Below are 57,671 nucleotides of genomic sequence, written 5' to 3'. Positions count from 1 at the left end.
GACGACCGCGCCCTCCTCGTCGCCCAACTCGTAACCGCCGCGGGCGCACCGTTCCGTGCGGCATCGGCTCAGTGTCGTACGGCAGCCGTCCATCACATGGAAGCCGTAGCCGCCGCTGCCCGTGACCCGGCAGCCGCGGAAGGTGCCCCGGCCCTCGGCCGACACATAGAAACCGGCCTCGGCGGGCGAGGTGACCGTACAGCGCTCGATCAGCGGGTCGGCGCCCTTGGTGACGATCACACCGGTCTGCGCGGCGTCGACGGTGCAGCCGTTCAGTGTGCCGCCGCTGCCGTGGTCACGGAACCAGGCACCGGTGGAGACCTCGCGGATACGGCAGTCGTCGAGCTGCGCCGTGGCTCCGTCGCTCACCGAGACCGCGGTGTTGCGGACCTGGGAGAGGTCACTGTCGACGACATCGACGCGCGATCCCCGGTCGAGGACGAAGAGGGCGTCGGGTACGTCGTGGACCCGGCACGAGTCGAGCACGGCCGTCGCGCCGTCACTGACCCAGACCGCCGGGTAGTCGCCCGTACTGTCGTGGATCTCGCACTGGTTGGCGTCCACCCGGGTCCCCGGGTCCCACACCGACAGGCCGTTGCGCCCGAAGCGGCGCACCGTGGACCGGGTGAGTGTCAGGACGGAACGGGAGCGCAGGTCGATCGCGTTCTCCGGGATGTCGTGGATGTCGCAGTCGGAGAGCGTGAGGATCGCGTCGGTGTCGAGGGTGACGCCGTCGGCCGACGTGCGGTGCACCGAGGAGTCGGTCAGATGTGCGGCGCCGCGGGACGCGATCTGGACGCCAGTGCCCTTGATCTCGTACACCTCGCAGCCGATGGCCTCGAGGCCGCTGCCCTCGCCGGTGACGCTCAGGCCCGCGCCGGAGGCGTGATGCACCCGGCAGCGCTCGAGCCGCGGATGCGCCCCTGCGTGCACCGACACGCCGGACTGGCCGGCGGAGACCACCTCGCACTCCTCGAACACGCCGCCCGCGCCGTCCAGTACGCCGATCCCGACGCCCGCCGGATTGTCGACCGTGCAACGGCGAACCGTGGGCCGGGCGGCACCGCGCACCTCGAGACCCACCGCGGACCGGGTGACGATCCGCAGGTCCGTCAGCTCCGGGGTGCCGTCCTCGACGAGCAGTGCGGGGGCGGACGAGTCCTGGCCCTCCACATGGAGGTCCCGCACGGTGGCCGATGCGCGCACGGTCAGGGGCACGCCGTCGGCGGGCGCGATGCGCACCGACCCGACCGCGCCCTCGGGACCCCGCAGGGTGACTGCGCGCCGGACGACCAGATTCTCGCGGTAGGTGCCGGGGGCCACGGTGAGGACGTCACCGTCGCCGGCGGCCTCCAGGGCAGCGGCGAGAGAGGGGTACTCGCCTGTGCGGCGCCGCCACCGCGAGGTGCCGGTGTGCGTCACCTGGACCGTGCCCTGTGCCATCGTGCTGCTCTGCCCCCACCTCGTGGTCCGTTCACTGCCGCGCCACTGAGGGGGACGCTTCCCGAACCCCTGGGACCTGCCCGAAGGGGTCGCACCACCGTAGCGCGCGAGGCGGGCGGGAGTTGACGGGATGTGGCAGCTCAGCTTCCCGCACCGGCCCGACCCCAGTCCGGCCCCACCGCGGCCCAGGCCCGGTCCAGGTCCGCGTGTCTGCGGCGCACGAGCCGCCACAGGACCAGCCTTCTCGCGCATTCGACGAGCAGGCCCCAGGCCAGTGCGGCGCCCACCCCGGCCAGTGCGGCATGCACCTCTGTGGTGGCGGGGTCCATCGGGCGGGGCACGATACGGCCGGACCTGTCCGTCCATACGCGGAACGTGTCGCCGGGGCGTGCCGCGGACAGCGTCGTCGGGAGGGTGCCGGTGTGCCGACTGCCGTCAGGTGCGGTCCACTTCGCCCTGACCGCCCATCGCCGCTCGCTCGCCGTGGCGGTCTCTGGATCGAAGGCGGCGGAACGCGGTGGCGTGACCGGGGCGAGCACCGTGGCCGTCGTGGCATGGCGCTGCAGCCGCTGGACCCGGACCGACTGGCGCAGCGACTCCTCGGCCAGCGCGCCGGTGATCCAGCCCGCGGCAGGGGCGGTCACGACGATGAGCAGGGCGGCGACGAGAGCGAGCCACGCCTCGACCAGATCGGTGGCACGCCGCAGGGGATTGCGGCGCCAGCGCCAGATGCCGACGGCTGCCCGCACGTGTCCCCACCCCTTCCCGTGTCCGTGCATGCCCGGTACGGGACGGCACAAGCACGAATGGTGCGAAGGGATGAGGAACGTCACCCCCCGCGAGCCGTCTCCGCGAACTCTCCAACGAGCTTGCCACCACGATGGGTTCCCGGGCGCCGGGAACTTCGTGACGGGGGCACATGTCGGTGGGTCGCACGCGGGGACCGGGGGGTGGTTGCCGTAAGAGGTCGGGCGGCGGCCCGTCCCTACCTCCGCGCCGGAGCACTCTCCGGGCGGGCCGCCGTATGCCGGTCGTCGCTGCGGCTCAGTACCCCCGGCTCTGGTACTGGCGGTAGTACGGATCCTCGTAGGGCGTGGGCGCCGGAGCGGGGCGGGCCGCCGCAGGCCGCATGGCCTCGTACCCGGTGGGTGCCGGACGCTGCGGCTGGGGCTGGTACTGCGCACCCGGGTAGCCGCGGGGTGCGGCCACCTGCTGCGGGATGTACGGCGCGGGCGCATGCTGCAGCGGCACGGGCTGCTGCATCGGCTGCGGGTAGCCGTAGGAGGGGGCGGACGGGGAAGGAGCCGCCGGGAGGGCGGGCAGGGCCGCGGGGAGCGCCGGCAGGTAGCTGTTGCCGGTGTCGTATGCGGCAGGCACTCGGATCGGGGCGATCTGAGGGGTGCCCCGCTCCGCGACCAGGGAGTCGTAGATCGGGGTGTCGGGAAACGCCGGCGCGGAGTAGTAACCGCCGCCGTAGGTGGCGCGGGGGGAGGTCATGGCACATAAGTTAAGCCCACGATGTGCTGGTTGGGGAGCCCGATAAGAGGGTTGTTTCGGCAGCTACGAGTGACCGGGGTTCACTAATGGGAGCGAACTTGGGAAAATCGGGCCTCCTTGAGTCTCGTGATCGTGTAAAGGGCAAGCTGAGAGAGGGTTACCGACGGGTCGGCCCCTCGGCGGGGGACGTATGCGGAATAGGTTGACGATGAATGAACTTCCGGGCGCACAGAATCGCGATGGGGGCGAGCATGTCCATGCTTAAGGGAGCGAACACCGCGGTGCAGGCGCGGAGCGTGCGCGTGGAGCTCGGCTGGCACGCCGGTCCGGGGGTGCCCGACGTCGACGCGTCGGCCCTTCTGCTGTCGTCCGGGAAAGTCCGCTCCGACAGCGACTTCGTCTTCTACAACCAGCCGTCGCACGCCTCCGGAGCGGTGCGCCACGAAGGCAGGCGGACGGCCGGCGGTGCCGTGACCGACGTCGTCGCCGTCGATCTCGAGCGGGTCGAGAGCGCTGTCGAACGGGTCGTGCTGGCCGCCTCCGCCGACGGAGGCAGCTTCGGGCAGGTGCCCGGCCTGCACATCAGGGTGCTCGACGCCACTTCCGGCGACGAGCTCGCCCGGTACGACAGCCAGGACGCCACGGTCGAGACGGCCTTCGTGCTCGGCGAGCTCTACCGGCGGCAGGGTACCTGGAAGTTCCGCGCCGTCGGACAGGGCTACCGGACCGGACTCGAGGGCCTCGCCACGGACTTCGGCATCACGGTCGACGAACCCCAGCACGCGCCCGCCGCGCCCGCCGCGCCGACGCCAGTGGCACCGGCTGCGGTGCCGCCTCCGCCGGCAGCGCCGCCCGTCGCGCCGCCCGCGCCCGTACGCCTCACCAAGGTGACGCTGACCAAGGAGGCGCCCACCGTCTCCCTCACCAAGCAGGGCGGCACGTCCGGCACGATGCGGGTCAACCTCAACTGGCAGGTGCGCAAGCAGTTCAAGGGCTGGGGCGCCAAGCTCGGCCGCGCGGTCGCCATGCACGGCGACCTCGACCTCGACCTGTGCGCGCTGTACGAACTCTCCGACGGACGCAAAGGCGTGGTGCAGGCCCTCGGCAACGCCTTCGGGGCGCTGGACCGGCCGCCGTTCGTACACCTCGACGGGGACGACCGCACGGGAGGCACACCGGGCGAGAACCTCACCGTCAACCTCGACCACCGGCGCCACATCCGCCGCATCGTCATCTTCGTGACGGTTTACGAAGGCGCCCGCAGCTTCGCCGATCTCGAGGCGACCGTGACCCTGCAGCCGCAGCACGGCGCGGCGATCGAGTTCTCCCTCGGCGAGTGCACCGTCCCCTCCACGGTCTGCGCCCTCGCGCTGATCACCAACACCGGCTCCGATCTCGTCGTCCAGCGCGAGGCCCGCTTCCTGGTCCCGCAGCGCGGCGTGAGCCCGCAGCGCACCGTCGACCACGCCTACGGCTGGGGCATGAACTGGACCCCCGGCCGCAAGTGACCTCCTGCGCCCCGCCGTGCGCACCCGGCGGGCGCGGCCCCCACCGCCGTCCTCAGGCGCCGCCCGCGACCTCCCGCCGTGCATACGTCCGGCCCTTCCACGCAGCGCCGCGCCCCCGTAGGTGCTGCACCGCGGAGTCGACCGTCATCAGCAGATACAGCGCCGCCGTGAACGGCAGCGTGAGCGCCAGCAGCGGCGGCTGCCGGTAGTAGCGCAGCATCGGCAGATACGTGCCGGTCATCACGGCCCACGCCGCCGCCCCGGCCGAGGCGGCCACCGCGTCGCGGGTGAACAGTCCCGCCGCGAGGGCCGCCGGCGGAACGAGATACACCAGTGCCAGCCCCGCGACGGTTGCCACGAGCACCGGCGGGCTGTGGCGCAACTGCGCGTAGGCACTGCGCGACACCATCCGCCACAGGTCGGCCAGTCGCGGATACGGGCGCACGCTGTCGACCCGCTCGGCGAGCCCGAGCCAGATCCTGCCTCCCGCGTCGCGCACGGCACGCGCCAGCGAGACGTCGTCGATCAACGCCTGCCGGATCGAGTCCGGCACCCCGGCCCTGACCGCGGCCTGCGCACGCAGCAGCACACAGCCGCCTGCCGCCGCCGCGGTCCTCGACCCGTCCCTGTTGATACGGCGGAACGGGTAGAGCTGCGAGAAGAAGTAGACGAAGGCCGGTACGACCAACCGCTCCCAGCCGCTCGCCACTCGAAGCCGCGCCATCTGGGACACGAGATCAAGGCCTCCGGTACGCGCAGCCGCGACCAACTCCCGCAGGCTGTCCGGCGCATGCGCGATGTCCGCGTCGGTCAGCAGCAGGAACTCGGGGGCACGCTCCCGCGCCGCGGCGATCCCGTGCCGCAGGGCCCACAGCTTCCCGGTCCAGCCGGGCTCCGGCTCGCCGGGTGTCACCAGCCGCAGCGGCAGACCCCCGTGGCGTGCGGCGAGTGACCGGGCGAGCTCCCCGGTCCCGTCACTGCTGTTGTCGTCGACGAGGACGACCTCGGCCCGCCCCGGGTACTCCTGGGCGAGCAGCGTCGGCAGACTCAGCGGCAGCACCTCGGCCTCGTCCCGCGCCGGTACGACGACGGCCACATCCGGCCAGTCGGCCGGGCTCTCGCGGTGTGGCAGCCGCTGGTCGGTCCGCCAGAAGAAGCCCTGGCCGAGCAGCAGCCACCCCCAGGCGGTCAGCGATCCCACGGCGATCCAGGCAAGGGCGCTCATTCGCCGCAGTCTGCCCCACGAAAGCCTGGGCGTGGCGGCGGTCGACTATGGTGACCGGGTGAAGATCGCGCTCATGGACTCCGGTATCGGCCTGCTCCCGGCAGCGGCCGCTGTGCGCACACTGCGCCCCGACGCGGATCTGGTGCTGTCCTGCGACCCCGACGGCATGCCCTGGGGACCGCGCACACCGGACGACCTCGCGGAGCGCGCGCTGACCGTGGCACGGGCCGCAGCGGCCCACCGTCCCGACGCGCTGATCGTCGCCTGCAACACCGCCTCCGTGCACGCCCTGCCCGCGATCAGGGCGGCGCTGGAGCCGGCACTTCCCGTCATCGGTACGGTTCCGGCGATCAAGCCCGCCGCGGCGGGCGGCGGCCGGGTCGCGATCTGGGCCACCCCGGCAACCACCGGCAGTCCGTACCAGCGAGGTCTCATCGAGGAGTTCGGCGGGTCGGCCGACGTGACCGAGGTCCCCTGCCCCGGTCTCGCCGACGCGGTGGAGCAGGCGGACGATGACGCCATCGACCGGGCCGTGGCCGCCGCGGCCGCGCTCACGCCCCACGACGTAAGGGCCGTCGTCTTGGGTTGCACCCATTACGAACTGGTCTCCGAGCGCATCCGGGCCGCCGTCCAGCAGCCGGACCTGCCGCCCCTCGTGCTGCACGGCTCGGCGGGCGCAGTTGCGGCACAGGCCCTGCGCCGGATGGGAGTGCGGCCCGTGCCCGACGCGGCGCCGAGCAGCCGGCTCACGGTCCTGCTGAGTGGGACGGAATCCACCCTTCCGGCCGAGGCGCTGAACTACGCGGAAGGCCGGCTGCTGCCCGCGGTCACCCCTGCGCACTGACGGCGGACACCATCGGTCCGACCTTTTCGACCGCTTTGTCGCAGCAGTGCTTGTTGTCCTGTTGCTGGGTACTGTCCTAGTCATGAGGCACCACTTCCGCCACGAGGGGCGCGGCTCCGAGCCCCTTCCAGAGGTCTGGATCGGCCGGGCGACCAACCGTATGCAGTGGCTGCTCGCGGTGGCTGGGGTGGGCTGCCTGGCCCTCGGTGTCAAACTGGCCGTCGGAGCCACCTGGACCACGGGCGTCGCCGCGTTGGCGATGGCGGTCGTCGGCTGCCTCGCGGCCGGCATCATGATCCTTTACGGCACGCTGGCCTTCGTGCACGTGGCGGTCAAGATCGACAAGTACGCGGTGGACGTGCGCTGCGGCCACATCGGTGTGCCGCGTCGGCACATCCCTCTCTCCCATGTGGTGAGCGCCGAGTTCGTTCCCAAGGTGACACCCCGGCAGTGGGGCGGCTGGGGCTGCCGCTGGCGGCCGGAGCAGGGCACCGCGGTGGTCGTACGGCGCGGAGAGGGGCTGGTGGTCACCCTGGGCGACGGCGGCATGTTCACGGTGACCGTCGACGACGCGGGGACCGCCGTGCGGGTGATCCGTGCCAGGCTCGGTCAGAGGGATCGGGACGCCTCCCAGGCGGGCGGGGCCACGCAGGCCTGACGGATGGCTCACGCACCGTGCCGGCCGCCCACGTGCCCCGGTCGTTCCGGCGCGCGCCCCGGTGGCTCCCGGTAAGCCGTCCCGGGACGCGACCGCAACCGTGAGAGCGCCCAGGGCGGCGAGCGTGAACGTGCCGCCGGGAGCAGCGACCGGGAGATCCACCCGCACGCATAGCCCGCGGTGACGGCGAACCCGGCGAGCAGCACGCCTTCCGGTCTGCCGTCCCGGCCTGCCGCGCCGACCAGAGACCACACGGCGCAGCCGGTCAGGACGACGGTGCCCATGACGTCGGTCCGCCTCCCGCGTTCCCGGCCCATGGCGCGCACGCCCGCTGGATCCATCCCGTCGTGCCCGACTGTGACGGGCCCCGCGCACGGACGGAACGGGCCGGACCGAACCGGCGGCCGCGACGCCGCGGCTCGGGGCCGAGCTGAAACGGCTTCGGGCGCGCAGAACTGGCACACACGTCTACGGGCGAGCCCGGAAGGGCGGCGGAATCGAGAAGAAACGTTGCTGCTCGACGGGCCGACGCGACTGCGCCGTTCACAGCCCTCCGCCGTAGACTCCGCCAGGTGAGCGCCACCATGACCTCCGTCGACACCCCCGGACCCGCGGCCACCGCAGGCAGCCCGCTCCTGCGCCTGCTCGTACGTCCCGCCGCCGCCGCGCTCAGTGGCGTGCTGCTCTTCGCGAGCTTTCCGCCGCGCCCGCTGTGGTGGCTGGCCTTCCCGGCGTTCGCCCTGCTCGGCTGGACCCTGCGGGGCCGCCGCCTGCGCACCGCCTTCGGGCTGGGCTACCTCGCAGGGCTCGGGTTCCTTCTCCCGTTGCTGGTTTGGACGGGCGAGGAGGTCGGCCCCGTGCCGTGGCTGGCCCTGGTGGCGGCGGAGGCCCTGTTCGTGGCGCTCGCCTGCACAGGGATCGCTGCCGTATCGCGCCTGCCCGCCTGGCCGCTGTGGGGTGCCGCCGTCTGGATCGCCGGAGAGGCGGCCCGCGCCCGCGTGCCGTTCGGCGGCTTCCCCTGGGGCAAGATCGCGTTCGGGCAGGCGGACGGGTTCTTCCTGCCGCTCGCTGCCCTCGGCGGCACGCCGGTCCTCAGCTTCGCGGTCGTTCTCTGCGGCTTCGGCCTCTACGAGACCGCACGTCTGTCGCCGGCCCTCCGCCGTGGCGCGGTCGCACCGCGCACGGCCGCTGCCGCCGCGCTGCTCTCCCTGCTCGTGCCCGTCGCCGCCGCCCTCGCCTCCCGGCCACTCGTCGACGCCTCCGCCGAGGACGGCACCGCGACGGTCGCCGCGATCCAGGGCAACGTTCCCCGCCTCGGTCTCGACTTCAACGCCCAGCGCCGGGCCGTCCTCGACAACCACGCCCGGCGGACCGAGCAGCTCGCCTCGGACGTGAAGGCGGGCAAGGAGCCCCGGCCCGACTTCGTGCTGTGGCCGGAGAACTCCTCCGACCTCGACCCGTACCGCAACACGGATGCCCGGCAGGTCATCGACGATGCGGTCGAGGCCATCGGCGTGCCGACCGTCGTGGGCGCCGTGGTCACCCCGGAGACCGGCAAGCTCCGCAACACCCTCATCGAGTGGGACCCGCAGCGCGGGCCGGTCGACACCTACGACAAGCGCCATGTCCAGCCGTTCGGCGAGTACATCCCGATGCGGTCCGTCGTACGGATCTTCAACGACGACGTCGACCGCGTCCGCCGCGACTTCGGGCCGGGTCACGAGGTCGGCGTCTTCGACCTGGCCGGTACCCGGGTCGGGCTCGTCACCTGCTTCGAGGCCGCCTTCGACGACGCGGCCCGCGACACCGTCACCCACGGTGCCCAGCTCATCTCGGTGCCGAGCAACAACGCCACCTTCGGCCGTAGCGAGATGACCTACCAGCAGCTGGCGATGTCCCGGGTGCGGGCCGTGGAGCACAGCCGCTCGGTCGTCGTCCCCGTCACCAGCGGCGTCAGCGCCGTCATCATGCCCGACGGGGAGATCGTCGAGCGGACGGCGATGTTCACGCCGGACGCCCTGGTCGCCGAGGTTCCACTGCGCTCGTCGCTCACGCCCGCGACCCGGCTCGGTGCCGTACCCGAGTCGGCGCTGCTGCTGCTCGCGGCCGGCGGCCTGGCCGCGGTCGCCGTCGGCGCCGTACGGGAGCGGCGGCGCCGGGCGGACGACGCGGTCGGCGACCCCGCGTAAGGCCGCGTCGGGCAGGTCGGCCGGGCTCGGTGCGCCTCGTGTGCGCTCACGGGAGGGAATCGCTGCCGGGCGGTTCGGCCGGCCCGGCCGGCGCCGGTTAAGGTCCGGAGCATGGCAACTCCCGAGTTCATCCGCGCCATCCGGGCCACCGCCGGCCACCAACTGCTGTTCCTGCCCGGCGTCAGCGCCGTCGTCTTCGACGACCTGGGGCGGGTGCTGCTGGGCATGCGTGCCGACACCGGCGGCTGGTCGATCATCGGCGGCATTCCGGAGCCGGGAGAGGAGCCGGCGTCGACCGCGGAGCGGGAGGTGTACGAGGAGACCGCCGTACGCTGCGTCGCCGAGCGGGTCGTCCTGGTGCAGGCGCTGCCGAGGCCCGTGACCTACCCCAACGGCGACGTGTGCCAGTACATGGACATCACCATGCGCTGCCGGGCCGTGCCCGGTGCCACCGAGGCGCGGGTCAACGACGACGAGTCCCTCGAGGTGGGCTGGTTCCCCGTCGACGCGCTGCCGGAACTCAAGGACTTCGCGATCTTCCGGATCAAGCATGCGCTCGCCGAGGGACCAGCATGGTTCCAACCCACCATGAGGCCCTGAAGTATGGGCCCGGACCATATCGGTCGCCGGATGATCGCTGCCTAGGGTGCCGAACATGACCGCGCCCACCACACCTCCCGGCACGCCAGGTCCCGCAGCCGCGGCCTCTTCCGTCACCGTCGATCTCGGCGGCCGAACCGCCCTCGTCACCGGGGCCGCGGGCGGCATCGGCCGCGCCTGCGCGCTGCGTCTCGCAGCCGCCGGGGCAAAGGTCAGAGCCGTCGACCGGGACGCAGAAGGGCTGGCGTCGCTCGCCGATCACAGCGACGGCCTCGCAGGGGCCGTGGAGCCGCTGCTGCTCGACCTGACCGACCTGGACGCCGCGGAGGCGGCGGCCGCCGGGACGGACATCCTCGTCAACAACGCCGGCCTGCAACTCGTGCGTCCCATCGAGGACTTCCCGCCGGACGTCTTCCACACGGTCCTCACTGTGATGCTGGAGGCGCCGTTCCGGCTGATCAGGGGCGCGCTGCCACACATGTACGCCCAGGGATGGGGCCGTATCGTCAACATCTCTTCGGTGCACGGGCTGCGAGCCTCCCCCTACAAGTCCGCCTATGTGGCCGCCAAACACGGTCTCGAGGGTCTCTCGAAGACGGCCGCGCTCGAGGGCGCGCCGCACGGGGTGACATCCGTCTGCGTCAACCCCGGCTATGTCCGCACGCCGCTCGTCGAGAAGCAGATCGCCGACCAGGCCGCCGCGCACTCCCTTCCAGCGGGCCGCGTCCTCGCCGAGATCCTCCTCAAGGACTGTGCGATCAAGCGGCTCGTCGAGCCGGAGGAGGTGGCGGACGCCGCCCTGTACCTGTGCTCGCCCCAGGCATCGTTCATCACCGGCACCTCGCTGACCCTCGACGGCGGATGGACCGCTCACTGACGCCGCCGGGCCGCTTCGTTGTCCACAGGGCTGGTGCGACCACCCGTACGACAGGTAATCCTGTGTCCATGTCCCACGATCAAGCCCTCTACCTGGAGCTCCTCGCCCGAGGCGCCGCCGCGGAGGCCTACGACAGGCCGTTGCTCCTCGCCCGCGCGGACGGCGCCGGGCCCCAGGAGCTGGCCTCGCTCGAGCACGCGAAGCAGCTGGCTCTGCGGGTGCGCGCAGAGCTGGAGGGGCGGCGGCGCAGGGAGGCTGAGCTGTCCGCGCTCTTCGAGACCGCGCACGACCTTGCCGGTCTGCGCGACCTCGACGCGGTGCTCCGGGCGATCGTGCAGCGCGCCCGCTCACTGCTGGGCACCGAGGTCGCCTACCTCAGCCTGAACGACCCGGCAGCCGGCGACACTTACATGCGGGTCACCGAAGGATCCGTGTCGGCACGCTTCCAGCAGCTCAGGCTCGGCATGGGGGAAGGGCTCGGCGGACTCGTCGCCCAGACCGCACGGCCGTACGTCACCGACAGCTACTTCGACGACGCCCGCTTCGAGCACACCGGCACCATCGACGCCGCCGTCAGGGACGAAGGACTCGTCGCCATCCTCGGTGTGCCGCTCATGCTCGGCAGCCAGGTCATCGGCGTACTGTTCGCCGCCGATCGGCGCGCCAGAGTCTTCGAACGGGAGCAGGTCGCGCTGCTCGCCTCCTTCGCCGCCCACGCCGCGGTGGCCATCGACACCGCGAACCTGCTCGCAGAGACCCGCTCCGCGCTGGCCGACCTCGAGCGGGCCAACGCGATCATCCAGGACCACAGCGGCGTCCTCGAGCGCGCCTCCGACGTCCACGACCGCCTGACCGAACTGGTCCTGCGCGGCGGGGGAGTCCACGACGTGGCCGATGCGCTCTCCGAAGTCCTCGACAGGACGGTCGAGTTCACCGAGAGCGGCCCGGAAACCACCGGTGCGGGCGGCCACGCGACACGGCACGGCGACGACTGGGTCGCCGCGGTCGCCGCCGGCGGCGAGGTCTTCGGCTCCCTCGTACTGCACGGGCACCCCGACCTCGACCCCGTCGACCGCCGCACCCTCGAGCGCGCCGCGATGGTCACCTCCCTGCTGCTGCTCGCCAGGCGCTCCGCCCACGACGCGGAACAACGGGTGCGGGGCGAGCTGCTCGACGATCTGCTCGACGCTCCGGACCGCGACCCGAGCATGCTGCGGGAGCGGGCCGCACGGCTGCGGGCGGACCTCGACGCGCCCCATGTGGTGCTCGCTGCCCGTACCGACGGCCCGGGCGACACCGTCGCCCGCTCGGAGGTGTTCGGCGGCCTTGACCCTGCCGCCCGTCGCAGGCCGTCCGGCCGCGACACCCCCGCCTCCCGCGACACCCCCGCGCGCCGTGACGCGTCCGCGCGTGAGACCGCGGACCGCCGGCGTCTCTGGTCCGCCGCCTCGCACCTGGCCGCCACGCGGTCCGGCCTCGCCGCCGCCCGCGACGGCGGCACGGTCCTGCTGCTGCCCCTCGGCCCCGGCGACACCGCTGCTGACCTGGCGCGCCAGACGGCCCGTCAACTGGGCGGTACGCTGCGCGAACCGGTGACCGTCGGCGCCTCCTCTCCGGTCGCCTCCCCGGCCGGGGACCCCGCACCGGTGGCCGAGGCGTACGCCCAGGCACGCCGCTGCCTCGACGCCCTGCGGCTCCTCGGACGTTCCGGGGAGGGCGCGGCGGCGCAGGACCTCGGCTTCCTCGGGCTGCTGCTCGCCGATCCAGGCGACATCGACGGCTTCGTGCACCGCACCATCGGGGAGATCGTCGACTACGACCGGCGGCGCGGCACCGACCTCGTCGGCACCCTGGACGCCTACTTCGCGAGCGGTATGAGCCCGGCCCGTACCAAGGACGACCTGCACGTCCATGTGAACACGGTGGCCCAACGGCTCGAGCGGATCGGGCGGTTGCTCGGCCCCGACTGGCAGTCGCCGGACAGGTCGCTCGAGATCCGGCTGGCGTTGCGGCTCCACGCCATGTCGTCGTCGGCCGCCTCCTGACCGACGGGCCTTGCCCCGCAGACGCAGAACCGCGCGGACTCCTGGAAGTCCGCGCGGTTCTGCGTCACCGGGTACGACCGGTGGAGGGCGTCGCCTCAGGCCGTCCGTGCGTCCGCCGTAGTGGCGGCGGGCGCGGCCCCGGCCTCTTCCTCCTGGGCGTCCACCGCCGTCAGGTCACGGTCCCTGGTCTCCCGGGCACAGGCGATGGCCACCACGGTCAGCAGCGCCGCGGCGATGACGTACAGGGCGATCGGCGTCGACGAGTCGTAGTCGGCCAGCAGGGCCGTCGCGATCAGCGGCGCCGGCGCCCCGGCCGCGACGGACGAGAACTGGGCACCGATGGACGCGCCCGAGTAGCGCATACGCGTCGCGAACATCTCGGAGAAGAACGCCGCCTGCGGTGCGTACATCGCACCGTGCAGCACCAGACCCACCGTGACGGCGAGCAGCAGGGCGCCGAAGCCGGCGGTGTCGATGAGCATGAAGAACGGGAACATCCAGGCACCCACGCCGATGGCGCCGATCAGATACACCGGCCGGCGTCCGATCCGGTCGGACAGCGCGCCCCACAGCGGGATCACCGCGAAGTGAACGGCGGAGGCGATGAGGACCGCGTTGAGCGCCGTCTGCTTGCTCATCTCCACCGCGGTCGTCGCGTAGACCAGGATGAACGCGGTGATCACGTAGTAGCTGATGTTCTCCGCCATCCGCGCTCCCATGGCGATCAGCACATCGCGCCAGTGGTGCCGCAGCACTGCGACGAGCGGCATCTTCTCGACCGTGCCGACCTCGGCCTTGCGCTGTTCCGCCTGTGCCAGCGCTGCCTTGAAGACCGGCGATTCATCGACAGAGAGACGAATCCACAGGCCGACGATCACGAGGACACCGGAGAGCAGGAAGGGTATGCGCCAGCCCCATGAGGTGAAGGCGGCGTCCGAGAGCAGCGCGGTGAGCGCGGACAGCACGCCGGTGGCGAGCAGTTGCCCGGCCGGCGCGCCGGTCTGCGGCCAGGAGGCCCAGAAACCACGCCGCTTGGCGTCCCCGTGCTCGGACACCAGCAGCACCGCGCCACCCCACTCACCGCCGAGCGCGAAGCCCTGCACGAGCCGCAGCACGGTCAGCAGGACCGGTGCGGCGGAACCGATGGTCGCGTGCGTCGGCAGCAGACCGATCGCGAAGGTCGCCCCGCCCATCAGCAGCAGACTGAGCACCAGCAGCTTCTTGCGCCCGAGCCGGTCCCCGTAGTGCCCGAACACGAGCGCACCGAGCGGCCGCGCGGCGAACCCGACGGCGTAGGTGAGGAACGACAGCAGGGTGCCGACCAGCGGGTCGGAGTCGGGGAAGAACAGCTTGTTGAAGACGAGCGCGGCGGCCGAGCCGTAGAGGAAGAAGTCGTACCACTCGATGGTCGTGCCGATGAGGCTGGCGGCGACGATGCGCTTCAGCGAGTTCGGCGCTGGTGGAGCGGTTTCTGGGGCGGCCATGTACACCACTTCCGGACAGTTGGCGGGGACGTTTGTGTGTCGCCACACCGTAGGAAGGGGCAGGTCAGCGGCGTATGTGGTGGGACACCATAGTTCTGGGTGCCCGAGTGCGCGCTGCCACCATGGGGGCGCCGCCGAATCCGCTGCGAGGTGCTTGACGGGGCCGCGGAAGGCGGTGTCCGAGTTGGACCGTTCGGGCGCGATTGGGAAACCAGGTCGCACTCGACGCGTTGGCCGCGCGCCGCGGCCGCAACCTCGGTGCGGAGGGCGTCGCGGTGGTACCGCCGACGGCTCGGCGGCCCCGCGCCCGGCAGGTGCGCGACGCCGAGACGACGGGCCCGATGACGGCGACGGCCCCGCCAGCATGGTGACGGCCACCACGCCCAGGATTCGGAGGAGTCCGAACTGGTCCGGGTCTGTCTTGGGGAGCGAGGAGCTGCCGACACGTGCTCAATTGAGGAAGTGGAAGCCGGGCCGGGGGTGCATCAGGAAATCGTGGTGCGAGATGTTCCAGGCGTAGGCACCCGCGAGGCCGAAAGCCACGCGGTCGCCGGCCCTCAGCCCGGGCGCCGGGACGCGCCGCGCCAGGATGTCCTTGGGAGTGCAGAGCTGGCCCGTGAGGGTGACCAGGTCCTGCCGTGCGGCCGGGCGTGGCCAGGCGTGCGGCCACGGCTCCACGGGCAGGACGGAGCAGGGCTGGTCGTGGCCCTTGGTCGCCGGGGTGCGCAGATGATGCGTGCCACCGCGGACGACGGCGAACTCCTCGCCGTGGCTGTGCTTCACGTCCAGTACTTCGGTGGCGTACCAGCCGCAGTACGCGGTCAGCGCACGGCCCGGCTCGATGCGCAACGTCAGGTCGGGGTGGGCGGCGGTGAGGCGGGCGAGGCCCGTGCCGTACGCGGACCAGTCGAAGCGCCGGTCGGGATCGGCGTAGTCGACGGTCATGCCGCCGCCGACGTTCACCTCGGCCAGGCGGACGCGGTGGCGTGCGGTCAGGTCGACGGCCCAGGTCACGATGGACTCGGCGACCGCCAGCTGCTCGGGGGCGCGCAGGCCGCTCGCCAGGTGCGCGTGGATGCCCAGCAGCGTCAACTGGGGGTAGGCGCCGTCGGTGAGCATGCGGACGACCGTGTCGGCGTCGGACGGGTCGAGACCGAACGGCGCCGGGCGGCCGCCCATCGCCAGGGAGCTGTCCGCCAGCGAGTCGCCGGACACGGGGAGGTTGAAGCGCGGGAGGACCGACACACGGGTGTCCGGCGCAGCTTCCCGGGCGAGTTCCGCCAGTACATGGAGTTCGTGCACGCTCTCGACATGGAAACGCGACACTCCGTTTTCCAGCGCCGCCGATATCTCCGCCGGGGTCTTGCCCGGGCCGCCGAAGGCCAGCGGGCGGCCCGGCACCGCCTTCCCGACGTGCGCGAGTTCACCGCCCGAGGAGACCTCGTAGCCGTCGACATACGGGCCGAGGGCGGCCAGGAGCTCAGGCTCCGGGTTGGCTTTGGTGGCGTAGTAGAGCTCCACCCGCCCCGGCAGGGCGGCCCGCACGGCGGCGGCGTGCTCGCGCAGCGCCGCCAGATCGTAGATGTAGGCGGGCAGTTCGGCGGAGGGCAGGGACAGGGCGCGGTCGCGCACCGCGGGGGTGGGCACGGTCATCGGGCATCGCTCCAGGTGTCGAGTACGTCCCCGGCGAACGGGGAAGGCAGGCGGACGTAACCGGCCTCGCGGTCAGCCTTGCGCTCCCAGCGGGTGAGCAGGTTGGCCTTCGCGGGCAGGGGTGCTCCCGCGAGCAGCGTGCCGAGCTGTGGCGGGCAGCCGTGCCGGTCGGCGTACGCCTGGAGGGTGGCACGGACCTGGGCCCACAGGGCGTGCTCGCTTCGCGGGTGGAGGTCGGCCAGGGCGGCGAGCACCTCGGCGACATGGTTGACGAGCAGGCAGTAGACGACGCGGTCCCAGCCGCGCCGGGCGTCGTACGTCAGGGGGCCGGCGACGTCGGCGGGCAGCGCGGCGAGCGTGGCGGCGTGGTGCTCGGGGAGGAGCTTGGTGCCCTCCAGGTCACGGAAGAGGATCTGTGCGGGCATGCCGTCCTCGTCGACGCAGACGACCACGTTCTGCAGGTGCGGCTCCAGCACGAGGCCGTGGTCGAAGTACGCGGCCAGGACGGGCGGCAGAAGCAGCTTGAGGTACGCCGCCCACCAGTCGCGTGCGGTCCGCGGGCCCGCCCCGTCCAGGAGACGGGAGATGTGGCCGGGGCCTGTCGGGTACTCGTCGGCCACGGCGGCCGCGAGCAGCGGGGTCGTGCCGGGCATGAGGTGTGCGGTGAGGCCCTCGCGGACGATCACGCCGAAGCCCTCGAGCAGGGCGCGGTCAGGGGTGCCGTCCGGGCCGGGCAGGGCGAGGCTGCGGTAGGCGGGCTCGCGGAGCACGGCACAGCCTGGGAAGCGGATGGCCAGGTCCGCCAGGACGGGCTCCAGCAGGCGGGTCAGGGCGACGGCTCCGGCCAGCTCGTAACGGGCGTTCTTCCGAAGGCAGTTGGTGATGCGGACGTTCAGGCTGAACTTCAGGAACGTCTCGCCGTCGTAGAGGGTGCGCACGGACGCGGTGGCTGCGAAGGGCTTCACGGCCGTGCCCAGGTCGAGGACGTCGCCCTGGGCGACAGCCCTTTTCAGCCCCGGGTGCTCGCACAGCATCTCGTACTGCCATGGATGCGCGGGCAGCAGCCGGTAGCCGTCCGGCACGTCGGGCCTCAGCCGGTCGATCGCCTGGACAGCGCCGTCCTCGGCGGATTCCTCGGCGATCAGGTGTCCGCGGACGGCCAGGTGTCGCAGGGGGAAGGAGGCCCCGGTCTCCGGGGCGTAGGACAGCCAGGACGCGGTATCGCCGGTGCGCGCCTTGGGGGTGGGGTGGAACCGGTGGCCGAACAGCAGGGACTGCTCGGAGGCCAGGTACGTGGCCAGGCTTGTGGCGAGCCCGTCACCGTCCGCGGCTGCCGTCATCCTGGAGCGTTGGACGAGCGCCGCGGAGGTGGCCCGGTGGCTGGAGGCGACCTGGTCCAGGAACTCGTCGTTGCGAACACCGGTGCGCAGGGACAGCTCGTCCTGGATGTACCGGGCGAGGCACTGCCAGTCGATCTCCTCCCAGCCACGGTCGTGCTGCTGCTCCATCGCCGGCCCGGTGAACCGATGCGCACCCAGCAGCGACGTTCGGCGCAGGGCGACGCGCAGCTCTACGCCGCGGCGGGGGAGGCGCAGCAGCAGGTGGCCGTGGGCGACGGCGGTCTGGTGCTCCGGGCCGGACACCTCCCGCAACAGGCAGTTGAGGAGCGTGTGGGTCACAGCCTCGTCGGCGGAGGGCAGGCCGGTGGCGACAGCGGGGAGAGAGGCGGTACCGAGCGACTCGGTCAGCGACATGAACGGCTCCTGCGGGTGCGAAGAGTGGGGAAGGCCTGAGTGGGAAGGGCGATCGCCAGCACGGTGGCCCCGTGACGCAGGGCGGCAGACCGAGGGCGGTGAAGGAAGCCACCAAGCAGCAGCCGGCCACGGCGTGCAAGTGCCGGCGCCCGGGGGCCGGCCCGGGGACCGCGGCGTTTGCCGCACCCGCCCGCAGCGACGCCGGTGCGGTGGCGCTCATCGCGGGCCCGCCGTCAGACGCAGGTAATTGGGGCCGGTGGTGTAGTGCTTGTTGATGTCGGCCGCGCCCGAACGGGCCTTGGTGAGCAGCGTTCCGGCGGTGACCATGGCCTTGACCGGCAGCTCCGGAGCGTCCAGGACATGGGCGGACAGGACGGCACCGGGCTCTCCCGGGCCGCTGTCGAGCCGCTCGACGGCCTCGGCGAGCCGGTCGCGCACGAGGCCCAGCAGCCGTGCCAGCGGTGCGCGGCCGTGCCGGGCCAGCCCGAAGGCGTACGCGCCGGCGCACAGGTGGACGGTGATCGTGGTGAGCAGGTCGGTGACCGGCTTGTCGTCCTCGCAGAAGATCCGGGCGTCGTCGAACTCCGACGGGTCCGGGGCGTCGGAGCCCAGCGTCTCGCGCAGGCGTGCGGTGTTGACGCGTGGGCCGTCGTTGTCTTTGAGCAGCAGCCGAAGGCGCGTGCGACCGTCCGGCCGGTCCAGTACGAGGGAGACGTTCTGCTGGTGCGACTCCAGCGCGATGCCGTAACCGAAGAGCGTGGTCTGCCAGTCGAAGAGCAGCGTGAGGCAGGCATCGAGCAGGGCCGTCGCGTCACCGTCGTAGAAGCGGTCGGCGAGGTGATCGATCACCAGCCGGCCGCCGGGGGCTTCGCCGAGCAGCGCAGCCATGGGGGTGACGACGGCGTCGTCCAGGCCGGCCGGGTAGCGGCGGCACAGCACGGCGAGGAGTTCGTGCCCGGCGTGGGCGTAGACCGTCTCGTCGGCGAGCAGGACCGTGTCGCGGAAGCGCTGCTCGCGGGCGATCACGGCTTCCAGCAGGCGCTGGCCGGCGGCTCCGTCGACGAGGGTGCCGGGCTTGATGGTCCGACGGTTGCGCAGGCCGAGAGTTGCCGTGGGCAGCGGCAGTTTGAGGTGCAGCGTGGGGTCGGCGAAGAGCGCGACCGTGCGCATGGACAGGGTCGGTACGGCCTCCAGGTGGGGATGCTCGGCGAGGACGGCCCGGTCCTCGAGGCCGGTGGTGCGCAGGGCCTCACACAGCGACGGGCCGGCCGTCAGCGGGTGGACGGGGAGGGCGAGATGGCTGTGGCAGAGACCCGGGAGACCGAGGGTCGCCGGCGTGGGCCAGCGGCCGGGGAGTCGTGCGGCGCCTCCCGGCACGATGAGGGCCTCCCGCGGCACGGCGAGCCAGCGCAGTGCGAAGCGCGGGTGGAACTCGGGAGCGTAGGCACGCAGTTGGTCCTCGTCGAGACCGGAGCGTCCTCGCGCGGTGGGGTACACCGGGTGGTCGTGGCGGGCGGCGAGGGTGTCGTGGGCCAGGCCGCCGCCGAGACCCGTCCAGTCGGCGGGGTCGCCGCCGTATCGTGCGGTGAGGCTCTCGGCGATCTCGTGATGCGTGCCGGTGTGCAGCCGCATGGTCGCCAGGGTCTGGCGGCACTCTTCGGCCAACGCGGCGAAGCCGCTCCGATCGGCGGGGTCGGCCAGTGTGCCGAGGGCGTCGAGGATCTCTTCGTGCGTGGTCACTTCGCGGTCGTCCGACTCCCGGACGAGCAGCGGTAGCCGGGCCGCGTACACGCTCTGGAACCCGTCCTCCACGACCGGCAGCAGCAACGCGTCTCCGTCGGGTGCGGCGAGCCGCAGCCACAGGCCGTCCTCCCGCTCCACAGGCGCCGATCCCGTGCGCAGGCCGGCGACGTCCTCCCGCAGCAGCGCGCCGAGTACGCGCAGCAGCAGATCCGCGTCCGTCCTGGTCGTCGGGGTCGTGGAGCGTGTCACGGGGTGATCTCCCAGCGCTGCGCGGAAAGGAAGTCGGCCACGACCCGCTCGACGGTCGCCTGGTCGGTTCCGGTGGCCCGGACGATGCCGAGGTAGTCGCGATTCGTGTGGTGGAGCTCGTGGTGCTCGCCGATGTCGCGCAGCGGCCGGTACGTCAGCTCCACGCCGTCCACAGCCAGATCGGCGGCTGCCGGGGCCTTCGTCAGCGTGCCCGCTCTGTCGGCGCACGGGTACTCGAGCCGGGCCGCGCCGTCGGTACGGCCGCTGAGCTCGGCGGGGAGCGGCTCGCCGAGGTGCGTACGGAGGATGTGCTCGAAGAGCGGGATGTCCAGCAACTGAGCGAGGAGAAGGTCGCAGTGGTCGCCGACGGCACGGTAGTTGACTTCGATGATGCGGGCCCGACCCTCCTGCACCACGAATTCGGTGTGGCACACGCCGAAGCCGACGCCGAGGGCGTCGAGCTGCGCGAGGATCTGTGCGACGACCGGCTCGCGGTGGGCCGGGACGAACGTCAGCCGCTCCTCGATGAAGTACGGCGGTGGGGACAACTCGGTGTGGAAGCCTCCAAGGACGTGGCGGACGCGGCCGTCGCCGAGGGTTTCCAGCGTGTACAGCTCACCGGCGAGGTACTCCTCGACGACCAGGGCGGCTTCGGGGCGCCGCCCCTGAATCTCCTTGCAGCGCAGGGCGAGGTCGGCGGGCCCGTCGACCAGCACCACGTCTTCACTGGCCACACCCTCGCGGGGCTTGACGACACAGGGGTACGGCACGTCGAGACGGACGAGTGCGGCCGGGTCCTCACCCGGTGCCAGTTCCGCCGACCACACCGTGTCGGCTCCCGTCACGGCGAGGTGGCGACGCATGTGCGCCTTGTCCTTGGCGCGCAGTGCGGCTTGCCAGGGCTTGGCGGGACGGCTGAAGTAGTCGGCGGCCAAGGCGGCCTGGGTCTGCAGATGGTCGCTGTTGGTGAAGACCGCATCGGGTGGATGGTGGGTCGATATCCGGGTGATGACCGCGCGGAAGTCCCGTACATCGCACTCCAGGATCTCGATGTCCGCAGAGGTGCGGTGGTGCGCGTCGGGCTGGTCGGTCAGAACGGTGACATCGAGGCCGAGTCGTGCTGCGGCGGGAAGGAAGCCTTCGGTGACCGAGTCGGTGGGGTTGAGAGCGAGCAGGTACAACCGCATGGGCGGCGCCCCTTCCGAGTTGAGGAAGTGTGATGGGCGGCGTGGGTGCTCGCCGGCGGTTCGGCAACGACGACTTTCGCCCAACATCGACGGCGGCAGCCTAAGTTAGGCTTGCCTAAGCTTTCAACTCGCCGTCAGCTTCAGGCGGGTGGCGCCTTGATCGTGACCCCGGGAGTGTGGCTAAGGTAAGCCAAGCCTTACCTTCCCCTCTCTTTTCCGGAGCTGCCGTGCCGCACGTGAATGGAGCGCCGATGACACTCGCCCCGGCGGGTGCAGCGGGCCGTCCGGTCGTGACCGCGGCCTCCGCGCTCACCCGAACCTATCTGCGCCTCGTAGCCACATGCGAGGCGCTGAACGTGCGGGTCGTTACCGCAGGGGGCACAGGGGTCACAGGCGCCATGGGGGCCGAAAGGCAACTCGGCGGAGCCGCCCTGACCGGTAGTGCGGAAGCGCTGGACGCCTTCATCGACGCCGAGGCCACCCGGATCCGCGAACGCCACGGGCACGCTCCCCGCAGGGATGTCGCCGCCTCCCGGGCGCTTCATGACTACCTCTGGTCCGTCAGTCTGCTGATGAGCGGCGCGTGGTACCTGGAACGGCGGGTGCCGCGCATCGCACCGGAGGACGTCCGGGTGGGCCTCACGGAGGGTGCGTTCGAGGTCGTCCCCGCTCAGGACTTCGCCTGCCTGCCGGACGACCCGGGGGCGACAGCGCCCGGCGCCCGGGTGGTGGCTGACGAGGAGGGGCTGCGCGCCGAGCTGCGGGCTGCCGTCGCCGACCACGTACGGCCCCTGCTGGCGGCGATCGGCCCCCACGCGCGCCGGAGGCCGAGGGCCTTGTGGGGGATGGCCGCGGACGACCTGGTTTCAGGGATCTGGTACCTCGGCCGCGTGCTCGACCAGGAGGACCGAGCCGTCCGGGCCGCGACCGAGTTGCTCCCAAGGGGGATCCGGCCGTTTCCCGGTGGTGCCGACTTCCGTCGGTTGGCGGGCCGGGACGGGCGGAGACACCCGACCCGGACCCGGCTCGGCTGCTGCATGTACTACACCCTCGAGGCCGCCCAGGCGTGCTCGACGTGCCCCAGGGTCTGTGACGGGGAACGTCTGTGCAGGTTGGAGGGTGAAGGCTGACCACGCCGGCAACGGCTACGTATCCCGCCCTCGCCCAGCAGGTCGGTCTCCTCGAACTCGTCTCGGAACTCCGTCGATCGGAGGGGCGTAGTCGTTCCTGGTGACCCCGCGGCGGCCGCCCGACCACTGAGCTCGCTCCCGTAGCGGAGAACGGAATCGGACGGCTCTGCGCCGGCCGGCGCGCAGCCGCTGGACGTCTACGGAGCGTTGCAAGCGTTGTGCGTGCTGTTCGCCCTGCGCCGGGAGCCTGCGGGTCTGACGAGGGGCACCTTGATCTCTGCTGCGCGCTATCGTCGAAGAGGGGACGTACACGACGGCGTCTTGGCCGGATCGGACTCTTCGGCCAAGCGTGGCAGCCGCGACGGGAGGAGGCGCGGCGAGGCGTCGGTCTCTCCGGAAGGACGGCGTGTCATGCAGAACGATCCCGAGGTGCTCGAGTTTCTGAACGAGCAACTGACCGCGGAGCTGACCGCGATCAACCAGTATTTTCTGCACTCCAAGATGCAGGAGAGCTTCGGTTGGACGAAGCTCGCGGCACACACGCGGCATGAGTCGTTCGAGGAGATGAATCACGCGGAGGTCCTGACCGACCGCATCCTCCTCCTCGGTGGGCTGCCCAACTATCAGCGGCTGTTCCATGTGCGGGTGGGGCAGACGGTCACGGAGATGTTCCAGGTGGATCGCGAGGTCGAGGTCGAGGCGATCGACCGGCTCAAGCGGGGGATCCAGGTCATGCGTTCCAAGGGCGACATCACCTCGGCGAACCTCTTCGAGTCGATCCTCGCCGACGAGGAGCATCACATCGACTACCTCGACACGCAGCTGGATCTCATCGAGAAGCTGGGCGAGCCGCTCTATCTCGCGCAGGTACTCGAGCAGCCCGAGAGCTGACCGGCCAACCGCCGCCCGGTACTGGGAACCCTTTCGATTCGCCCCTCGGCGCACCGTGCGCTTCATGCGTGGGCGAGGTTCACCCTGACGCCGCATTTACCCTCGCCATCCCCGATGCCTAAGGTTAGCCTGACCTAATAAGTGCTATATGTCCTGACAGGGGGCATTCAGTCCATCTGTTGCCCGGCTGACCGGCAGCGAAGGAGCGGGATTGTGGGTACGCCCTGGACGAGGTTCGTGCCGGCGTCGGCCCTCAGTGCTTTGTTGGCCCTTGGCGCCACGGCCTGCGGCTCGGACGAGAGCGGGCAGAGCGGGCCCGAGTCCGACAAGAAGATCACCGTGTACAGCGGCCGGAGCGAGTCCCTCGTCAAGCCCGTGCTCGACGAATTCCGGGAAGCCAGCGGCATCACCGTCGACGTGCGCTACGGCGACACCGCCGCGATGGCCGCACAGCTCCAGGAGGAGGGGGACCGGAGTCCGGCCGACGTCTTTCTCGCACAGGACGCCGGGGCTCTGGGGTCGATGGCCAAGAAGGATCTCTTCGCCAAGCTGCCCGACGCAGTGCTGGACAAGGTGCCGGGTGCCTACCGGGACGACGACGGTGAGTGGGTCGGGGTGACCGGCCGCGTACGCACGATGGTCTACAACGCGGACCAGGTCCCCGGCGCGGACCTGCCGAAGTCCGTGTTCGAGCTGACCGAGCCTCAGTGGAAGGGCAAGGTCGGCATCGCACCGACCAACGGCTCGTTCCAGGCGTTCATCACGGCGATGCGGGTGCAGGAAGGCGAGGAGAAGACGAAGAAGTTCCTCGAGGGGTTGAAGGCGAACGATGCGCAGATTCGGGAGGGGAACGCGCCCATCGTCGCCGACGTGAACAACGGCAGGATCGCCGCCGGGCTGGTGAACCACTACTACGTGTACGAACTGGCCAAGGAGGAGGGCACCACCGTCGACGCCCTCAAGGCGAAGAACCACTTCTTCCCGGACGGGGACATCGGCAGCCTGGTGAACGTCTCCGGGGTCGGCGTGCTGAAGAGGGCCGACGACGATCCCGACGTGCGTGCGTTCGTCGACCACCTGCTGGGCAAGCAGGCGCAGACCTATTTCGCCGACGAGACGTACGAGTACCCGCTGGTGGCCGGTGTCGCATCGGCCCCCGGTCTGCCGAAGCTGTCGTCGCTGAACGCGCCGGACATCGACCTCGACGACCTGGACGATCTGGAGGCCACGGTCAAGATGATCAAGGATTCGGGGCTCGCCTGAGTACGCCGCCCGCCCTTGCCCTCCGTCGGGTGCGGCGCTTCCTTCCGCGCCCGACGCTGGCCGCTGCCGCGACGTTCTCCGTGGGCATCGCGCTCATTCCGCTGGCCTACCTGGGCGTGCGGGTCGGCGAGGCGGGCTGGGCCCGGATCACCGATGAGCTGATCACGGCGCGCACCGGGGCGCTGGTCGTCCGGAGCGTGGCGCTGGCGGCAGTCGTCACCGCGGCGTGCACCGTACTCGGCGTGGTTCTGGCCTTCCTGGTCACCCGCACCGACGTACCGGCACGGCGGCTGTTCGGGGTGCTCGCCGCACTGCCACTCGCCGTCCCCAGCTACGTCGCCGCTTTCGTGTGGGTGTCCACCGTGGACGGCTTCGAGGGATTCTGGGCGGCCGCACTCGTGCTCACGCTGGTCTCCTACCCGTATGTCTACCTGCCGGTCACGGCTGCGCTGACCGGCGTGGACCCGGCGCAGGAGGAGGTGTCGCGGTCGCTGGGGCGGGGGCCGTGGCGCACGGCCGGCGGCGTGACCCTGCGTCAGGTACGGCCCGCTGTGGCGGCGGGGGCGCTGCTCGTCGCCCTCTATGTGCTCTCCGACTTCGGTGCCGTCTCCATCGTGCGCGTCGACGTCCTCACCCGGGCCGTCTTCACCTCGATCAACCTCGGCTTCGACCGTACCGGTGCGCTGGTGCTCGCCACGGTGCTCGTCGCCCTCACCGCTGTCGTCCTCCTGGCCGAACAGCTCACCCGAAGGCGCGGTGCCCGCTATGCCCGTGTCGGCGGCGGGGCGCCCCGACCGCCGACCCGGCTGCGCCTGGGCGCGCTGCGGTGGCCGGCCGCGCTCGCGTTCACAGGGGTGATCGCTACGGCTCTCGGTGTTCCGGCGGCCAGCCTGCTCCGTCGGTCCCTCGAGGGGGTCTCACGGCCCGGTTCGATCGCCGAGCTGGCCACCGCGGCACGAAACTCACTGGGGGTCGCCCTGCTCGGCACAGCTCTGACCGTGCTGCTCGCCCTGCCGGTGGGGCTGCTCACCACCCGTGTGCCCGGTCGGCTCGCCGTTGCCCTGGACCGCCTGACCTACCTCTCGCACGCCCTGCCCGGCCTGGTCATCGGCCTTTCGCTGGTGTTCTTCGGGATCAACGTCGCCTACCCGCTCTACCAGTCCGTGTGGCTGCTCGCGCTGGCGTACGCGGCGCTCTTCCTGCCCCTGGCCGTGGCCGCCGTCGGCTCCGCCGTGGCCCAGGCGCCACCCGGCCTGGAAGAGGTCGCCCGCTCGCTCGGGCGCCGACGGTCGTACGTACTGCGCACGGTGACCGTGCCCCTGGCCGCACCGGGCATCGGCGCCGGGGCCGCACTGGTCTTCCTCACCTGCATGAAGGAGCTCCCCGCCACCTTGCTGCTGCGCCCGACCCGACTGGACACGCTCGCCACCGAACTGTGGACACAGACGTCGGTCGCCGCGTACGCCGCCGCCGCACCCTACGCGGCCCTGCTGGTACTCATCGCCGCCTTGCCCACCTGGTGGCTGTCGGCGCGCACCGGGGTCCCCACCCGGGGAGGCGGCTGACATGGCGGAACTGAGCCTCGCGGACGTCCGCAAAGCCTATGGGCGTGTCCAGGCGCTTGATGGTGTGAACCTCATCGTCCGCTCCGGCGCGCTGGTGGCCGTGCTCGGCCCTTCAGGCTCCGGCAAGACCACGCTGTTGCGCTGCATCGCCGGCTTCGAGGCGCTGGACGCCGGCGAGATCCGGGTCGACGGCCACCGGGTAGCCACCCGCGGTGCTGCGGTGCCGCCCGAGCGGCGACGGATCGCTGTGGTCCCCCAGGAAGGCGCGCTCTTCCCGCACTTGTCGGTCCTCGGCAATGTGGCCTACGGACTCGATCGCGCCGCCCGGCGAGCCGGCCGGGTGGCCGCCGTGCTGGATCTGGTGGGCCTGGCCGGCTTCCAGGACCGGATGCCGTACCACCTCTCCGGCGGCCAGCAGCAGCGCGTCGCCGTCGCCCGCGCACTCGCGCCGCGCCCCCCGGTCGTGCTGCTCGACGAGCCGTTCAACGCACTCGACGCCGCACTGCGGGCGGAGGTGCGTCGGGACGTATGGCAGGCGCTGCGTGCCGACCGTGCCACGGCCGTCCTCGTCACCCACGACCAGGCGGAGGCTCTGTCGATGGCCGACGAGGTCGCGGTCATGCGGGACGGCCGGATCGTTCAGAGCGGACCGCCCGAACTCCTCTACGCCTCACCGGCCGATCCATGGGTGGCCGGGTTCGTCGGCGAGGCCGTATGGCTGCCCGCTGCGATCGACGGCGACCTCGCCCGCACCCCGCTCGGCGCCGTGCGGCTCACGCCGGGCGACGGCAGCCTGCCGAGCGGTCCGACGCGCGTGCTGCTACGGCCCGAGCAGATCGCGCTCGCCCCGCCCGGCGCTCCGGGCACGGTCAGCGCGACCGTCGCGCGACGCGACTTCTACGGCCACGACGCGGTGCTCGCCCTGCGCCTGGGCGACGGCACTCCGGTGGCCGCCCGGATCTTCGACCCGGCCGCGGTCCCGCCCGCGGTCGGCGACCAGGTCGGCCTGCGCGTCCACGGCACCGGCCGCGTCTTCCCGCGCAGCGCAGACCCGGGCCCCACCCGTCCACCCGCCTCGGCGTAGGTCGCGCCGGATTGCGGCAGCGACGGGCGGTCGGACGGGGTGCCGTTGACGGCCCGCCGCATCCTCCGGCGCCGTTGGCTGTGGAGGCCACGCTGGAGTACCGGGCGGCGATGAGGCCGACGGTGTGCCCGGGGCCGAGACATCCGTCGCGCCGCAGCTTCGCACCGGGGGATCACCGGCGGGGAGTCGACCGGCTTCGCCGGGCCTGTCCACGGGTCGAGGGATCAGACCACGTTGAAGGAGCGGACCACGTTGAAGGAGCGGACCACGTCGAAGGAGCAGACCACGTCGGAGGAGCAGACCACGTCGAAGGGGCAGCGCCGCGCATGAGGCAGTGCCTCGGCCGTGCGCTGCCCACCGAGGGAGTCCCGGTCGTCAGGGCCGGCTGGTGAGGTAACCGCCCATGGAGGTGAAGTACTCGCTCGCGGGCATGTCACGGCCGTCCTCGGTCCGGACGCGCGTGATGGCCAGACCGTGGTTGCGGCCCGTGCGTGCGTCGGCGCCGACGACGATGACCACGCCGTCGCCCTCGCGGTAGAAGATACGGCCGGGAGTACCGCCGTAGCGCCCCTCGGACACGAAGGAGGAGAGGATCTCGAGGCGCTTGCCCTTGTGGAAGGTGAACGCGGCCGGATACGGGGCGGACTGGGCGCGGACCAGGCGCTCCAGAACGTCGGCGGGCCACTCCCAGTTGATGCGGATGTCCTCCTCGGACCGCTTGTGGAAGAAGCTGGCCTGGGAGCGGTCCTGCTTGGTGAACTCGGTCCGGCCGGACGCGATGAGGTCGAGCGCGCCGATGGTGACCGGAGCGATGAGGTCGACCGTCTTGTGGAACAGGTCGGTCGCGGTGTCCTTCGGCTCGACGGGGACCGCCTGCTGCATGACGATGTCACCCGCGTCGAGGACCTCGTCCATCATGTGCGCCGTCACGCCGACTTCGGACTCGCCGTTGATGAGGGCCCAGATGATGGGGGAGAACCCGGCGTACTTGGGCAGCAGCGAGTCGTGGACGTTCAGCGTGCCGTGGCGGGGGAGGGTGTAGATGCGGGGCGGAATCCACGTGCGCCAATTGTTGGCCACGATGATGTCCGGGTCGGCCTCCTTGAGCCGCTCGAACAGCTCCTCGTCGTCAGGCCGGTTCCGGATGACGACGGGGACGCCGTGCGTTTCGGCCAGGTCGGCGACGGAGTCGCTCCAGATCTTCTCGTAGGCGTGCTCGCTCTTGGGATGCGTCACGACCATCACCACGTCGTGCTCGGATTCCAGGAGCGCTTGCAGGGTGCGGTGCCCCCACGTCTGATAACCGAACATGACGACCCGCATGGGGTTCCTCCTCGAAAGAGCGAATGACCGGCGCCAAGTAAAGCAAGCCTTACCTAAGGGTGCAACACGCCATGATTTGCAGGGTGTTTGGCGGCGCGTTCAGTGAATTGTCCGGTTTGCCCACGTCGACAGGTCGGCCGGATCAGGTTAGCTTTACCTAAGTTCCGCTCGGTCGCCGGTTCCGGCGTGCCGATGTCTTGTTCTCGCCTCGCCTCACCGGCGCTGTCCCGCACGATGGGAGTGACATGTCTCAGGTTCTTCCTGGCGACGCCCCTCTGGTCCACGACCTCATAGGTATCGGCTTCGGGCCGTCCAACGTGGCCATGGCGATAGCGCTCAGCGAGCACAACGCCCGGGTGGACAGGCAGGACGCGGTCACCGCGCACTTCTTCGAGCGGCAGCCGAGCTTCGGCTGGCACCGCGGCATGCTCATCGACGACGCGACCATGCAGGTGTCCTTCCTGAAGGACCTGGTGACGCTGCGGAACCCGGCCAGTGAGTACAGCTTCCTGTGCTACCTCCAGAGCAAGGGCCGGCTCATCGACTTCGTCAACCACAAGAACCTCTTCCCGCTGCGGGTCGAGTTCCACGACTACTTCGAGTGGGCCGCCGCGAAGGTCGACGACATGGTGTCCTACGGGCACGAGGTCGTCGCCGTCGAGCCGGTCGTACGGGACGGCGTGGTGGAGTACCTGGAGGTGACGGCCCGCTCCGGCACGGAGGTCGTCGTCCACCGGGCCCGCAATTTGGTCATCGGCACGGGACTGCGGCCGCTCATGCCCGAGGGCGTGGAGCGCAGCGACCGCGTGTGGCACAACTCCGAGTTGCTCGCGAAGGTCGACGGCCTGGAGGGCACCGACCCCCGCCGGTTCATCGTCGTCGGCGCCGGGCAGAGCGCCGCCGAGAACGTGGCCTACCTGCACCGCCGCTTCCCGAAGGCCGAGGTCTGCGCGGTCTTCTCCCGCTACGGCTACAGCCCCGCCGACGACAGCAGCTTCGCCAACCGCATCTTCGATCCCGCCGCGGTCGACGAATACTTCACGGCCCCGGAGGACGTCAAGCGCAAGCTGATGGACTACCACGGCAACACCAACTACTCCGTGGTGGACATCGACCTGATCGACGACCTCTACCGCCAGGCGTACCAGGAGAAGGTCCTCGGCACCGAGCGCCTCCGCTTCATCAACGTGTCCCGGCTGACGGGCGTCGAGGAGACCGGCGACACGGTCCGCGCCAGCGTGAAGTCCCTGGTCACCGGCGAGACATCGACCCTGGACGCCGATGTCGTGGTCTACGCCACCGGCTACAGCCAGGCCGATCCGCTCGGCCTGCTCGGCGAAGTGGCCCAGCACTGCCACCGCGACGACGAGGGGCGTCTCCGCGTCGAGCGCGACTACCGCGTCGCGACCGATCCGAGCCTGCGCTGCGGCATCTACCTCCAGGGTGGCACCGAGCACACCCACGGCATCACGTCGTCGCTGCTGTCCAACACCGCGATGCGTGTCGGCGAGATCCTGGACTCGATCGTCGACGGTGGCCTCAGGGTCGCCGACGACGCGGTGCAGCCGGTCGCCGACGGTATCGGCAGCGCCGCCCGCTGACCCTCCCCGCCCTGAATCCAGGGACCACTGCCTCCTCGGCCAAGCCCCCCACATGCCTGCCCGCCGGTAGCGCCGTCGTACCCGGCGGGTCTGGCACGCGAAAGTGAAACCCCCGTGAAAGGAACCTCCGTGTCCACAGGTACACGCCCCGCGCTGACGCGGCTCGTCAGAAACGTCCCTCGCATCGCCGTCGCCGCCGTCGCCGCCGTCGCCGCGCTCGCTCTGACCGCCTGTGGGGGCGGCACCGAGAAGTCCGAGTCGAAGCCGTCGGGTGAGGCGGGCGCGAACACCAAGGGCACCTCCTTCCCGGTGACCGTCGATCACAAGTACGGCAGCACCACGATCGACAAGGAGCCCAAGAAGGTCGTCACGCTGGGCCTGTCGGACCAGGACGCGGTTCTCGCGCTCGGTATCAAGCCGGTCGGTGCCGTGGACTGGTTCAAGGAGCAGCCGTACGGCAAGTGGCCGTGGGCGAAGGACAAGTGGGGTTCAAAGAAGCCGCAGGTCGTCGGTGAGCGCGACGAGTACAACATCGAGAAGATCGCCGCTCTGAAGCCGGACCTGGTGATCGCCCAGTACTCGGGGATGAAGAAGGAGCAGTACGACACGCTCTCCAAGTTCACCAAGGTCGTCGCCCAGCCCAAGGGCCATGAGGACTACCAGGCGCCGTGGCAGGTCATGACCCGGCAGGTCGGCAAGGCGCTGGGCAAGGCCGAAGAGACCGAGAAGCTGATCGCCGGCATCGACGCCCGCTTCAAGGCCGTCCGCGACAAGCACCCGGAGTGGAAGGGCAAGACCGTCACCGTCGGCGAGCCCTACGAGCCGGGCAAGTTCTCCGCCTTCTCCCCCAACGACCCGAAGGTCGTCTTCCTGACCGAGATGGGCTTCACGACCACTCAGAAGTACCGCGACGCCCTCGGCAAGGAGAACATCGCCGACCTCAGCGTCGAGCGCCTCGACGTGATGGAGGCCGACCGCACCGTGTGGCTCGGCACCCCCGACACGGAGAAGGCCATGAAGGCCGACCCGCTGTACAAGAAGACCAAGGTCCATCAGGAGAAGCGCGACCTGTTCCTTCCGTACGACAGCCCGGACATCGGCGCGGCGCTCTCCTTCAACACCGTCCTGTCGATCCCGTACGCCGTCGACCAGGTTGTGCCGATGCTGGAGGCCATCAAGTAGGGCCCCCGGCCAGGCCGTACCGGCACCGGCCACCACCCAGCAACCGCCCGTCCGGTGGCCGTCCCCACCGGGCGGGCGCGCCTGCACCACGCACCGTCGCCCCACTTCGTACGAAGGCACCCCCGTGCCCCTCGCCGGAGCCCCGCACCCAAGGTGCACACGGAGAAGCGCGACCTCTTCGTGCCGTACCAGGACCCGGACATCGGCGCCGCGTTCTCCTTCCACACCGTGCTGTCGATCCCGTACGCCATCGACGAGATCGTGCCGCTGCTCACGGCCGACGCCGAGTAACACCACCACCGACGCAACACCAGGGAAAGGCCACACGAACGATGTTTGACGCCGAGTCGGACCGGACTTGCATCGCCGGGACACCCGTCACCGGCGGGCAATCCGGAATCTGGCTTGCCCAGCAGATCGAGCCCGACGGCTCGGCCTTCAACGTCTCGTTCGTCCTTGAGCTCAGTGGCGTGGCCGATCTCGGCCGGCTGGCGTCCGCCGTCCGGCAGGCGACCGAGGAAGCCGAGTCGCTGCACGTCCGCGTCGTCGCGGACAACGGTGTGCCGCGCCAGGTGCCCACGCGCTGCCCGGTCGACCTCCCCGTCATCGACGTGGCCGGTGAGACGAATCCGCGCGGGGCCGCGGAGGCGCTGATGGAGGCGGACCGCGACAGGCCCATCGATCTCCTCGACGCCCCCCTCTTCGCACAGAAGCTGTTCGTCCTGGCCGACGACCGCGTCCTCTGGTACCAGCGCTACCACCACATCGTTGTCGACGGCACCGGAATCGCGGAGATCATCCGGCGCGCCGGCGACCTCTACAGCGGCACGGAGCCGACCACCGCCCCCGACTGGTCCCTGTCGCGCCTGGTCGACGCGGACATCGCCTACCGGGAGTCACCGCAGCACGAAGAGGACCGCGCCTACTGGCTCACCCGGATGGCCGACCGCCCCGAGCCGGTGCGGCTCGTCCCCCGCTCGTCGGCCCCGATGTCGCGGCGTCTGCGCCGGACGACGGAGCTCGCACCGGCCCTGGTCGCCAGGCTCCACTCCACCGCGGTGCGAGCCGGGGCAAAGCCCTCACGCCTCCTCGTGGCCGCCGTCGCCGCCTACCTGCACCGTGTGACAGGACGCCAGGACCTCGTCCTCGGACTGCCCGTCACCGCCCGGCGGGACCCGCAGACCCGGCGTACCCCCGGAATGGTCTCCAACGTCCTTCCGCTCCGCGTCCAGGTGCGCCCCGGCATGACCGGCCGCCGACTGCTCGCCATCGTCGAACAGGCCGTCCACGAAACCGTCACGCACAGCCGCTACCGTGCCGAGGACCTGGCCAGGGAGCTCGGACTGACCGACGGCGTGCAAGAACTCGTCGGACCCACGGTCAACATCCTGCCGGGCACCGACGACCTGCGCTTCGGCGACCTGGACGCCGACTTCCTGCCGCGGTGGCTCGGGCCCGTCAGCGACCTGGCGATCACCATGGCGTTCACGTCTGGGGGTCAGGGTCTCCGTATCGACTTCGACGCGGACGCCGACGTCTGTGACCAGCCCACCCTGGAGGAGCACCAGCGGCGCTTCCTCCTGCTGCTGCGCACCCTCGCCGAGGACCTGAACAGCCCGGTGGCCCGCCTGGAGCTCACCACGGGCGCCGAACGGTCGCTGCTCGTCGAAGAACTCGGCGTCTCGCCCCGCGAGGTCGCCGAACTCTCCTGGCCCGCCGCCTTCGAGCAGCAGGTGTGGCGCACCCCGGACGCCGTGGCGCTCGTCTGCGAGGACCGGGAGCTGACGTACGCGGAACTCAACGGCGCCGCGAACCGCCTGGCACGGCTCCTCCTCTCCCGCAAAGTGGGCGCCGAGCACGTCGTCGGTGTCGCGCTGCCCCGCTCCCCGGAGCTTGTCGTCGCCCTGCTCGCCGTGATGAAGGCCGGGGCCGCGTACCTGCCGCTGGACGCCGACCACCCCCAGGACCGCATCGCCTACATGCTGGACGACTCGGGCGCCCGGACGATCGTGACGACGCGCGCGCTGTCGGCCGAACTGCCGGACGCGAGTGGCGTCGAGCGCCTGGTGCTGGACGACGCGGCCCTCGTCACCGAACTGGCCGCGTTCGACGCCGGAGACCCGGAGGTGTCCGTCGCGCTGGAGCAGGCCGCCTACGTCATCTACACCTCGGGCTCCACCGGCCGCCCCAAGGGTGTGGTGGTCTCCCACGACGGCGTCGGCAGCCTCGTCGCCACGGCCACCGACCGCATCGGCATCACCTCCGACAGCCGCGTCGTGCAGTTCGCCTCCGTGGGCTTCGACGTGACGGTCTGGGACCTGATCATGTCGCTGTGCGTCGGCGGCCGGATCATCGTCGTCCCGACCGAGCGCCGTGTCGCCGGCCCCGCCCTCACCGACTACATCGCGCGCCACCGCGCCACCCACATGATCCTGCCGCCGTCGCTCGTCTCGGCGCTGCCGCAGGACTGCGAGCTGCCCGACGGCTCTGTCCTGATCGTGGGCACGGAGGCGGTGCCCAGCGAGCTGATCGCCCGCTGGGCCGGGCGGGTCCGGGTCGTCGTCGCCTACGGCCTCACCGAGGCCACCGTCAACTCCACGCTGTGGATCGCCGACCCCGACCGGCCGGGACCGGCGCCCATCGGTGTGCCGGACCCCAATACCCGCGCATACGTCCTCGACGCGGCCCTGCGCCCGGTGCCTGCGGGCGCCGAGGGAGAGCTGTACGTCGGCGGGCGCGGCCTCGCACGCGGCTACCTGGGCAGGCCGGGGCTGACCGCCGAACGCTTCGTCGCGGACCCGTTCGACGGTGAGGCCGGCGCGCGGATGTACCGCACCGGCGACCGTGTCCGCTGGACCACCGACGGAAACCTGGAGTTCCTCGGCCGCGCCGACGGCCAGATCAAGATCCGCGGCCACCGCATCGAGCCCGGTGAGATCGAGAGCGCCTTCATGGCCTGCCCCGGCATCGCGCAGGCAGCCGTCCTCGTCCGCGAGGACCACCGCGACGTCAAGCGCCTCGTCGCGTATCTCGTGGCCGAACCGGGCCAGGACGCCGACGCGGCGGTGTCGGCGGCGCGGACGAGCATCGCCGAGGCCCTGCCGGACTACATGGTTCCGTCCGCCGTCGTACGCCTTGACGGCCAGCTGCCGCTCACCCCCAACGGGAAGCTGGACAGGCGCGCCCTGCCCGCCCCCCGGTGGACCGCGATGGCCGGCGACGACGCCCCCACCACGCCCGCCGAGACCGCGCTCGCGACGCTGTTCGCCGATGTGCTCGGCCTGCCGTCGGTGGGCGTCCACGACAGCTTCTTCGAGCTCGGCGGCGACAGCATCGTCGCCATCCAGCTCGTCAACCGCGCCCGTGAGGCCGGTCTGAAGGTCACCCCGCGCGATGTGTTCCGCCAGCGCACGGTCGCCGCGCTGGCCCGCCTCGCCGGGGGCGCGGTGCCGCCCGGCTCGACGGCCGGGCCGCAGGAGCTGCCCGCTCCGTTCTCGCTCGTCAGCCTCGGCGAGGCCGAGCGTGCCGAGTGCGCCGCGGCGGTCCCCGGCTTGGTCGACGTCCTGCCCGCCACACCGCTCCAGGAGGGCTTCTACTTCCACGCCTCCGTCGACGAGGGCGGTGCGGACGGCTACGCCGTACAGGACACCGTCGAACTCGCCGGTGACGTCGACGCCGAGGTGCTGCGGGCCGCCGTACAGGGCCTGCTGGACCGCCACCCGCTGCTGCGCGCCGCCTTCCACCAGCTCGCGGACGGCAGGATCGTCCAGCTCATCGGCGAGCGGGCCGAGCTGCCGTGGCGGTACGCCGACCTCGCCGCGCTGGATGCCGAACAACAGGCCGCTGCCGCCGACGACTTGATGGAACAGGAGCAGGCCGTCGGCTTCGACCTCGCGGCGCCGCCGCTCCTGCGGGCCGCGCTGATCCGTTACGGCGCCGATCGGTCGCAGCTCGTGCTGACGCTGCACCACATCGTCGTGGACGGCTGGTCGGTGTCGCTCCTGATGCGGCAGCTGCTGGACGGCTACCGGCCGGGCGCCGAGGCGTCCCGGCCCGAGTCCGACCCGGCGTACCGGGCGTACGCGGGCTGGCTCGCCGCCCGTGACCGGGATGCCGCGCTGGGCGCCTGGAGCGACGCGCTCTCCGGCTTCGACGGTCCCGCACGGCTCCCCGTACGGGCAGCGGGCACCGCCGCGCAGCGCTCCGGCACGGTCACCGTCGAACTGTCCGAGGCCGACACGGCGACGCTCGCCGCGCGGACCCGGCAGCTCGGCCTGACGCTCGGCAGCGTCGTCCAGGGCGGCTTCGGCCTCCTCCTGGGCGATGTCACAGGCTCCCGTGACGTGGTGTTCGGCAGCACCGTCTCCGGCCGCCAGGCCCCCGTCGAGGGCGTGGAGACCCTGGTCGGCCTGCTCATCAACACCCTGCCGGCGCGGCTGCGGTGGCAGCCCGAGCAGTCGCTCGTGGACGTCCTGGCCCGCTTCCAGGACGAGCAGGCGGACCTGCTGGACCACCAGCACGTGGGGCTCGCGGAGATCCAGCGGACGGTGGGACGCGGAGAGCTGTTCGAGGCACTCGTCGTCGTGGAGAACCTTCCCGACGCGGGCGAGCCGGCCGATCCGACGGGACAGGTCCGCGTCACCGGCTCGCACATCAGCGACGCCGTGCACTACCCGCTGGCCCTCACCGTGCTGCCCGGCGTGCGGCTCCGGCTGCGCCTCGACCACGATCCGGCACGCCTCGACACCGCGGCGGCGCGCCGGTTCGCGGACCGCCTGACGGCCGTCCTCGAGCAGATCGTCACCGACCCGCTCCGCCCGGTCGCCCGGCTCGCCACGCTCACCGACGACGAGCGGCGCACCACCCTCGACCGACTGGCCGGAGCGGTACGGGCCCTGCCCGACGACACGGTGCACGCGGCCTTCACGCGGCAGGCCCGCCGCACGCCGGACGCGACCGCGCTGGTCCACGAAGCCGGAAGGACGACGTACGCCGAACTGGACGCCCGGGCCGAAGCACTGGCCCACCGGCTCGTGGCGCACGGCGTGACGCCCGAATCCGTCGTCGCCGTCGCCGTTCCCCGCTCCGCCGAAACCCTGGTCGCCCTGCTCGGCGTGCTCAAGTCGGGCGCGGCCTACCTGCCGGTCGACACCGACTACCCGGCCGACCGGGTGCGGTACATGCTCACCGACTCCGGGGCGCGGACCGTCGTCGTCACCGCCGCGTCCCGGACCCGGCTGCCCGAACTCGACGGCGTGACGCACGTCGTGCTCGACGTGACCGACGAGGAGAGGGCCGCCCGGACTCCGCAGGCGCCCGTCGCCGTGCCGGTCCACCCGGACAGCGCCGCGTACGTGATGTACACCTCCGGCTCCACCGGCCGCCCCAAGGGTGTGGTCGTACCGCACCGGGGCGTCGTCGCCCAACTCGCCTGGACCGCGGACCGCTTCGGGTACGGCCCCGACGAGCGCGTTCTGCACCAGTACTCGACCAGCTTCGACCCGTCCGTACTGGAGATCTTCGCCCCGCTGCTGAGCGGGGGTACCGTCGTGATCGCCCGGCCGGACGGGCACCGGGACCCCGCGTACCTCATCGAGCTGATCCGTCGCGAACGCGTCACCGGCGTCGACCTCGTGCCCTCGATCTACGGCGCCCTGCTTGCCGAGGACGAGGCAGGAGAAGGGGAGTGGTGGGCCACCGTGCGCCGCGCCTTCAGCGGCGGCGAGGCACTGCCCGTGCCGCTGGCCAGGCGCTGGCGTGAGCGCACCGGTGTGCCGCTGTACAACGTGTACGGCCCCACCGAGGCCGTCATCCAGGTCACCAGCTGGGAGGCGGGCAGCGCTCCGGAGGAGAGCGGCACGGTGCCCATCGGGTGCCCGGTGTGGAACACCCGCCTCTACGTCCTCGACCGCCACCTCCGCCCCGTCGCGGAGGGCGAGCCGGGCGAGCTCTACATCGCGGGCGGACAGCTGGCCCGCGGCTATCACGGACGCACCGCGCTGACCGCGGAGCGCTTCGTCGCCGATCCGTTCGGCGGTCCGGGAGAGCGGATGTACCGCACCGGAGACATGGTTCAGTTCAGTGGAGACGGTGTGCTCACCTACCTCGGGCGCACCGACCACCAGGTCAAGATCAGGGGTAACCGGGTGGAGCTCGGGGAAATCGAAGCGCGGCTGCGCGATCTGCCGGCCGTCGGCGACGTCACGGTCGTGGCCCGTGACGACGAGCGGGGAGCCAAGCAGCTGGTGGCCTACCTCGTACCGGCCGCCGGGACCGCCCTTGACGTGGAGACGGTACGGGAGGCGTTGAGCGGCACGGTGCCCGCGCCCATGGTGCCCAGCCACTTCGTGCGGCTGGAGGCGCTGCCCCTCACCCCCGGAGGAAAGGTGGACCACAAGGCACTGCCCGCACCCGAGGTCCGCAGGCGGCACGGCCGAGACACACGCGAAGGCCACGAGCACCAGCTGTGCGCGATCTTCGCCGAGGTACTCGGCATCGAAGCGGTCGACGCGGACGAGGACTTCTTCGTCCTCGGCGGCGACAGCATCCTTTCCATGGCGGTCTCCAGCCGGGCCCGCAAGGCCGGGCTGCCGATCAGCCCGCGGGACGTCTTCGAGCACCGGACCCCCGCCGCGCTGGCCGTCACCGTCACCGGCACACCGGCAGCGGCACCCTCAGTGGCCGCCGACTCCGACGGCGTGGGAGACGTGACGCTCCTGCCGATCGTCCACCAACTCCGCGAGGACGGCGGCACGATCAGCCGCTTCAACCTGTCGATGTTGCTCCAGGCGCCCGCCGGTGCGGACACCGAGAAGCTGGCCCGGGTCCTCCAGTCGGTCCTCGACCACCACGACGGGCTGCGGCTCACCCTCACCCGCATGGACCTCGGCCCCGCCATCCCCGCTCTCTGGTCCGCACGGACCACGGAGCCGGGCTCGGTGGACGCCGCCGCGCTGCTGCGCCGCGTGGACGTGCGGGACCTCGACGACGACGCCTTCCGGGCAGCCGTCGGTGCGCAGTCCCACGCCGCCGCCGACCGCCTCGACCCCGACACCGGCATGATGGTGCAGGCCGTGTGGTTCGACGCCGGTGCCGCAAGGCCCGGACGACTGCTTCTCGTCATGCACCACCTGGTCGTCGACGGCGTGTCCTGGCGCGTCCTCCTCAGCGACCTGGCCGCCGCCTGGGACGCCGTCGTACGGGACGAGCCGCCCGCCCTGGAGCCGGTGCCCACCTCCCTGCGCCGTTTCGCCCGCGAGGTCGCCGAGCAGGCCACCTCGCCGCAGCGACAGGCAGAACTGCCGTACTGGGCCAAGACCCTGGCCCCGGGCGCCGAGCTGGTGCCCGCCGCCACCCGTACCGGCACCTCGGGCGCGGCCCGGGAGTACCTCGTGACCCTGCCCGCCGAGGAGACCAAGGCGCTGCTCACCGCGGTGCCCGCGGCGGCCGGAGCCGACGTCACCGAGGTCCTGCTCGCCGCTCTGCGCACCGCAGTGTCCAGCTGGCGCGGCGGGACCGCCGACGACGCCGACCTGCTGGTCGACCTGGAGCGGCACGGCCGCGACGGCACCGACGCCGACCTGTCGCGCACCGTGGGCTGGTTCACCAGCCTCCACCCCGTGCGCCTGGCTGCCACGGGAGACCCGCTCGACGCGCTCAAGCAGGTCAAGGAGTCCGTGCGGTCCGCCCCCGACAGCGGAGCCGGATACGGCATGCTGCGCTACCTCAACCCGCAGCTCGCTCCCGTGTTCGCCCAACTGTCCACCGCCCAGGTGCTGTTCAACTACTTCGGACGGCTCCCCGCCGAACAGACCCGCGACTGGGCGCCGGCCGTCGAGACCGACGCGCTGCGCGTCGAGCCCGACGCCGACCTCGCCATGCCGTACCCGCTCCAGGTCAACGCCGTCTGCGCGGAGACCCCGCAGGGCCCCGAACTGCGCGCCACCTGGACCTGGCCGGACGGCGGCGCCCTCACCGCCGCCGACGTCGAGGCCCTCGGCCGCGCCTGGGCCGACGCCCTGCGCGAGCTCGTCGCCCGCACCGGCACCCGCGGCGCCGCCCCGTCGCTCACCCCGTCGGACGTCCCCCTGGTCGCCCTCACCCAGGCGGACATCGACCTGGTCGAGAGGGTCAGCCCCGCACCCGTGGCGGACATCTGGCCGCTGTCTCCGCTTCAGGAAGGCATCTACTTCCACGCCAGCTACGACACCTCGGCCCTCGACGTCTACACCGCGCAGGACACCTTCGACTTCGACCACCGGCTCGACGCCGACCGGCTCCGCGCCGCCTGCGCCACCCTGCTGCGCCGCCACCCCAGCCTCTGCGCCGGTATCACCAGTGACGGCCTGCCCGAGCCGGTCCAGTTGGTGTGCCCGGCCGGCGAACTGCCGCTGCCGCTCACCGAGATCGACCTCACCGGACTGACCGAGGCCGAGCGGCAGCACCGGCTGGCGGAGATATCCGACACCGACCGGCGCCGGCGGTTCAACCTGGCCGCGCCCCCGCTGTTCCGGCTCACTCTGATCCGGCTCACCGACACCACCGACCGGCTCATGCTCAGCCACCACCTGGTCGCCTGGGACGGCTGGTCGCAGTCCCTCTTCCTGGACGAACTGCTGGAGCTGTACGCGGCGGCGGGCGACGACAGCGCCCTGGCCGCTCCGGGTAGCTACCGGGACTACCTGAGCTGGCTCGCCGGCCAGGACTTCGACGCGGCCCGCGAGACCTGGCGACGCGCCCTGGGCGGACTGGACGAGCCGACCCTCGTCGCCCGCGAACGCGGTGACGAACCGACCATCCCGCGTCGCCGCACCCTCAGCCTCGGCCGCACACTGAGCGAGCGGCTCCGCTCGTCGGCCCGCGAGCACGGGCTGACCATCAACGCGGTGCTCTCGGCCGCGTGGGCGCTGGTCCTGTCCTCCACGGTCGGCCGCGACGACGTGGTGTTCGGCGCCACCGTCGCCGGGCGCCCGGCGGACGTGCAGGACGTCGACACGACCATCGGCATGTTCCTCAACACCGTGCCCCAGCGGATCACCCTCGACCCCGCCGAGCAGGTCGGCGACCTGCTGCGCCGCATCCAGGCGGAGCGGGTCACCGTGATGGACCACGACTACCTGGGTCTTGCCGAACTCCAGCGCGCGGGCGGCCACGCCACCCTGTTCGACACGCTGTACGTCCTGCAGAACTTCGCCGACGAGGGCGCGTTCAAGCGGTTGACCGACCGGCACGGCATCATCGGCGTGGGCAGCGTGGACGCCACCCACTACCCGATGACGCTCATCGTCAACCCGGCCGAAACCGTGCAGGCCAAGCTGGAGTACCGCCCCGACCTCGTCGACGACGAGCGGGCCGCGGCCACCCTGGACCGCTTCGGCGCCGTCGTGGAGCGGCTCATCGGCGACCTGACCACGCCGGTCGGCGCCCTGGACCTGCTGCTGCCCGGCGAGCGGGACGGCCTGACGGCCGACTGGGCCGGCAGCCGCGAGCCCCTCCCCGACGAGACCATCGCCGACATGCTGACCGCCCAGGTCGCCCGTACCCCGGACGCGGTGGCGCTGGTCTTCGGCGAACGCGCCCTCACGTACGCCGAACTGGACGCGCACATCAACCGGATCGCCCGGCTGCTGCTCGCCCGTGGCGCCGGCCCCGAGAAGGTTGTCGCACTGGCGCTGCCCCGCTCCATCGACATGGTGGCCGCACTGTTCGCGGTCCTGCGCACCGGCGCGGCCTACCTGCCGCTCGACCTCGACCACCCAGCCGACCGGCTGCGGCTCATGGTCGAGGACACCGGCCCCCTGTGCCTGGTGTCCACGACGGCCGTCGCCCCGACCCTGCGTGGCGACACCGGGCCCGTCGCGCCCGAACTCCTCCTCGACGACGAGGCGGTGGCAGCCGAGCTGGCAGCCCTGCCGGGCGGCGACATCGCGGACGCCGAACGGCCCGCCTTCGCCCACGGCGTGCCGGACCGGCTGGAGCACCCGGCCTACGTCATCTACACCTCCGGCTCGACCGGCCGCCCGAAGGGCGTCGTCACCCCATACCGGGGCCTGACGAACATGCAGCTCAACCACCAGAAGGAGATCTTCGACCCGGCCATCGCCTCGGCCGGCGGACGGCGCCTGCGCATCGCGCACACCGTGTCCTTCGCCTTCGACATGTCCTGGGAGGAGCTGCTCTGGCTCGTCGAGGGCCACGAGGTGCACGTCTGCGACGAGGACCTGCGCCGCGACGCCGAGGCCCTGGTCGCCTACTGCGACCGCCACCGCGTCGACGTCGTCAACGTGACGCCCACCTACGCCCAACTGCTCATCGAGGAGGGCCTGCTCGACCAGGACGACGACCCCGTCGTCGGCAAGCACCGGCCCGCGCTGGTCCTGCTCGGAGGCGAGGCCGTGTCCGACACGGTGTGGACCCGGCTGAGCCGCACGGAGGGCACCTACGGCTACAACCTGTACGGCCCGACCGAGTACACGATCAACACCCTCGGCGGATCCACGACGGACAGCGCCACCCCCACGGTCGGCATGCCCATCCGCAACACCCGCGCCTACGTGCTCGACACGATGCTGCGGCCCGTTCCGCCGGGCAGCCCCGGCGAGCTGTACATCGCCGGCACCGGCCTGGCCCGCGGCTACCACGACCGGCCCGGCCTGACCGCCGAACGGTTCGTGGCCGACCCGTTCGGCGGGCCCGGCGAGCGGATGTACCGCACCGGCGACCTCGTACGGCAGCGCCCTGACGGTCTGCTGGACTTCCTCGGCCGCACCGACGACCAGGTCAAGATCCGCGGCTACCGCATCGAACTGGGCGAGATCTCCACCGCCCTGTCCGCGCACCCGGACGTCGCCCACGCCGCCGTCGTCGTCAACGAGACCGCCGGTACGAAGCGCCTGGTCGGCTACGTCGTGCCCGAGGCCGGCACGGAGACCGGCGATGCCCTCGTACAGCGCCTGCGAGACCACCTCAAGGCCGGCCTGCCCGACTACATGGTCCCGGCGGCCCTGATGACCGTGGAGACGCTCCCGCTGACGGTCAACGGCAAGCTGGACGTACGGGCCCTGCCCACCCCCGACTTCGGCGGCACCGGGCCGAGCCGCGCCCCGCGCACCCCGCGCGAGGAGACGCTGTGCGCCCTCTACGCCGAGGTGCTGGGCCTGCCCGAGGGCAGCGTCGGCATCGACAGCGACTTCTTCGAGCTGGGCGGCCACTCCCTGCTGGCCACCCGCCTCGTGAGCCGCGCCCGCACCGCCCTCGACGCCGAACTCGCCATCCGCGACCTGTTCGAGGCCCCCACCGTCGCCGAACTCGTCGAGCGGGCCATCGCCGGCAACGGCCCCGCCCGCCCGGCGCTGACCGTCGGCGACCGGCCCGACGAGATGCCCCTGTCCCACGCCCAGCAGCGGCTGTGGGTCGTCCAGCAGATCGAGTGCACGTCGGCCGCGTACAACTTCCCGCTCGTGATGCGGCTGCGCGGCGCCCTCGACCGCGACGCGTGGGCCGCCGCCCTCGCGGACGTGACCGCCCGGCACGAGGCGCTGCGCACGGTCTTCGCCGAGCGCGACGGCCAGGCGTTCCAGCGCGTGCTGCCCGCCGAAGAGGCCTGGCCCGTGGTGGAGCACCTGCGGGCGTCGGATGACGAGGTGCCCGGCCTCGTGGACGCGGCCATCAACCGCCCCTTCGCCCTGGCCGCCGAGTTGCCGCTGCGGGCGACCGTCATCGAGGTGACGCCGGAGGACCACGTCGTCGTCCTCCTCCTGCACCACATCACCACCGACGAGTGGTCGGACCGCCCGTTCCTGCGGGACCTGGCCACCGCCTACGAGGCACGCCTGACCACCGGCGAGGCGCCCGGCTGGGAGCCGCTGCCCGTCCAGTACGCCGACTACGCCCTGTGGCAGCAGCGCCTGCTCGGCGACCCCGCCGACCCGGACAGCCTCGCCGCCCGGCAGCTGGAGTACTGGTGTACGACGCTGGAAGGCGCTCCCGAGGAGCTGGAGCTGCCCACGGACCGGCCGCGGCCCGCGCGCCCGGCGTTCTCCGGCGCCGAGCTGGACATCGACTTCGACCCCGAGGTCCACGAGGGGCTTCGGCGGCTCGCCCGGGACACCGGTGCCAGCATGTTCATGGTGGTGCATGCCGCCGTCGCCGCCCTGCTGCACCGCATGGGCGCCGGCACGGACATCCCCCTCGGATCGCCCATCGCCGGGCGCGGCGACGAGGCGCTGGACGACCTCGTCGGCTTCTTCGTCAACACCCTCGTGCTCCGCACCGACCTGAGCGCCGACCCCGGCTTCACCGAACTGCTGGGCCGCGTCCGCGAGACCGACCTGGCCGCGTTCTCCCACGCGGATGTGCCGTTCGAGTCCGTCGTGGAGAAGCTCAACCCCACCCGGTCCCTCTCCCGCAACCCGCTGTTCCAGGTGATGGTGGGCTACCACGCCCGCACCGGCGACGAGCTGGAGCTGCCCGGACTGGGCGTCGAGTACGTGCCGTTCCGGATCAGCTCCGCCAAGTTCGACCTGGTCTTCAGCTTCACCGAGCACACCTCCACCGACGGCGACGCCGACTCCCTGGGCTGCCGCCTGGAGTTCGCCACCGAGCTCTTCGACCAGGAGACGGCCGAGCGCATCGGCGACCGCCTCCGCGCCCTGGTCGCCGCGGTCGTCGCCGCCCCGGAAGCACCGCTGTCGCAGGCCGAGATCCTGTCCGGTGAGGAACGGGGGCTGGTGCTGGACGGCTTCAACGGCGCGCCGCGCACGGTCGAAGAGGCCACCCTGCCGGCGCTGTTCGCCCGGCAGGTCACCGAACGGCCCGACGCGGTCGCCGTCGTCGAGCGCTCCCGCTCCCTGACGTACGCCCAGCTCGACGCCCGTGCCAACCGCATCGCCCGGCTCCTCGCCGCGCACGGCGTCGGCGCCGAGAGCGTGGTCGGCGTGGCGGTGCCCCGCTCGGTCGACATGGTCGCCACCGTCGTCGCCGCGCAGAAGCTGGGCGCCGCGTTCCTCCCGCTGGACCTCGTGCACCCGGCGGACCGCCTCACGTACATGATCGAGGACTCCGGCGCCGCCCTGGTGGTCGGCACCGAGCCCGTCGCCGGGAAGATCCCCGACGTGCCGGGCGTGCCGGTCGTGCTGCTCGACGGGCCCGAGACCGCCGGTGAACTGGACCGGTTCCCCGGCGGCCCGGTGGACGCCCGTCCACTCGCCCTCGACCAGGCGTCGTACGTGATCTACACCTCCGGTTCGACCGGCCGCCCCAAGGGCGTCGTCGTCCCGCACGAGGGCATCGCCAGCCTCGTAGCGACCGCCGTCGACCGCATGGGCCTGGAACGCGACAGCCGCGTGCTGCAGTTCGCGTCGATCGGCTTCGACGTCTTCGTCTTCGAACTGGCGATGGCGCTGTGCCACGGCGGAAGGCTCGTCCTCATCACCGACGAGGCCCGCGTGGCCGGTCCGGCGCTCACCGACTTCCTCGCCGACCAGCGGATCACCCACATGATCCTGCCGCCGTCCCTGGTGTCCGCCCTGCCGCCCGGCTGCGAACTGCCCGAGGGGTCGACCGTCCTGGTCGGCACGGAGACGGTGCCGCCGGACCTGTTCGAGCGGTTCGGTGCCACGGCGAACCTGATCTGCGCCTACGGGCTCACCGAGGCGACGGTCAACTCCACGCTGTGGCCGGCGCGGGAGTACGGCGGCCGCCCCGGCGGCCGGGTCCCCATCGGCCGCCCCGACCCCAACACCCGCTGCTACGTGCTCGACGAGCACCTGCGTCCCGTCCCGCCGGGCGTCGTGGGAGAGCTGTACGTCGCCGGGCGCGGCCTCGCCCGCGGCTACCTCGGCAAGGCGGCGCTCACCTGCGAACGGTTCGTCGCCGATCCGTTCGGGGCCCCGGGTAGCCGTATGTACCGCACGGGCGACCGCGCACGCTGGCGCGCGGACGGCAACATCGACTTCCTCGGCCGGGTCGACACCCAGGTGAAGATCCGCGGCTTCCGCATCGAGCTGGGCGAGATCGAGGCGGCCCTCGCCGGACACCCGTCGGTCGCGCAGGCCGCCGTGGTGCCCGACCGCGACGGGGACATCGTCCGCCTGGTCGGCTACGCGGTCCGCGAGGCCGGGGACGGCATGCGACCGGAGCTGGACGCGCAGGAGCTCCGTGGCCATGTCGCCGGGCTGCTGCCCGAGTACATGGTCCCGTCCCTCGTCGTGCCGCTGGACGGCCCGCTGCCGCTGACGCCCAACGGCAAGCTGGACCGCAAGGCGCTGCCCGCCCCCGACTGGTCCGCTATGACCGGTGACGCACACCCCGCCACAAAGACGCAGGCCAGGCTCGCTGAGCTGTTCTGCGAGATCCTCAAGCTGGACAACGTCGGTATCCACGACAACTTCTTCGCGCTCGGCGGCCACTCCATGGCCTCGATGCGGCTCCTGGGCCGTGTCCGCGCCGAACTCGGCGTCGAACTGAGCATCCGTGACGTCTTCGACGCGCTCACGGTCGCCGGGATCGCCGCCAAGCTCGAAGGTGCAGTGGCCGCCCGTCCCGCGCTGCGTCCCGCCGAGGAGCGCGAGGAGCCACTGGCCGTCGCGCCTGTACAGCGCTGGCAGTGGGAGTCGTACCGCCGCAGCCCCGGCTTCGACCACGCGCTGGTGCTGCGCTCCCCGGGCGGCCTCGACGGGGACACCGTCGCTGCGGCGCTCGCCGACGTGGTGGCGCGGCACGAACCGCTGCGCACCGCGTTCACCGAGCGGGACGGCGCCGTGTTCCAGGAGCCGGTACCGGCCCCCGCGCTCACCGTGGAGCGGTGCGCCGACCTCGACGCGCGCCTGGTGGAGGTCGCCGCCCGGGCACCTCGCCCCGACCGGGAGGCGCCGCTGCGGGCCCACCTGCTCACGGACGGGGACGGCGGCCAGGCGCTCCTGCTGACCATGCACTATCTGGCGGTGGACGAATGGTCCGTGGTGCCCCTGTTCCGCGACCTCACCGCTGCCTACGCGGCCCGCGCCGAGGGCCGTGCACCGGAGTGGGAGCCGCTGCCGGTCACCTACGCGGACTACACGCGGTGGGCGCATGAGGTCCTGGGCGACCTGTCCGACCCGGACAGCCGGGGCGCACAGCAACTCGCCTACTGGCGGCAGACGCTGAGGGACGTCCCGGCACGCCTCGCTTTGCCGGCCGACGCGCCCCGTGACGCCGCGACCCCGACCGCGTCGGGCGGACGCCCCGGTGACTACGTGGGCTTCGTCCTGGACGAAGAGCTCCACGCGGCTGTGGACCGGCTCGCCCGCACCACCGGCACCAGCATGTTCATGGTGCTCCACTCGGCGCTCGCCGCGCTGCTCACCGCCCACGGCTCGGGCACCGACCTGCCCATCGGTACGATGGTCGCCGGCCGGACCGACGACCAGCTCGCCGACCTGGTCGGCTGCTTCCTCAACACGGTCGTGCTCCGGACCGACACCGGGGGCGACCCGACGTTCGCGGAGTTGCTGGCCCGGGTCCGGGAGACCACACTCGGCGCCCTGGACCGACAGGACGTCCCGTTCGACGAGGTGGTCAGGGCCACGGGGCTGCCGGCTAAGGGCCCGCAGGTCATGGTGATCCACCACGAGCAGGCCGACCTCGAACAACTGGAGGGCGGCATCGGCTCCTTCGACGCCGTCCCCACGGGCACGGCGCGTGCGGAGCTGATCCTCAGCTTCTACGAGCCGCGCGGCGAGGGTGCCGTGCACTGCGAGCTGATCCACGCCACCGACCTGCTCGGCACCGACAAGGCACGGCGTCTGGCCGACGAGCTCCAGAACCTGCTGCGGACCGTGGCAGCCGACCCCGAACAGCCACTGTCGGAGCTGTTCACCGTAAAGTCCCTGAGGAGTGACAACGCATGAGCACCAACCCGTTCGAGGACCCGCAGGGCCGCTTCCTGGTCCTCGTCAACGACGAGAACCAGCACTCGCTGTGGCCCTCCTTCGCCGAGGTCCCCGCCGGGTGGCGGGCCGTCTTCGGCGAGGACACCCGTGAGGCGTGCGTCGCGTACGTCGAGGAGCACTGGACGGACCTGCGCCCGGCGAGCCTGATCGCGCGGCAGGGCTGACGCCTGCGCCACGAGGCCGCCGCCTTTGGAGCCTGACGCTTCGGGAGGCGGCGGCCTTTCGGCGTGCCCGGCAGGGTGTCGCGGAGGGCCGCCGCTGGAGCGATCCGGGGCAGGGGCGCGAACTGCGCCACCCGGCACCGGCGCCAGTCGGGCCGGCGAGACGGCCGGACGCCCCCGCTCCGGGAACAGTGGGGAGAAGCCGGCAGCGTCGAAGACCGGTTCCAGTACCTCCCGCAACCGCATCGCCCAACAGGCCTTCGGGAACACGACACGCGCCACTCGCGCGTTTTCCTCCGGGATCTTTGCCGATTCCGCCCCGTGCAACGACATGGCCAACCCCTGAAACACGACGACGGCCTGCACAACCCAGTTGGGTCGTACAGGCCGTCGTCACTCGGGCCCCGGATTCACAAACGGCGTCCGTGGGGGTCCGGGCCCCTTGCGGTACGCGGGAGTCGCTGCAGGCGCGTGATCACGTGTCGTTCCGGCTGGCCGACCAGGCCGCCCACAGCGCCGCGTACCGCCCGCCCGCCGCGACGAGTTCGTCGTGTGTGCCGGTCTCGACCACACGGCCCCGGTCGAGGACCACGACCCGGTCCGCCGTGGCGGCCTGAGGGAGCCGGTGGGCTACCAGGAGGCCGGTGCGGCCCCGCAGCGCTCGGAGCGCGGCGGTCTCCAGGACGCGGGCGCCCGCGCTGCCGGCGTCCGCGGTGGCCTCGTCGAGGATGGCGATGGGCGGGTCGGCGAGCACGAGCCGTGCGAGGGCGAGGTGCTGGGTCTGGGTGACGGTCAGCCGGTGACCGCCTTCACCCACGACCGTGCCAAGGCCGTCGGGCAGACTCTCCACCCACTCCAGCGCCCCCACCGTCTCCAGCGCCGAGCGCAGCTCCTCGTCCGTGGCGCCCGGCCTCGCGAGCCGCAGGTCCTCCGCGAGCGGCCCGGCGAACACATGGACCTCCTGGCTGATGAGGGTCACAGCGCGTCGTACGCCCGCCCGGCCGAGCTCGCGTGCGTCGACGCCGCCCAGCCACACCGATCCGCTCGCAGGCAGGTGGATGCCCGCGACGAGCTTGGCGAGAGTCGTCTTTCCCGCGCCGCTCGCCCCGACCAGGGCCACGCGCTCCCCACAGCGGACCTCCAGATCCACGTCGGACAGCACCAGGTGGCCGTCGACGTAGGCATGGCTCAGGGCCGACACCTTGACCGATCCGTCCACGGGTGTGGGGGCGTCGCTCGCCGGCTCGGTCTCCACGGGGAGTTCCGACACGCCCACCAGCCTGGCCAGGCTGGCGCCTGCCGACTGGGCGTCGTCGATGAGGAACAGCGCCGCGTTGATCGGGTTGAAGAGGCCGTGGAAGTAGAGCGCCGCCGCGGTCGCCGTACCGATGTTGACGGCTCCTCGGTCGACCAGGAAGAAGCCCGTGCCGAGGACGGCCGCCAGGCCGATGAACTCGGCGGCGTTCAGCCGGGAGAAGAACCCGGACACGAGGCGGATGCCGCTCAGAGCCAGGTCCACGGCGCTCTGGGAGCGCTGCTCCAGGAGCTTCCCGTGGCGCTCTCCCAGGCGGAAGGCCCGCACCGTACGCACGCCCCCGATGCTGTCCAGGAGCTGGTGCTGGAGGGCACCGGTCGCCACCCGGTGCGCGGAGTAGACCCGGGTGGCCCGCGGGATGTACCAGCGGACGGTCAGGATGTGGACGGGAACGGCCAGAAGGACGGCGCACAGGAAACGCCAGTCCAGGACGGCCAGTCCGGCCAGCGTGAGGATGATGGTGAGCAGCGCTCCCGCGAACTCGGGCAAAGCCTGCCGTACTGCCTTCCCGATGATGGTCACGTCGCCCGTCACCCGTGACGTCAGGTCCCCCGACCCTGCCTGCTCGACCCGCTCGAGCGGTAGCCGGAGGGCACGTGCGACGAACCGCTCCCGCAGGCTCGCGAGAACCGTTTCACCCAGGCGTGCGACCAGTGCGCTGCCGATCGCGGTGGCGATGCCGCGCGCCACGGCCACGACGACGAGGAGCACCATCGGCACCACGAGCGCGTCGGGCCCGCGCCGCTCCACCACCAGGTCCACGATCCGGCCGAGCAGAGGGGCGGTCAGCAGACCGACGGCCGTTCCGACGACGAGAACCGCGACCGCTGACAGTGCGAGCAGCCGGTGGGGTCGCAGCAGCCCGCGCAGTGCGGCGAGGGTCTGCGCTGCGGAGGCGGTGGGCAGCAGCGCCCGCTGGTCCGCGGTGCTTTCGCTCATGGGAGTTCCTTCTGCGGGGGCGCCGTCGGTGAGCGGTGCGGTCGTCATGGCCGTCTCCGTGGTCACGCGAGCACCACCGCCCGGTACGCCTCGTCGGAGACGATCAGGTCCGGGTGCCTGCCGTCCGCCGCCACCGCGCCGTCGCCGAGTACCAGGACGCGGTCCGTCTCGGCCAGCAGGGCGGGGCTCGTCGTGACGATCAAAGTGGTGCGGCCCTGCCGGAGTTCGCGCAGGCGGACGGCGATCAGTGATTCGGTGACCGTGTCGACGGCGGTCGTCGGATCGTGCACGACGAGGACGGGAGGGTCGGCGGCGAGTGCCCGCGCGAGCGCGACCCGCTGACGCTGTCCACCCGACAGAGAGCGACCGCGCTCGGCGAGCACGGTGTCGGCCCCCTCGGGGAGGTTGCGGGCGACGTCGTCCGCCGTCGAGGCGTTCAACGCGCGGGCCAGGTGTTCGTCCGTGTGCTCAAGTCCCGCCCGTACGTTGTCGAGGAGGCTGCTCTCGAACAGCGCGGCGTCGTGGTGCGCGACGAGTACGGCACGACGCGCCGTGCCGGGGTCGAGTTCGCTGAGCGGTACGCCGTCGAGCTCGACGGCCCCCTGCGCCGGGTCGACTTCACGGCCCAGACACAGCAGGAGGTCGTGCGCGGCGGCGGGGTCCTTGCTGACCACGCCGACGAGGCTGCCGGGTGCGATGTCGGCATCGCACCCCCGCAGGGCCCCGTGGGTGAGGCCAACAAGGCGCAGGCCGCCGGGGAGCGGTTCGGGGAGCCGGCCCCTCCCGTTCTCGACGGCGGGCGGTGAGGCGAGGACTTCGGCGATGCGGTCCGCCGAAGCCCGGCCCAGGGCGAACTCGCCGTTGACGTACGTGAGCATCTGGAACGGTCCCAGGAGGTACTGCGCCAGGCCGACCGCGGCCACGAACTCACCGACACTGATGGAGCCGCGGATCGCCAGGTGCGCGCCCACGAGCCCGATCACGGCGATGAAGATGCCGGTCAGCGCGAGGATCGCCCCGTCGTGCCAGGCCCTGCTGCGGGCCGCGCGGAGAGCGGCGTGGAGTGATTCACCGCTGGTGTGCCGGTAGCGGCTCTCCGCCGCGGCCTCGGCCCCGATGCCCTTCAGTACACGCAAGCCTGAGACGAGGTCGGCGGCGACCCCGGAGGCCTGGGCGGCCCGCTCCTGCTCGACCTCGCTGCGCCGCTCCAGCGGCCGGCTGATCAGGTGCCCCAGCCACAGCAGGGGCGGCACACCCAGCAGGATCAGCAGGCCGAGCGGCACCGAAATGCGCAGCAGTGCCACGGCGCTGATGGCGAGCCCGGCGAGCGCCGCCACCGCGTACGAGAGGGCCGCGGCGACCGCGCCCGCGCGGGCGGCGTCACCGGTGGCGACCGCGGTCAGCGCACCGGGCAGCCTGCCCCGGTCGGCTCCGCCCCGCGGGTCGAGCACCCGTGCGCCGAGATCGAGCCGGAGCCGGTGGGCGGCGTGCTCACCGGCACCGTCCGTGACCCGGGCGGCGATGCGGTAGCAGGTGGAGAGCACGAGGAAGAGGACACCGAGGACCAGCAGCCACCGCAGCAGTGCGGAGGCGGAGCCGGTCGCGACCGCCTCGTCGATGACCAGCCCGATGACGACCGGAACAAGGGCCTCACAGCCCTGGTGCGTCATGCCGAGAAGGGATGCCGCGGCGACACGGCGGCGTTGGCCTCTGAGTGTTCTCCGGAGGACATGGGCCCCCGTCAGCCCTCCATCGGGCATGCGGTACCTCCGCGACGAGTTGAGATGGTTAGGTAAGGCTACTCTAATGAGCGGGTCCTCCTCCGTGCCCGTACGGCGGTCCGGGAACCGGGGGACGGGTCTCCGTGAGCGCGTTGACCTGCTGCTGACGTTCGGTTAGCCTCACCTAAGTAGCGGGCTGTCGTCCGTGCCTTCACATCGTTCGCATCACACGTCGTGCCGCCAGGGGCCAGGGGGTTGTCTTTGTCGGTCGGAACCCAGGCGGCAACGGGAACCAAGGACCCGGCTCCGGCCGTGTCCGGACCACGCCGCACAGCGTCCGCTCTCCGGAGCATCGGCCTCCTGGTCACCCTCGGGGCCCTGGTCCTCGTCGGACTCCTCAGCATCTGGCTCGGCACCCGGGGGATCCCCTTCACCGCGACGTGGAGCCTGCTCTGGTCCCCGGACGGCTCCGAGACGTCCGTCATCATCCACGAGTACCGGATACCCCGCACCCTCCTCGGGCTCCTCGTCGGGATCGCGCTCGGCCTCTCCGGCGCCCTGATGCAGTCACTGACACGCAATCCGCTCGCCGACCCGGGGCTCCTGGGCGTCAGCCTCGGCGCCTCCAGCGGCGTCGTCGTCGCCATCGCCTTCTTCGGCGTCGGAACGGCCCTCGGCTACGTCTGGTTCGCCTTCGCCGGCGCGGCCGCCGCCTCCGTCCTCGTGTACGTCCTCGGCTCGTCCGGCCGCAAAGTCGCCACGCCCGACCGGCTCGTCGTCGCGGGAGCGGCGGTGACCGCCGTCCTGTACGCCTTCAACTCGGCGGTACTGCTCCTCGACCCGCGCGCCTTCGACCAGTTCCGGTTCTGGACGGTCGGCGCGCTCGCGGGCCGCCGCATGGACATGGTCCTCGTCATCCTGCCCTTCGTCGTCGCGGGACTCCTCCTCGCACTCCTGCTGGCCCCCGCCCTCAACGCCCTTGCCATGGGCGACCAGATGGGCCGTGCTCTGGGCGTCAACGTCAACAGGACGCGCCTCCTCGGTGCCGTCGGCGTCATGCTGCTCTGCGGCGCCGCGACGGCGGCCGCCGGGCCGATCGGGTTCGTCGGGCTGGTCGTGCCGCATGTGGCCCGCTTCGTGGTCGGAACCGACCAACGCTGGGTCCTCGCCTACTCGATGCTGCTGGCGCCCGTCCTGCTCATGGGCGCCGACGTGCTGGGGCGTGTGCTCGGAGCGCCGGGCGAGGTCCAGGTCGGCATCGTGACCGCGTTCATCGGCGCGCCCCTGTTCATCGCGCTGTGCCGCCGTCGAAAGCTGGTCATGCTGTGAAAGCCGTACGGCAGTCGAAGCCGCCGATGACCGAACCGTGCCCGGCGGGCGCGCGGCCCCGTGTGGTCACCGGCCGTGTCCTGCGCACCCGTTCCGGGGGCATCTCCCTGCGTCTGCAGGGCCGTGCCCTCGCCGTCTCGGCGCTCCTGGCCGCCGTGGTCACGGTCGTCATGGGCGTCACGCTCACCACCGGTGACTTCGAGCTCTCCCTGGGCGAAGTGCTCGACGCCTTGGTCGGCAGCGGATCGGGAGCAGCCGACTTCATCGTCAACACCCTCCGCATGCCCCGGCTGGTGACCGCGCTGTGCGTCGGCGCGGCCCTCGCCGTCAGCGGTGCGATCCTGCAGAGCCTGACCGGCAACTCGCTCGGCAGTCCCGACATCATCGGGTTCACCAACGGCTCCGCCACCGGAGCGCTGCTCGTCATCGTCGTCCTGCACGGCAGCATGACCCAGATCGCGCTGGGCGCCCTCGTCGGCGGCCTCGCGACCGCCGCCGTTGTGTACCTGCTCATGCTGGGCGGGGGCCTCCAGGGTTTCCGCCTCGTGGTCATCGGCATCGGCGTCAGCGCGCTGCTCCTCGCCGTCAACTCCTACCTGATCACCCGGGCGAGCTGGCAGGAGGCGCTGGAGGCCCAGGCGTGGCTCCTCGGCAGCCTCGGGAACCGGCTCTGGGACCATGCCAACGCCATCGGCCTGGCCGTCGCCGTGCTGCTCCCGCTCGCCCTCCTCCTCGCCCGCCGGCTCTCCATGGTCGAGATGGGCGAGACCACTGCCATGGCACTCGGGGTGAACGTGGGCCGAACCCGCGCCGCGCTGCTGGTGGTCAGTGTCGCCCTGGCCGCGTTCGCCACCGCGGTGACCGGGCCGATCTGGTTCGTCGCGCTGGCCGCGCCCCAACTGGCGCGCAGGCTGGCCGGCACGTCCGGTCCTGCCCTGCTGTCCTCCGCCCTCATGGGCGCCGCGCTGCTCTCCCTGAGCGACCTCGTCGTGCAGCGCGTCTTCGCCCCCGCGCTCCTGCCGGTCGGCACGGCCACCGGCACCATCGGCGGGCTGTACCTCATCTGGCTGTTGGTCACCGAGTCCCGAAAGAGCCGCGCATGACTGGAACGACACAGACGACCGGGACGTCCGGAACCGACGCCGGACGTCGGGGCGGCCCCCGCCTGCGGGCGGAGGACCTGACACTCTCCTACGACCAGCGCACGGTGGCCGAGGGGCTCGGCGTCGACATCCCGGACCACTCGTTCACCGTGATCATCGGCCCCAACGCCTGCGGCAAGTCCACCCTCCTCAAGGCGCTGGCACGGATGCTGAAGCCACGCTCGGGAAAGGTCTACCTCGACGGCGCGGCCATCGCGTCGTACCGCTCCCGCGAGGTCGCCCGCAGGCTGGGACTGCTTCCGCAGTCGTCGACGGCACCCGGCGGGATCACCGTCGGCGACCTCGTGGCCCGCGGCCGATACCCCCACCAGCGGCTGCTCAAGCAGTGGTCCGCCGAGGACGAGACGGCCGTGACCGAGGCGATGCGGCAGACCGGCGTCCTGGAGCTCGCCGACCGGCCCGTCGACGACCTCTCAGGCGGCCAGCGACAGCGCGTCTGGCTGTCCATGGTGCTGGCACAGCAGACTTCCATCCTCCTCCTCGACGAACCGACCACCTACCTGGACATCGCGCACCAGGTGGAAGTGCTCGACCTGTGCGCAAAACTGCACGCCCGCAAGGGGCACACGGTCGTGGCCGTCCTCCACGACCTCAACCAGGCGTGCCGCTACGCCACCCACCTCATCGTCATGAAGCCCGGCGGTACGGTCGCGGCTGAGGGCGACCCGTCCACCGTCATGACCGCCGAACTGGTCCAGGACGTGTTCGGACTGCCGTGCCGGATCATCGACGACCCCGAGACCGGCACCCCGCTGATGATTCCGGCCGCTCCCCAGCGGCACGAGCCGGCCGGCACTCCGGCCCGCGCGGGCGCGTCGCCCGCCACCGCGATGGCCGCCGAGACCTCCTGACCCAGGGACGGACCGCCCATGCTCTGCACGAGGCTCACCAACGCACACATCATCACCATGGACCCGGACCACCCCGTCGCCCACGACCTGGGCATCTGGCGGGGACACATCGTGGGCCTGGACGGGGCTGTGACCTCACTGCCCGCCCGCGAGGTCATCGACCTCCAAGGGGCCACCGTCCTGCCCGGGTTCATCGACAGCCACGTCCACCTGGCATGGACGGGCCTCAAGGCGAGCACGCCGAGCGTCGCCCCCTGCGAGCGCGTGGAGGACGTCCTCGCGGCCGTCGAGGAGGCTGCCGCCCTCAAGCGCTCGGCCGGCGCCTGGGTGGACATCAGCGGCTACGACCAGCGGGCCCTCGGCCGCCATCTGACCGCGGCCGAGCTGGACCGGGTCAGTCACGGCCGCAAAGTGTTCCTGATGCACGACTCCGGACACGCCTGCGTCGTGAACAGCGCCGTCCTGGAGCTGCTGCCGGCGGACGTTCCGCACCAGGACGGCTTCCTCGCCGAGAGTGCGATGACCGCCGCACGGCGCCTTCGCCTGCCGTACTCACAGGCCGAACTCGGCGACGCCATCGAGCACGCCGGACGCCTCTGCCTCGCCGAAGGCGTCACCGCGTGCGCGGAGGCCGGCATCGGCGGCGGTCTCCTGGGGCACAGCCCCGTCGAGCTCGGCGCCTACCAACTGCTCCGGGACCAGGGCCGTCTGCCCCTGCGCGTGCAGCTCATGGCCGCCGGTGACACCCTGCGGCCGCTCGCCGCTCACCAGGAGGACGGCATACCACGGGGCCTGGACCTCGGGATGCGCACCGGCTTCGGCGACGACTGGCTCTCGGTCGGCGCCCTCAAGATCTACACCGACGGCGGCATGATGGCCCGCACGGCCGCGCTCACGGCGCCGTACGAGGGCATGACCCACACCGGTCAACTCCAGGACGATCCCGATGTTCTGACCGACCTCATCGTGGACGGGCACCTCGCCGGCTGGCAGCTCGCCGTCCACGCCATCGGCGACCGCGCCGCCGATCTGGCGCTGGACGCCCTGGAGCGTGCCCAGCGGCTGCGACCCCGCCCCGACGCTCGTCACCGCATCGAGCACGCCGGCCTGATCCGCCCCGACCAACTCCCGCGCTTCGCCCGACTCGACGTCAGCGCCGTCGTCCAGCCGAACTTCCTGCGCTATTTCGGCGACGACTACGCCGCCGTCATGGGGGAGGAGCGGGCGCCCTGGATGTACCGCGGGCGGGCCTTCCTCGACCACGGCGTCACGCTGGTCGGCAGCTCCGACCGCCCCGTCACGGACGGATCGCCGCTGCGCGCCGTCCAGTTCATGGTGGAACGGGCCTCCCTCTCGGGGCAGGCCATCGGACCCGAGGAGGCGATCACCGTCGACGAGGCGCTGCGTGCCTACACGGTCGCCGGGGCGTACGCCTCCCACTGGGACGACAGGGCCGGCACCCTCACCCCGGGGAAGCGCGCCGACCTCGTGGTCCTCGGGGACGACCCGCGTCGCGTCGTCACCTCGAGGATCGGTGACATCGAGATCGTGGCGACCTTCGTGGACGGACGCGAGGCGACCGAGGGGAAGAAACTGTGAGCGCGCCGGCCAACGCTCCCCAGCGGTACGCCCGTCTCCGGGCGCACCGGGCGACGGGGGCGCGCCGGGTCGTCCCGGCCACGAGCGAGGAATCCCCGCTCCTCGACCGCGGCCCCGACCTGCCTGCTCTTGTTGACGCCCTCGATCTCGACGACGTCCTGCGCAGAACGCTTGAGGCCACGGTCCAGGGGACCGACGAGTACCGCAGACGACCGTGCGGCTGACGGCGGCTCCGGCGCTCCTTGCTGCGGACCCGCTGCCCGATGCATGGGAGCCCGGCGCGGCGCAGCCCCACCTGTGGGCGGTGCGCGTAGGCGAGTACGCGCCGTACGCCTCAGCTCACGAACACCTGCTCGACCCCGATGAACGGGCGCGGTGCCGGGGCTTCGCGCGTCCTACCGACCGGGACCGCTACCGCGTCGCCCATGTGGCGCTGCGTCGGCTCCTCGGGGCCTATCTGCAACGGGATCCGGCCGCGGTGCGCTTCGTCCAGGAGCCCTGCCCCGGTTGCGGCGCGCCCCACGGCCGTCCCGCCGTGCACGGCGCACCACTGCACTTCTCGCTCTCCCACGCCGCAGACGCCGTCCTGCTCGCCTTCGCCGACGCGCCGGTCGGCGTCGACGTCGAGGAGGAACCGTCCGCCGAGGTGGCGGCAGAGATCGCGGCCATGCTGCATCCCGCCGAGCGGGCGGAGATCGCCGGCCTGCCGCTACCGGCCCGCCCGTCGGCGGTGAACCGGTGCTGGGCCCGCACGGAGGCGTATCTGAAGGGTGTCGGTATCGGCCTGGGTGAGGACCCGTCGGTGACGTACGTCGGTACGGGGCCGACACCCCGATCTCCTGGCGCCTGGACCCTGACCGACGTGGCCTGCCCGCCCGGCTACGCCGCGGCCTGCGCCGTCCGCACGAACGGGACTTGGCGACCGTCTTAGGTAAGGCTAACCTTGGCTTGACTGTTTCATCGGGGTGAACACGGCGGACCACAAGGCCGTCCCGCACGGTGGAACCGAGGAAGGAACGCCTTGATCACGGCCACGCCGCGCCCTGCCACGCTGCTGCCCCGCGCGCCCCACCCGCCTTTTCTGCCTCCTGCTCCGACCTTCTCTGTACGGTCCGCCGGGCCCCGGGACGCCGCCGGACTCGCCGCTCTCTCACGGCCGTTCGTCCGCTCCGGCGCGCTGCGCGCCCGTCCGTTTCACGTCTACGCCTGGCACGCCACCGACTTCCTGGTGGCGGAGGGGCCTGACGGCGCCCTGGAGGGCTGCCTGGCACTGCGTGTGCAGCCCGAACCGACGAGTGAGGGATGGGCGACCGGAGTCGTGTACAACTTCTGCGTCGCGCGGCACCGGCAGGGCAGCGGCCTGGGCGCACGGCTCCTGGGCGCCGCGCTGACGCAGGGGCGGTCACGGTCCCTGGACGCGCTCTTCACGGCGACGACCGGAAGCGGCCGTCTCTTCCTGCGCTACGGCTTCGCCCCGGTCGCTCCGCGCCTGGCCCCGGAGAGCTGGGCACGGTCGCTGGATCCGCGGCGCAACGCGAAGGTCCTCGCCCGCGTCCTGTGAACGTCCCGTCCGGGCCGTCACGACCGGAAGGGGCCGGCTCTCCGTCCCTTAGGTTCTAGTGGTCGTCGCAACACCCCAGTTCAAGGGGTGCGATGGACTTCGAGATCC

At 71.9% G+C, this 57,671-nt stretch carries 36 protein-coding genes (1 of these 36 running past the window's edge); 24 read left to right on the top strand and 12 right to left on the bottom strand.

The features are described from left to right. The 3 genes from IE198_RS10745 to IE198_RS10735 form a co-directional block, all read right to left on the bottom strand. A protein-coding gene (locus IE198_RS10745; RefSeq protein WP_189885195.1) for a right-handed parallel beta-helix repeat-containing protein crosses the window boundary here: on the bottom strand, nucleotides 1-1,443 show its 5' portion. 969 nt of this gene lie to the left of the window's left edge; the window shows 1,443 of its 2,412 coding nt (coding positions 1-1,443); it begins with the start codon at nucleotides 1,441-1,443; its stop codon lies beyond the left edge, outside the window. A 140-nt stretch (nucleotides 1,444-1,583) separates the two neighbouring features. Further along, nucleotides 1,584-2,192 carry an Rv1733c family protein gene (locus tag IE198_RS10740; protein ID WP_189885624.1) on the bottom strand — a complete coding sequence of 203 codons (609 nt, stop codon included), beginning with the start codon at nucleotides 2,190-2,192 and terminating at the stop codon, nucleotides 1,584-1,586. A gap of 295 nt (nucleotides 2,193-2,487) precedes the next feature. Next, nucleotides 2,488-2,940 carry a DUF6643 family protein gene (locus IE198_RS10735; RefSeq protein WP_189885193.1) on the bottom strand — a complete coding sequence of 151 codons (453 nt, stop codon included), beginning with the start codon at nucleotides 2,938-2,940 and terminating at the stop codon, nucleotides 2,488-2,490. A 251-nt stretch (nucleotides 2,941-3,191) separates the two neighbouring features. Between IE198_RS10735 and IE198_RS10730 the strand changes: the two genes are divergently transcribed. Further along, entirely contained in the window at nucleotides 3,192-4,448 is a 1,257-nt protein-coding gene (locus tag IE198_RS10730; RefSeq protein WP_189885191.1) for a TerD family protein, read from the top strand. A 52-nt stretch (nucleotides 4,449-4,500) separates the two neighbouring features. Here IE198_RS10730 and IE198_RS10725 read toward each other — a convergent pair whose 3' ends face one another. After that, on the bottom strand, nucleotides 4,501-5,673 hold the full coding sequence (locus IE198_RS10725; protein ID WP_189885189.1) for a glycosyltransferase: 1,173 nt from the start codon (nucleotides 5,671-5,673) through the stop codon (nucleotides 4,501-4,503). 58 nt (nucleotides 5,674-5,731) lie between these two features. On the opposite strand from IE198_RS10725, the gene IE198_RS10720 reads away from it, so the two are divergent. From IE198_RS10720 to IE198_RS10695, 6 genes are all read left to right on the top strand, one after another. Beyond that, complete coding sequence (locus tag IE198_RS10720) at nucleotides 5,732-6,517, top strand: glutamate racemase (RefSeq protein ID WP_189885187.1); 786 nt, start codon at nucleotides 5,732-5,734, stop codon at nucleotides 6,515-6,517. A gap of 82 nt (nucleotides 6,518-6,599) precedes the next feature. Beyond that, complete coding sequence (locus IE198_RS10715; RefSeq protein WP_189885185.1) at nucleotides 6,600-7,175, top strand: hypothetical protein; 576 nt, start codon at nucleotides 6,600-6,602, stop codon at nucleotides 7,173-7,175. Between the two features lie 572 nt (nucleotides 7,176-7,747). Further along, complete coding sequence (lnt, locus tag IE198_RS10710; RefSeq protein WP_189885183.1) at nucleotides 7,748-9,364, top strand: apolipoprotein N-acyltransferase; 1,617 nt, start codon at nucleotides 7,748-7,750, stop codon at nucleotides 9,362-9,364. A gap of 111 nt (nucleotides 9,365-9,475) precedes the next feature. Beyond that, nucleotides 9,476-9,964, top strand: coding sequence for an NUDIX hydrolase (locus tag IE198_RS10705; RefSeq protein ID WP_189885181.1), 489 nt, complete (start codon nucleotides 9,476-9,478; stop codon nucleotides 9,962-9,964). A gap of 55 nt (nucleotides 9,965-10,019) precedes the next feature. After that, entirely contained in the window at nucleotides 10,020-10,841 is an 822-nt protein-coding gene (locus IE198_RS10700; protein ID WP_189885179.1) for a 3-hydroxybutyrate dehydrogenase, read from the top strand. 68 nt (nucleotides 10,842-10,909) lie between these two features. Next, the gene (locus IE198_RS10695; protein WP_189885177.1) at nucleotides 10,910-12,886 is read left to right on the top strand and encodes a helix-turn-helix domain-containing protein; all 1,977 of its coding nucleotides are present in this window, start codon (nucleotides 10,910-10,912) and stop codon (nucleotides 12,884-12,886) included. A gap of 95 nt (nucleotides 12,887-12,981) precedes the next feature. On the opposite strand, the gene IE198_RS10690 is transcribed toward IE198_RS10695, so the two are convergent. The 5 genes from IE198_RS10690 to IE198_RS10670 all read right to left on the bottom strand — a co-directional run bounded on the left by IE198_RS10690 (nucleotide 12,982) and on the right by IE198_RS10670 (nucleotide 20,956). Then, nucleotides 12,982-14,370, bottom strand: a complete 1,389-nt coding sequence (locus tag IE198_RS10690) for an MFS transporter (RefSeq protein ID WP_189885175.1) — start codon at nucleotides 14,368-14,370, stop codon at nucleotides 12,982-12,984. Between the two features lie 450 nt (nucleotides 14,371-14,820). Then, a complete protein-coding gene (locus tag IE198_RS10685; protein ID WP_189885173.1) occupies nucleotides 14,821-16,023 on the bottom strand; it encodes a type III PLP-dependent enzyme in 1,203 nt (400 codons plus the stop codon). After that, nucleotides 16,020-17,777, bottom strand: a complete 1,758-nt coding sequence (locus tag IE198_RS10680; protein WP_189885171.1) for an IucA/IucC family protein — start codon at nucleotides 17,775-17,777, stop codon at nucleotides 16,020-16,022. Before IE198_RS10680 ends, IE198_RS10685 begins: the two co-directional genes overlap by 4 nt. 216 nt (nucleotides 17,778-17,993) lie before the next feature. Continuing rightward, a complete protein-coding gene (locus IE198_RS10675) occupies nucleotides 17,994-19,769 on the bottom strand; it encodes an IucA/IucC family protein (protein ID WP_189885169.1) in 1,776 nt (591 codons plus the stop codon). Then, nucleotides 19,766-20,956, bottom strand: coding sequence for an ATP-grasp domain-containing protein (locus IE198_RS10670; RefSeq protein WP_189885167.1), 1,191 nt, complete (start codon nucleotides 20,954-20,956; stop codon nucleotides 19,766-19,768). Before IE198_RS10670 ends, IE198_RS10675 begins: the two co-directional genes overlap by 4 nt. A 251-nt stretch (nucleotides 20,957-21,207) precedes the next feature. Here IE198_RS10670 and IE198_RS10665 point away from each other — a divergent pair, with 251 nt between their 5' ends. The 5 genes from IE198_RS10665 (at nucleotide 21,208) to IE198_RS10645 (ending at nucleotide 26,889) form a co-directional block, all read left to right on the top strand. Beyond that, nucleotides 21,208-22,086 (top strand): (2Fe-2S)-binding protein, encoded by an 879-nt coding sequence (locus IE198_RS10665; protein WP_189885165.1) that lies wholly within the window; start codon nucleotides 21,208-21,210, stop codon nucleotides 22,084-22,086. A gap of 411 nt (nucleotides 22,087-22,497) precedes the next feature. After that, nucleotides 22,498-22,977, top strand: a complete 480-nt coding sequence (gene bfr, locus IE198_RS10660) for a bacterioferritin (protein ID WP_189885163.1) — start codon at nucleotides 22,498-22,500, stop codon at nucleotides 22,975-22,977. Between the two features lie 213 nt (nucleotides 22,978-23,190). Then, a complete protein-coding gene (locus tag IE198_RS10655; RefSeq protein ID WP_189885161.1) occupies nucleotides 23,191-24,240 on the top strand; it encodes an iron ABC transporter substrate-binding protein in 1,050 nt (349 codons plus the stop codon). Between the two features lie 29 nt (nucleotides 24,241-24,269). Beyond that, nucleotides 24,270-25,805 (top strand): ABC transporter permease, encoded by a 1,536-nt coding sequence (locus tag IE198_RS10650; RefSeq protein ID WP_189885159.1) that lies wholly within the window; start codon nucleotides 24,270-24,272, stop codon nucleotides 25,803-25,805. A 1-nt stretch (nucleotide 25,806) separates the two neighbouring features. Continuing rightward, entirely contained in the window at nucleotides 25,807-26,889 is a 1,083-nt protein-coding gene (locus tag IE198_RS10645) for an ABC transporter ATP-binding protein (protein WP_189885157.1), read from the top strand. Between the two features lie 375 nt (nucleotides 26,890-27,264). On the opposite strand, the gene IE198_RS10640 is transcribed toward IE198_RS10645, so the two are convergent. Further along, nucleotides 27,265-28,212 (bottom strand): methionyl-tRNA formyltransferase, encoded by a 948-nt coding sequence (locus IE198_RS10640; RefSeq protein ID WP_189885155.1) that lies wholly within the window; start codon nucleotides 28,210-28,212, stop codon nucleotides 27,265-27,267. A gap of 245 nt (nucleotides 28,213-28,457) precedes the next feature. Between IE198_RS10640 and IE198_RS10635 the strand changes: the two genes are divergently transcribed. From IE198_RS10635 to IE198_RS10615, 5 genes are all read left to right on the top strand, one after another. Further along, nucleotides 28,458-29,813 carry a lysine N(6)-hydroxylase/L-ornithine N(5)-oxygenase family protein gene (locus IE198_RS10635; protein ID WP_189885153.1) on the top strand — a complete coding sequence of 452 codons (1,356 nt, stop codon included), beginning with the start codon at nucleotides 28,458-28,460 and terminating at the stop codon, nucleotides 29,811-29,813. Nucleotides 29,814-29,942: 129 nt separating this feature from the next. After that, nucleotides 29,943-30,995, top strand: coding sequence for an iron-siderophore ABC transporter substrate-binding protein (locus IE198_RS10630; protein ID WP_189885151.1), 1,053 nt, complete (start codon nucleotides 29,943-29,945; stop codon nucleotides 30,993-30,995). 153 nt (nucleotides 30,996-31,148) lie between these two features. Beyond that, on the top strand, nucleotides 31,149-31,286 hold the full coding sequence (locus IE198_RS10625; protein WP_229833831.1) for a hypothetical protein: 138 nt from the start codon (nucleotides 31,149-31,151) through the stop codon (nucleotides 31,284-31,286). Nucleotides 31,287-31,327: 41 nt separating this feature from the next. Further along, on the top strand, nucleotides 31,328-46,882 hold the full coding sequence (locus tag IE198_RS10620; protein WP_189885149.1) for a non-ribosomal peptide synthetase: 15,555 nt from the start codon (nucleotides 31,328-31,330) through the stop codon (nucleotides 46,880-46,882). Continuing rightward, nucleotides 46,879-47,088 carry an MbtH family protein gene (locus IE198_RS10615; RefSeq protein ID WP_189885147.1) on the top strand — a complete coding sequence of 70 codons (210 nt, stop codon included), beginning with the start codon at nucleotides 46,879-46,881 and terminating at the stop codon, nucleotides 47,086-47,088. Before IE198_RS10620 ends, IE198_RS10615 begins: the two co-directional genes overlap by 4 nt. 472 nt (nucleotides 47,089-47,560) lie before the next feature. On the opposite strand, the gene IE198_RS10610 is transcribed toward IE198_RS10615, so the two are convergent. Next, nucleotides 47,561-49,339 carry an ABC transporter ATP-binding protein gene (locus tag IE198_RS10610; RefSeq protein WP_189885145.1) on the bottom strand — a complete coding sequence of 593 codons (1,779 nt, stop codon included), beginning with the start codon at nucleotides 49,337-49,339 and terminating at the stop codon, nucleotides 47,561-47,563. Nucleotides 49,340-49,401: 62 nt separating this feature from the next. Continuing rightward, on the bottom strand, nucleotides 49,402-51,099 hold the full coding sequence (locus IE198_RS10605; RefSeq protein ID WP_229833830.1) for an ABC transporter ATP-binding protein: 1,698 nt from the start codon (nucleotides 51,097-51,099) through the stop codon (nucleotides 49,402-49,404). A 222-nt stretch (nucleotides 51,100-51,321) separates the two neighbouring features. Between IE198_RS10605 and IE198_RS10600 the strand changes: the two genes are divergently transcribed. From IE198_RS10600 to IE198_RS10570, 7 genes are all read left to right on the top strand, one after another. Further along, nucleotides 51,322-52,389 carry a FecCD family ABC transporter permease gene (locus tag IE198_RS10600; RefSeq protein WP_373299820.1) on the top strand — a complete coding sequence of 356 codons (1,068 nt, stop codon included), beginning with the start codon at nucleotides 51,322-51,324 and terminating at the stop codon, nucleotides 52,387-52,389. 26 nt (nucleotides 52,390-52,415) lie between these two features. Then, nucleotides 52,416-53,492 carry a FecCD family ABC transporter permease gene (locus tag IE198_RS10595; RefSeq protein WP_189885142.1) on the top strand — a complete coding sequence of 359 codons (1,077 nt, stop codon included), beginning with the start codon at nucleotides 52,416-52,418 and terminating at the stop codon, nucleotides 53,490-53,492. Continuing rightward, the gene (locus IE198_RS10590) at nucleotides 53,489-54,403 is read left to right on the top strand and encodes an ABC transporter ATP-binding protein (RefSeq protein WP_189885141.1); all 915 of its coding nucleotides are present in this window, start codon (nucleotides 53,489-53,491) and stop codon (nucleotides 54,401-54,403) included. Before IE198_RS10595 ends, IE198_RS10590 begins: the two co-directional genes overlap by 4 nt. A gap of 18 nt (nucleotides 54,404-54,421) precedes the next feature. Beyond that, nucleotides 54,422-56,002, top strand: a complete 1,581-nt coding sequence (locus tag IE198_RS10585) for an amidohydrolase (RefSeq protein WP_189885140.1) — start codon at nucleotides 54,422-54,424, stop codon at nucleotides 56,000-56,002. Next, nucleotides 55,999-56,226, top strand: coding sequence for a hypothetical protein (locus tag IE198_RS10580; RefSeq protein WP_189885138.1), 228 nt, complete (start codon nucleotides 55,999-56,001; stop codon nucleotides 56,224-56,226). Before IE198_RS10585 ends, IE198_RS10580 begins: the two co-directional genes overlap by 4 nt. Beyond that, a complete protein-coding gene (locus IE198_RS36330) occupies nucleotides 56,217-56,933 on the top strand; it encodes a 4'-phosphopantetheinyl transferase family protein (protein ID WP_229833828.1) in 717 nt (238 codons plus the stop codon). The genes IE198_RS10580 and IE198_RS36330 overlap by 10 nt, the downstream gene beginning before the upstream one ends. Before the next feature lie 90 nt (nucleotides 56,934-57,023). Further along, nucleotides 57,024-57,563 (top strand): GNAT family N-acetyltransferase, encoded by a 540-nt coding sequence (locus IE198_RS10570; RefSeq protein WP_373299819.1) that lies wholly within the window; start codon nucleotides 57,024-57,026, stop codon nucleotides 57,561-57,563. The last annotated feature ends 108 nt before the right edge of the window (nucleotides 57,564-57,671 follow it).

This window comes from Streptomyces xantholiticus, from assembly GCF_014651015.1.
GTDB classification, from domain to species: Bacteria; Actinomycetota; Actinomycetes; order Streptomycetales; family Streptomycetaceae; genus Streptomyces; species Streptomyces xantholiticus.
Note: the sequence above shows the minus strand (reverse complement) of the source record. Positions and strands in the feature narration are given on the sequence as shown.

Excerpts from the sequence above, each read along its gene's own strand:
- IE198_RS10715 (WP_189885185.1), top strand. The coding sequence starts at position 6,600 with ATGAGGCACCACTTCCGCCACGAGGGGCGCGGCTCCGAGCCCCTTCCA.
- IE198_RS10685 (WP_189885173.1), bottom strand. The coding sequence starts at position 16,023 with ATGACCGTGCCCACCCCCGCGGTGCGCGACCGCGCCCTGTCCCTGCCC.
- IE198_RS10615 (WP_189885147.1), top strand. The coding sequence starts at position 46,879 with ATGAGCACCAACCCGTTCGAGGACCCGCAGGGCCGCTTCCTGGTCCTC.
- IE198_RS10730 (WP_189885191.1), top strand. The coding sequence starts at position 3,192 with ATGTCCATGCTTAAGGGAGCGAACACCGCGGTGCAGGCGCGGAGCGTG.
- bfr (WP_189885163.1), top strand. The coding sequence starts at position 22,498 with ATGCAGAACGATCCCGAGGTGCTCGAGTTTCTGAACGAGCAACTGACC.
- IE198_RS10735 (WP_189885193.1), bottom strand. The coding sequence starts at position 2,940 with ATGACCTCCCCCCGCGCCACCTACGGCGGCGGTTACTACTCCGCGCCG.
- IE198_RS10705 (WP_189885181.1), top strand. The coding sequence starts at position 9,476 with ATGGCAACTCCCGAGTTCATCCGCGCCATCCGGGCCACCGCCGGCCAC.
- IE198_RS10640 (WP_189885155.1), bottom strand. The coding sequence starts at position 28,212 with ATGCGGGTCGTCATGTTCGGTTATCAGACGTGGGGGCACCGCACCCTG.
- IE198_RS10605 (WP_229833830.1), bottom strand. The coding sequence starts at position 51,099 with ATGCCCGATGGAGGGCTGACGGGGGCCCATGTCCTCCGGAGAACACTC.
- IE198_RS10670 (WP_189885167.1), bottom strand. The coding sequence starts at position 20,956 with ATGCGGTTGTACCTGCTCGCTCTCAACCCCACCGACTCGGTCACCGAA.
- IE198_RS10590 (WP_189885141.1), top strand. The coding sequence starts at position 53,489 with ATGACTGGAACGACACAGACGACCGGGACGTCCGGAACCGACGCCGGA.
- IE198_RS10595 (WP_189885142.1), top strand. The coding sequence starts at position 52,416 with ATGACCGAACCGTGCCCGGCGGGCGCGCGGCCCCGTGTGGTCACCGGC.
- IE198_RS10725 (WP_189885189.1), bottom strand. The coding sequence starts at position 5,673 with ATGAGCGCCCTTGCCTGGATCGCCGTGGGATCGCTGACCGCCTGGGGG.
- IE198_RS10610 (WP_189885145.1), bottom strand. The coding sequence starts at position 49,339 with ATGAGCGAAAGCACCGCGGACCAGCGGGCGCTGCTGCCCACCGCCTCC.
- IE198_RS10635 (WP_189885153.1), top strand. The coding sequence starts at position 28,458 with ATGTCTCAGGTTCTTCCTGGCGACGCCCCTCTGGTCCACGACCTCATA.
- IE198_RS10680 (WP_189885171.1), bottom strand. The coding sequence starts at position 17,777 with ATGTCGCTGACCGAGTCGCTCGGTACCGCCTCTCTCCCCGCTGTCGCC.
- IE198_RS10690 (WP_189885175.1), bottom strand. The coding sequence starts at position 14,370 with ATGGCCGCCCCAGAAACCGCTCCACCAGCGCCGAACTCGCTGAAGCGC.
- IE198_RS10700 (WP_189885179.1), top strand. The coding sequence starts at position 10,020 with ATGACCGCGCCCACCACACCTCCCGGCACGCCAGGTCCCGCAGCCGCG.
- IE198_RS10695 (WP_189885177.1), top strand. The coding sequence starts at position 10,910 with ATGTCCCACGATCAAGCCCTCTACCTGGAGCTCCTCGCCCGAGGCGCC.
- IE198_RS10585 (WP_189885140.1), top strand. The coding sequence starts at position 54,422 with ATGCTCTGCACGAGGCTCACCAACGCACACATCATCACCATGGACCCG.
- IE198_RS10645 (WP_189885157.1), top strand. The coding sequence starts at position 25,807 with ATGGCGGAACTGAGCCTCGCGGACGTCCGCAAAGCCTATGGGCGTGTC.
- IE198_RS10665 (WP_189885165.1), top strand. The coding sequence starts at position 21,208 with ATGACACTCGCCCCGGCGGGTGCAGCGGGCCGTCCGGTCGTGACCGCG.
- IE198_RS10620 (WP_189885149.1), top strand. The coding sequence starts at position 31,328 with ATGTTTGACGCCGAGTCGGACCGGACTTGCATCGCCGGGACACCCGTC.